Below are 56,734 nucleotides of genomic sequence, written 5' to 3' on the forward strand. Positions count from 1 at the left end.
CTTGGCGCTTGGTGCCAATGAACAAGAATTTTTTGCCCTGTTCAGAAGCAGTCCGCACGTAGTTGTAAGCACTATCCATCAACTGAGCGGTTTGCACCAAGTCGATGATATGTACACCGTTACGAGCGGTGTAAATGTAGGGACTCATTTTGGGGTTCCATCTGCGGGTCTGATGCCCAAAGTGAACGCCCGACTCAAGTAATTGAGCCAATGAAACAACTGGCATGAATTGATCTCCTAATTCGGGTTCATCGTCCATTCAGGAGTAGCTTTCGCCACCCGAAATCCTGAATGTGTGAGTTTAAACAGCTTATCTAGGGTAACACAAGACCTTGCCCTTGCTACGCTGAGATAGAGTTGAGGCTTCTGAGAAATGAGCGTACCGACAGAATTAGATGCAGCGATCGCCGTAGTCGGCGGAATCCTGACGGCAATTGCTATTTTTTGTATTCCTAGACAAAATCTCGATCGAGTCCCGATGTCTGGATTGTTCTTGCTGTTGATCATTCATGCGATCGTGGGTTGGGTTTTGGCGATCTCAGACGTTCAAATCGGATTATGGCTGGTCGCTGCTGGCGCAGTGTTGATTGTGGCAATGATTCGGTCTTTGCAATTAGGGCAGGCGGGTGCAATTTCGTTGGGCGGGGCAGCGATCGGTGCGATCGTCTGGGCTGTACGTCAAGATGCAAATGCACAAATCAGTGCTCTTGCATTTTTATTCCTCGGCATTTGGCTGTGGGCATTTGGGGGTGCGCGATATCGGATGGAAGGTGCGGGATTTGGAAAATCGATTCGATGGGTTTTAGCGATCGTCGGTTGGGAAGGATTATGGATTGGCTGGCTGATTGATACCTTTGTCGCACCCCAGGTCGGAATTTGGCTACGTTAGCGTTTCTTCGTTCCATCTCTTATGCTAGAAATAGCTGCTTTAGGAATTGATTCATGCAATCTGGTTGGCGAATTGGGTCATTGTTTGGCATTCCTTTGCTGATTGACCCGTCTTGGTTTTTTATCCTCGTGATCGTCACCCTGAGTAATGCGCTGCGGTGGCAATATCGCTATCCGGATTGGGGCACACCTGTGGCGTGGGGCACAGGATTCGCGATGGCAATGTTGCTGTTTGCCTCGGTGCTGCTGCATGAATTGGGTCATAGCCTCGTCGCGAAAGTCCAAGGGATTCAAGTGCAGTCGATTACGCTGTTCTTCTTTGGAGGGATTGCCGCGATCGCACAAGAGCCGAAAACTCCTGGAAAAGCGTTTCAAGTCGCGATCGCAGGGCCAGCCGTCAGCTTTATGCTGTTTGTGATTCTGACGCTGCTGACGCTGGTTTTGCCGAATAATGAAATGCCTTTGAGCATTCTGTTTCGAGATTTGGCAGCGATTAATCTTGTCTTGACCTTATTTAACATGATTCCGGGCTTGCCTTTAGATGGGGGGCAGGTTCTCAAAGCGATCGTCTGGAAATTGACTGGAAGTCAGATTAAAGGAATTCGGACGGCGGCGAAAGTTGGGCGATTCCTGGGGCTGTTTGCGATCGCTTGGGGGTTGGCAGATGTTCTGGGTGTCACTCGCAATCTAGGATTACCCACTGCGGGTGGATTATGGGCAGCGTTGATTGGATGGTTTGTGGTGCAGAATGCGAGTGCATACGATCGCATTACTGAATTGCAAGAAGCGATGCTGAAGGTGAAAGCCGAAGATGCAATGACCCGGGATTTTCGGGTTGTCGATGCATCGATGTCGGTGCGGAAATTTGCAGACGATTATTTAATTACGGAATCGCGTGCGGCTGTGTATTATGCTGCCTCGAATGGGCGCTATCGCGGCGTGATTAATACGGAAGATTTGCAACGGATTGAGCGCAGCGAGTGGGAGAGCAAGACACTTTTAGACATTGTGCATCCGTTGAATGAAGTACCGACCGTGCAAGAATCCACTCCGATTGTGGAAGTGATTCAGCTTTTGGAAAATCAAAGTTTGCCGCGAATTACGGTCTTGTCTCCGGCTGAGGCGGTGTCTGGGATCATTGATCGCGGAGATATTGTCAAAGCGATCGCACTGAAGATGAATTTGAGAATTTCTGATGCGGCGATCAAGCAGATTAAAGAAGAGGGAGTTTATCCGCCAGGATTGCAGTTAGGCGCGATCGCGCAAGCGGCATCGGAATTAAGATAGGCACGGTTTGCAGCTTAGACTGTCTATTTTCTGGCAGCATCCATTTAGCAAAGGAGCGATCGGCGCATGAGCATCGCAAGCAATCGAACTGTACAACATCGCCCCCTGAGCTTTGATGAGTTTTTAGCTCAATACGGTAGTGACAATCGCTATGAGCTAATTGATGGAGAGGTATTTGATTTGGAACCGACTGGTGTGCATGAACAGGTCGCAGGATTCATCACTCAAAAAGCTTGTGTGCAAATCGACTTAGCAAATTTGCCTTGGCTGGTTCTGCAACGTCCCCTTTTCCGTCCGCCCAACATTGAGATGACAGCATTTCGACCGGATGTAGCTGTGATCGATGAAATGGCGTTAGAGAATGAATTGCTCTGGCGAGAACAGTCAATTTTGACACAGGGCACTTCGATAAAACTTGTGGCTGAAGTGGTCAGTAGTAATTGGCAAAATGACTATTCTCGCAAGTTGGAAGACTATGAAACTTTGGGAATTCCAGAGTATTGGATTGTAGACTATGCAGGCTTAGGTGGCACTCGTCATATCGGTAGCCCAAAGCGTCCCACACTTTCCATTTGCAGATTAATAGAAGGTCAATATCAGATTCAGCAATTTCGGGGAGAGCAGTTGATCAGTTCACCCACATTTCCGGGTCTGAATCTGACGGCTGACCAAGTTTTAAGAATTAGACCGTAAACCACTTCTCCTATTTTGTTTGTTGCCAGCGTTTCGCCAAGTTCCAGCCTTCAAACACATCAACTATTTCATATTTTAAGCCAGGTATCTTAGCAAGATTGGGATCAATCCAAGCGTAATCGGTGTTGGGTAAAATCTTAGGATTCTCGATTTCTTGTCCAATTTTGGGAGTGTAGAAATTGAGTAAGAGTTGCGTTTTGCGATCGTCACGACTCAGTGCTTTTTCATCGACGATAAAGCTCACAGGCTGCGATCGCAAGACTTCCTGTACATTGGCTTGGAGTAGAAATTGCTTCAGTTGCGGATCGTAATCTCCCCACAATCCAGTTAAATGTAAAGCTGCGATCGCGAACCAAGACGTGACGAGCCAACTAGCTGCCCAGTAGTTTGCAGAGTGAGCCATGCGATCGCGCAAAATCCAAATGAGCGGCAAACTCAACCAACCTAACCCAACAGCTAAAACAACCAGGGCAATCTTATCTAATTCACTGCTTCGCAAACTGCTAGAGTGCAGCAGTTGGGCAATGATCATGCGTTTATTCACAAGAACTAAAAAGAGAATCGCGATCGCACCCATGAATAGATTCAGCCCGATAAACGCTCCTGTGTATTTCTTCTCGGTATAGAGATGGACGAGATGAGAAAGTGCGATCGCGGCAAATAGCCCAACGAACGGCATTAATTGCAACGGATAGTAATGTGTTTTCGTTCCAAACAATGTTAATTCAATAAACAGAGTAACAGGATAGCCAATGAGTAAAAATCGAGTTTGATGTGATTTGAGCAATGCTCTAATGTCTGGATGTCGAAATGCTAACCACAATCCGCCTAATGCAAAAAACACCCAGGGAAAACCATTTGCAGGAACATTCCAGAAATAATAAAACTGATTTGCTCCTTGATACGTTTGTCCACCTAAATGAAATAGTTTGCCAAATAATTCTTGAATTGGTGCGGTTCCATATTTCTGAATTGCTGCTCCTAACCAGAAAATCACAGGCATAAGCCCAATTCCGAATCCTAGATACAACCAAGGATCGAGTAAATGCCGATGCCGACGATGCTGAGCAATCAAATAGGGAAATAGCGCGATCGCCGCTGGAATGATCATGAAGCCTTTGATCATGAAGCCCCATCCGAACATTGCTCCAGCCACAAATCGCCAAGAACGACCCGAAGTCTCGGCAAGCAGTAATGTCCAAATTGCAATGAGTTCGATGCAGACTAGAACCATGTCTTGAGTTCCGAGCCGAGCATATTGTGAGACTAAGGGAATGACGCTAAAAATTGCGGCTCCGAGCCAAGCCATTCGAGGAGTCGTCAGACGTTTGCCGATCGCATAAGTAAGCAATACACTCAAAATAAATGCGATCGCGCTAGGAAGTCGAGCAGTTCCTTCACTAATCCCGAATCCCAGGTATGAGCTAGCAATCAGCCATTGAATCCCAATGGTACGATCGAAACTATAGCCTCCTCCCCATTGTGGTGTGATCCAATCTGCAGTTTGCAGAATTGCGCGAGCTTGAGTGGCGTAAATCCCTTCGTCGTGAGCCATGAGGCTTTGTTGAGAGCTTCGTAGTACAACAATAGGGAGTACCCAGAGAAAAAGAGTGAGATAGGGAAGGAGCCGTTTGAGATTCACAACGCACCAGAAAACGCTTTCGGTGCGAATTCTACCTTAGATTCTTCGCGATCGACATTGGATCACGTTTGCGGAAAGTCTCAGGTGTAATTTGAATCTGATGGCAGAATGGTGCTGGATATCGCGCTTTTCGGAGTTGCTTATGCGATCGCTGATTGAAACGATTGATCAAACGCTGTTGCCTGATTTAAATATCGAGAGTTGTGACCCGCATGATCCGATCGTCATTCATCGTGTGCCTGCACCTTGGCAAGTGCTAGGAGCCGGAAATTATGCGGCCGTGTTTACGCATCCAGATTTTCCGGATGAAGTGGTGAAAGTTTACGCACCAGGACGACCAGGTTTTGAAGAAGAAGTTGAAGTGTACGATCGCTTGGGTGCTCATCCAGCTTTTTCGCAGTGTGTCTATGCGCGAGATGGAATGCTGGTTTTGAAGCGACTGCATGGAGTCACGCTTTATGACTGTATGCACCGAGGGATTCGGATTCCGGTGCAAGTGATTCAAGATATCGATCGCGCTTTGGACTATGCTCGCGATCGCGGGTTGCATCCGCATGATGTTCACGGGCGCAATGTCAACATGTATCAGGGACGCGGCTATGTGGTGGATGTGTCGGACTTTTTGCATGAAGAAGCGTGTTCTGCTTGGACAGATTTGAAGAAGGCTTACTATTGGGTGTATCGTCCGATTCTTCGTCCGTTACGGATTCGGATTCCTTATGCGCTGCTCAATGCACTTCGGAAAACTTATCGCTGGTTACGATCGCTTAGAGGTTAAATTCTAGTCGTCTATGAGATTTGTTCGACAATGGATTTATAGTTGCTGAGCTTTAAGATGCAACTTTGTTCATGGATTGGGTTGTTTCTAACTGAATATCTGCAGGAGCTAAGGTTAGAAGCGCGATTGTATGTCCTTTTGCATTGATGAATTCAATTTCAAAAGCTTGCCCGTCGCTATAACAATGCACAACAGCTCCACGATCGCCAGCTCTTAGACCATTTTCTTGAATATCGCGAGTCAGAATCACTGTGTCTAATTCTTGAATCATTTCAGCCTCTTGTATGTTCAAAGTGGATGTGCAGTTACAAAGCGTGGGGTTTCTTGTCCCATATCAATGATCCAATCCCATATCAATGATCCAAACGGTTCTTAGCGAAATCAAGTATCCATTGGGGGCTTCTATTTCTCCTTCGATGATGTATTTTGTGCCGTGTGGAGAAGTAACAACTTCCTTGACAGATTGCAATCGCGCAATCTCCAGAAGTCTTTGCTCTAGGATATCTACATTTTCTTCATTAAAGCCAGCACCACGAAGTAATTTTGCTTTTGAGCCTCCAACGGAGTGAGTTTCTGAGAGCAAGTATCCAAGCAACTTTTGGGGTTGAATAAATGCGGTTTCTCGGTTCGGTAAGTTCATACGGTGCGATCGCGAATCCTGTCATATCATCTCAAATTTTCTAGGTGCGATCGCTTTCTCCTATTATCCGCGATCGCACATTTTCCGCAGATTCGCGATCGTAGGATTTTACTCTAGACCTAGCTGCTGTTTTAGAGCGAGCTGCGATGAACTATTTACTGGTGAACTGTGATCTCATTACGACTCAGTTCCAGATAAGAGTGTTGTTCAAACAACTCAACAATTCGTGATAGATTTTGCGTAAATACTGTCTCAAGATCTGAGTTTTTGATATTGCCAGTTGTGACTAACAGCAATTTGTATGGTTGTTGAATGGTTAGAAAAGAATTGAGAAAGTCTGCGTCTTTTGTAATGACAATTCTTTGTTCTGCGATCGAGAGCGTATTGATGTCAGCATCGGAAGTTGCATTCTGTTGTGGAAGATCGCGCGTATGTAGCGTGTCGTATCCTGCTTCTGATAATAGTCGTGCAAGACGAGTGGGCAATTGAGCATCGACTAGAAATTTCATGAAGCAATTTTGTGAATACTTTTAATTTGGCTGAGACGAGCGGCAAATAAAAGCGCTGCGAGGATATCTTCGCGTTCTAAATCTTCATAGTCTGCCAAGATTTCTTCGATCGTCATGCCTGCACTCAGAAGTTCTAAAAGGAAATCCACTGGGTAACGTAAGCCACGAATGCAAGGTTTACCGTGGCAAATGTTGATATCGTGGGTGATTCGTTGAAGTAGATTCGTTTCCATAATAAATGTGCGATCGCTTTCTCCTATTATCCGCGATCGCACATTTTCCGCAGATTCGCGATCGCATGTAACTTAGATGATGTCGTTGTCTGAATCTTCTTCTGCGGGGTTAATGGCATCAAGAACTTGTCTAACGATTTTAGGATGCAGAATTTTACCTGAATGGAAAGGTACAACTACTCGAATGCCATTCTTGAAATAGATTCGATGACTACCGTTTGTTCTGATGAGTGTAAAGTCAGCATCTAATAAAAGTTTTTCTGCTTCTTGAGCAGTTAGACGTGGCGCTTTAGGCAACTTGCACCTCTAATGTCATGGTCAAGATTTCCTGCTTTTGAAGAATGCTTTTCTCCTCGTCTGAAAGAGTTTCAAGATATAGCTCGATCGCTTCTTTAATATTGGCTTGAACTTCTTCTAAGGTGTCTCCCTGAGTTTGACAGCCTTTGAGCGCTGGACAGTAAGCATAATAACCGTCTTCGTCTTTTTCAATTACGACATCAATTTTGTACGACATGATATCTGTCCTCGATCGCTTTCTCCTATTATCCGCGATCGCACATTTTCCGCAGATTCGCGATCGCAGGATTCTACTCTAGACCGATAAGATTTGTTCGACGATCGAGATCGATTTGCGCTTGCATTTCTATCTGCAAATACTCCTGCTTGGCTCAACAAGACAGAACGTTGATCAGGATTTTGGGATTTTGATTAGCGATCGCTTAGAGTTGTGAGATATAGCTCGATCGCTTCTTTAATGTTGGCTTGAACTTCTTCTAAGGTGTCTCCCTGAGTTTGACAGCCTTTGAGCGCTGGACAGTAAGCATAATAACCGTCTTCGTCTTTTTCAATTACGACATCAATTTTGTACGACATGATATCTGTCCTCGATCGCTTTCTCCTATTATCCGCGATCGCACATTTTCCGCAGATTCGCGATCGCAGGATTTTACTCTAGACCGAGCTGCTGTTTTAGAGCGATCGGAACATTCCTTGCTGTCTCTAACCCTCTTACTCCCTCCCAGTTTGTGTCAACACTCCAAGCAATTCCTCTTAAATTCGCAGAGCTAAAATCTGCATTCTGGAGGTGAGCACCCATCATACTCACCTTGAATAGATCAGCGCCTGTGAAATTAGCATTCTGGAGACGAGCTTCATTCAGGAAAGTTCCATACATGACCGCTCCACTGAAATTTGCTCGACTGAGATTAGATTCAGAAAGATAAGCCCCTCGAAGGAATGTGTTACTCAAATCTGCATCTCTAAGATCTGCGCCTCGAAGAAAGATACCGCGCAAATTAGCTCCTCCAAAATTTGCATACCCAAGAAAATTCTTCAAGGCACGACAGAAGGTATCTGGATGTATACAGTGACTATACCCAATCACTTTAAGTAGTCGATATGCATCAAAATCAGAAGAATCCCGTTGACTACATGGATAGAACTTAATGCAATCTTTCAGGTCATGTCTGCTTTGTGCGTATTGATTTAATTGAAACAGCAGAATTAGAACATTCAGTCCTACCACTACGTCTATACATCGTATATCTACTACCTCTTCAGTCAAAAGTTCTGGAATCTGTTCTCTTATGCTTCGTACTTTGCGTTGAAATAAGTTTTCGTTTGGTACATCAAGAAACTCACCATTGCACCATCGTAAATAGAACTCATTTAGACGCTTAAAGAGAGTAAAAGGCTCAAAACCCTCACTTTTCCCTAACAGTGCCATGAGATAGTCAACAATTTCAGGCGATAGCGCACAAGTTCCAAATAAGTCATAAATCTCCCAATTGAATTGGTCAGGTGAAACATAAAATTCTTGCCGCCTTTTTCCGGGTTCTGTCCAAGACTCAATTGCAATTTTCAAGCGTTCTGCACAAAGGAACTCTCCGAAACTTTTGTGAATAAATTCTACTGAGCCGCCTCTTTGACTTCCAGGTTGAAGATAAAAAGCTGCCAAGGAATTCCTAAGAGGATTGTCCTTTAGCCTTTGGCGGGCTTCCTCTAGAAGGCATTGGACACTAGAATTACCTTTTAGGCGTGATTCGATCATAGCGATTCGAGCATATCCATCTCCAGATTGAACACAATATCCTGCTTCAGCCAAAATCAGTCGCAGATCTTCAGTCTCTAATTCAGTCAACTCTCGATTTAGCATATCTGGGCGCTGCTTTGTAAGTACCCAATCGATCGTCTTTTCATAGATCAAAATTTTCGCCTGAACCCCTTCTGCCCCTTCAAAGGCACTTAACGTAAGCTCACCGTCTCGGTGCATTGCTGCTAGTAAATAGAGTAAAAGTGGCTCTCGTGATAGTTCTCGAACTCGCTTCGGACATTGTTCGCTATGCAAAAATTGCTGGAACGCACTCGTTTTCTCACTTCCAGCTAGCTGCACCCACTTCGCAAACCATTGTCCTTGCAGTTCATCACTCATCTCGATAATTTCGAGCCGTTCCAAGTTCGTTGGCATCTTGCGTTCTATACTCTGAAGCGACAAAGTACGACCTGTAATCAGGACTCGATGCCCTTTTTCAAAATTCTCCTGACATCGCCGCTGAAACTTTTCGGCTTGTTCTAAAAACTCTTCTAACCCGTTACTTGTCCGCCCTTGCATTAGCAACTCATCAAAGCCGTCTAGTAAAAATAAAAATCGAGTATTACGATCGCTCAACCACCCCTGATCACTCGCCGCAAAATTTCTATTGACTGCTTTGCGTAACGTTTCCTCAAAATCTTTCTCTAAACTCTGAATGTCCCGCAGTCGAATCAAAATTGGAGTCCAATTCGGATGCTCATTTACCCGCACCCATTCCGCAAACATCCGACAAAATACACTTTTTCCCCGTCCCGGATGCCCTTGGATGAATAGCACCCTACTTTGTTCGGGTTGATTCAGCCAAGCTTTCGCCCATTGCTCCAAAACAACTGGATCGCGCTCCTCATCTTGCTCTCCATCTTTGTTGATAAACCTCGCTTCCGTTGGCACATAAATCTCTTTCAGCGTAAACGGCTCATTAAACACTCTCCAACGATCGCGCAACACCTGAATCGTTGAATCCGGTGAAATCACATCCCGCAAATACTCTTCAATGCTGAGATACTGTTCAAACTTCTCCTGTCCCCCAGTCGAAAACCATTTCACGACCGGATTGACCTTCTCACCCATTCCAGCCAAGGCAGTCTGAATGTAGTAATTTGTATTTCGAGCAACTATCTCAGCACTTCTGCGCACATCAGAACATCCGACCTCTGTTAATCGCGCTTCTAGTACTGCACTAAAAGCTTTCGCAATCTCTGATTCATGAAAAAACAAAATTGCAGTTCGAGCATCTCGATCGCTCATCTCCACTTCTGCTAACGATCGAATCTGCCGACTCACAGACTGCGAAGCTTCATTCTGCGCCACATCAATCTCTGAAAGAAACGCCCTCACACTATCCAAATAAGCCAACTGCACCACCAACGCCATACATTCCTCCAGCGTTAGTTCCTGCTTCGTCGCTTCATGAACTAAGTTCAGCAACGTTACCGCAATCGGTGCAAATGGAATAGCATCTTTGACAATTTGCGCGATCGGCGAATTGAGCAATTCTAGTAACGAAGTCATTTGCCCAGCATAAGGCTTCAACGTTGCAACATCCGGCGATTTCTCCTTCAGTGTCTTCGCAAACTCTAAAGCAGCTTTCGCTGATTCCGCTCCAGTTTTCGTGATCTCGACAACTGATTTATTCGCGATTTTTTCAAGAAATGATCCAATCTTGGTTGCCATTGCCATTTGCTCGATCGTCATCGAATTTAAGGTAACGCGAAAAAAAGCGATCGCCCAATCTCTTAAACATTTGAACGACAACGATCTGGCAATGATCTAGATACTAGCTTGCAAGTGCTGAAAAAGCTTCGAGATACAGTAACCTCAAACGTCGAACTTTCATCGCCTTCGCTTCTTCTTTTTCGCCTTCGGATCTTCAACTGGAACAGGTTCTAAACGATCTAACTCCGGCAACTTTAGCGCAATCCCCGCAAAAAACCAGTAATACACCGCCACCGGATCAACATCCAACGGATAGTAATACGTGTTGTAACTAATCACCAACACAAACGTCCAAAGAACCGCTCCATATCCCCGAATATTCTTATCTTTGACTGATCGAAACGCTCGAAAACAAGCGATCGTCAAACTCGTCACCAACACCACAAACAACACGGTCCCAATCGGCCCAATCTCATACATCACCTTGGGATAGTACGTCTCAATCAACTGCGTATCCCCCATTGCCCGCGCCGAATTCGTTGCGCGTCCCAACCCTTTCCCAAGGAGACTCGCCCCCCGCACTACCGTTTCAAATTGCTCTCGAATAAACGCATCAGGCGGTGATGCATTCCAGCGACCCACTGCACTATCCAGCCGTTCCTGTACCACCGCTGGATTCGATGCCATCGCCACCATAATCGCTCCCGCCAGTCCAATTCCGATCGGCACAAATCGCTTCAAATTTGCAATCTGCCCCGTCGTAAACAACTGAATCACAATCATCACAGGCACAAGCATCAGCGCAATTCGCTGTCCACAAATCACTGCCATAATGATCGTCATCAGCATTCCAATCCCACCGATGATCTTCCAGACCAAATTGCGATCGAAAAACGTCACTGCAAACGTTGTAAACGCACTCGAAATCAAATACCATCCCCACTGCCACGGAGCTACAAACGTCCCCGGCAATCGAATCACCCCTTGCTCTGGCGTATACAGTAGCGCCCCTCCCACAAAACACCGTGCATCCAGCGACGCCTTAAATAATTCCGCCCCTGTCCCTTCAGTCCCCTTGCACCGTCCTGTCTTCAGCATCATGTACTGCACAAATGCCAATCCACAGCAAATGATCACGACCACCACTGTGATTCGCATAAAGTTATAGACATCCTGCTTCTTCTTCATCAAGTAATAAGCGCAGGGAATCAGCGGCACATAGCCTAGTAAAACTTTTAAGCCCAAGATGCCCATGAAAAAAGGTCGTTCAAGCGGCTTCTGAGTCGTCATTGCCACCTCAGCCGCAGACAACTGCTGCGAACCATTTACGAACAGCAGCACCAACATACAATAAACGAGCAGCAGCATCAGAGGCGTTTTCATCAACTTCGGGATCATCATCGACAAATCCCGCTGCTTACAGTACTGATAAATACTGATCAAAGCAGGAATATACATCCCATCTTTCGCCAACTGCATCAGCGGATTATTCCCCACCGTGGCATACGTAATCGTTCCGCCAAACGGCATGTAAATCATAAAGGCATGAAGCGCTTGCCAGGGAAATTTGAACGATAGCATCAGCGTCAGCACGCCCGCAAAACCACCGCCTGCGCCTTTAATTCCTCCAACCGCAAATAATGCTAATCCCACCACGATCGAGATCATCGTGGACATAGAAATAAAATTAACAGCCGCTTTACGGGCTAACATCACCCGACGTTTTTCTGCCAAACGCTCTTTCAGGGACAATCCTGGCTCTGCTTCTGAGACCTTGCTTTTGCGCTTCTTAGCCATATCCGTGTCAAAATAAGCACCTGGATCATAGCCGAGAAAGTCAGAACGGGAAGACTACTTGTAGCCCCTAACCCATGAGAATTATGCTCAATCGCAATTTTCTCCTCTATTGCCGAAAAAGCTTAACGTTAGAAATTTTGCTCGGTTGCACGATCGCATTCGGAATTTTCCTCCGCATTCTCAATCTCGGTACGCGCGAATTCTGGTACGACGAAGTTCTCTCGCTGCTGCTTTCGACCGGACAACGATCTGCATATTCTCTTCCCGCTGAGGGCACGATCGCACTTGCTCAACTCACCTCCCTGCTTGATCTGCCCCAAGAATCTTTTGCTAAAACGATACAGGGCTTACTGCGCGGACTCTATGCAGGCGAACCTCATCCGCCCCTGTTCTTCTTTGCACACCATTTCTGGCTGCGCCTGTTTGGCAATCGCGAAATTGCGATGCGCAGCTTGCCGATGCTGTGGAGTTTCGGCGCGATCGCTGCTGCTTATGGTTTGGGGCGCAAACTGCTAGATCATCGCAGCGGACTTTTATTTGCCGCATTGATTGCAACGAATCCCTTTTATCTCTTTCACTCGCTCAATGTCCGAATGTACACACCGCTTGTATTTTGGGCAATTTTGAGCGTTTGGGCATTGCTCGAAATCATGTCTCAGCCTCGCTGGACATGGCAAATTATATTCGTGATGTCGATCGTTGGCGGTCTGCTCACGTTCTATTTATTTGCATATTGGATTGTTGTCGTTTCGGTGCTGATTTTGGTGCTCGATCGACGGCATTGGTTCCAGCATGGCATTCGGCTGATCATTGCAGGGCTGCTGACCTTGCCTTGGGCAATTTGGGGCACGTTGAAGCAATTGCGAAATGCTGACCTTGGACGGTTTGGCAACCCAGAGGGCAACCCTGCCCTTTTACACCTTCAGGATCTCTTTCAAACGATCGGGATTCATCTGATTGTGGGAGACTGGACAACGAGTTTACCACCTGGAATCACCATCATTGCTGGATTGTTGGCAACCTGCGGATTGGTTCTATCGATCATCTGCCTTAAGAGATCTGGTCAAAAAATAAGTTTGACAGTAGGGTTAGGAATGGCGATCCTACCTTTGTTGCTTGCACTCTGCGTCGATATTGTGACGCGAAAGTATACATTGGGATTTGGAGAAGGGCGCGCGCTGATCTTTGTTTTGCCTGGGTGTTTGTTGCTTATGACGATCGCAATTCGCCAAGTTAAAGCGTACCAAAGCATCATCGCTCTGACTCTGTTGCTGTTCTATCTCACGATCGATGTGGGTGATTTGACTTTAAGAACCCGTTCGGTGTTTCATCAAGTATCAGAGCTGATCCAACTCGATGCGGCTCCAACGCTGATCGCAATGGACACACAAGCGTGGGGACATGTGAATCGCTTAGCGTATTACATCCCGCCCCAGAGTCGAGTCGATCTGCTGGCTCAACCTGCGGCGAAATTAGGTACAGCTTTGAAGACGGTTTTAACCAATGCTCCATATCGACGGGTGCTCTGGCTAGAAAGCGCTGCACCCATTTGGTCGCCCGCTGCTACCGAGCAAGACCGCCAAAAAATTCAGCAAACATTAGCGGAACGTTTTACGATCGCCAAGACTCAATCTCTATCGGGAACTATGAGCTTAGACGAATTTCAAATCAAGCTGTATCAAGTGAGTCCGTAGTTTCGTCCTTGTTGTCCTACCTAACCGCAAATTCATGATTGTGCCTCCCTCTCTCGTCCCGCCACCTGCGGGTGAATTAAAAATCCCACACGCAAACCCGGCGATCGAGCGACAATCTCAGTCGATCTACTTTTCGCTGATCGTTCCCACCTACAACGAAGCGCGAAATGTAGAACAAATCGTTCGCGTCCTGACGGGATTGTTGGATCATGCATTGCCAAATGATTACGAGCTGATTATCGTCGATGATGACAGTCCCGATCGCACGTGGGAAATTGCTCAGCAGATGACGGTGGATTTCCCAAATCTGCGAGTGATGCGGCGGCAGGCGGAGCGCGGCTTATCGACTGCCGTGATTCGCGGTTGGCAAGCCGCACGAGGCGAAGTTTTAGGCGTAATCGATGGTGATTTGCAGCACCCGCCTGAAGTATTGTTGAAACTTCTGCAAGCGATTAAGAATGGCGCGGATCTGGCAGTTGCGAGTCGGCATATTGAAGGGGGCGGAACCAGCGATTGGGGCTTGATTCGGCGTGTCCTATCGCGAGGCGCACAACTGCTCGGATTAGTGATCTTGCCAAGCGTGGTCGGACGCGTGTCTGATCCGATGAGCGGCTATTTTATGGTGCGACGTAGTGCGATCGCAGACTGTCTGTTGAGTCCACTCGGCTACAAAATTCTCTTAGAAGTAATTGGTCGGGGTCAGGTTGACCGAGTTACCGAGGTCGGCTATGTCTTCCAAGAACGACAAGAAGGCGAGAGTAAAGTCACTTGGCGGCAGTATGTTGAGTATCTCATGCACTTAGGCAAACTGCGATCGCGCGGCAGAATTAGCCGATTGCGGGAAAAATTCCAGTTGGGACGCTTTTTACGCTTTGGACTCGTCGGCTTCAGTGGCGTCTTTGTCGATATGGCAGCCTTTTATTTCCTGCGCACCTCGCTCGGCTTGAATTTGGCGCGCAGTACGATGCTCTCCGCAGAATTGGCGGTGATCAATAATTTTCTCTGGAATGACCTTTGGACATTTGGCGATATCGCGCGCGGTCAACCCGGCAAGCGGCAACGATTTAAGCGTTTTCTGAAGTTCAATACGATCTGTTTGATGGGGATCATTCTCCAAGCTTTAATCGTCAGTCTCTTTCATGATGTGTTTCACGTCAGCGAATTCATCGCCAAACCGATCGCGATCGTGCTGGTTACTTTCTGGAATTTCTGGATCAATCTGAAATTAAGCTGGCGGGTCACTGACGTGCGACGAAAATAGACCTCAGATGTCGAGCTTTGTGGATTTCAAGGAACTATAAAACAGGACTGAAGCCGCACCTCTCAGGCTCAGCACCCCTCAAACTCGTTCCTTGAAATCACAGGTAACCCATGAGCTTCCAGATCGATCGCGGGCTATTTCTCTCAGACTTTTCCGACTCTCACGCCATTTTAGGTGTCTCGATCGAAGCCGATGTCAAAGAGATCCGAAAAAACTATCTAAAAATCGCCCGTCGCTTACACCCCGATAGCTGCATTTCTGAAAGTGAGGGAGATAGACAACTTGCTGAACAACTCTTATCCAAGCTGGTGAATCCAGCCTGGGAAAAACTTTCCCAAGAAAAAGCCCGGACTGATCATTTGATTGTTTTGAAAATGAAAGGGCAGGGAGCCGCCCGCAATTTTCACACCATTGGGGTGCTCAGCAGTCTAGCTCAGCAGCTTTTGAGCGCAAGCAATCCCGATCACTTTTACCGCACAGCACTGCAAGATTTATCCAATCGGCAGTATGAGCAGCTCGATCAGGCTTGCGAACTGATTGCCCAAATCAGCGAACTGAATCTTGCCTATCTGATTCGTCGAGAAGCCGCCAGCGATTCTGTTGGAGTTCCGAAAAACAAGACTTTCATCCCCGCAACTAACAACGCTCAAGCCAAGCCTCAAGAGGTTCAAGCCAAAGCTGAATCGTTGAGTGATCAGTATTATCGTCGCGCCGAAGGATTTGCGGCAAAGGGAAATTTTGCCCAAGCAACGATAGAATTGCGAGATGCCTTAAAAATTGACCCAAACAGTAGCCGCTGTCACAGTTTAATGGGCATGGTTTATTTGCGGCAAAACCAACCGACGATGGCGAAGATTCATTTTACGAAAGCGCTGTCGATCGATCCGCAAGACGAGCGCGCCTTGATTGGCAAGCAGAGACTCGATCCCCCTGCGATCCCTTCGTCTTCAGAGAAGCCGAGTGCAAAATCGAATGCGACGAAGCAACCCTCATCTAAATCTGGCAGCGGTCTGTTTGGCGGTCTTTTCGGTAAGAAAAAGTAACGCTAAATTTCTCTCAAAATGGTTTACCAGCCTCCTGCAGGGGCACGCGACCTCCTGCCTCTCGATGTCGCCCAAAAACGTTGGATTGAAGATCGGCTTCAGCAAGTGTTTCATGCTTGGGGCTATCACCGGATTATTACCTCGACGCTCGAACGCTTAGACACGCTGATGGCAGGGGGCGCGATCGAGCGTTCTACGGTCATTCAACTGCATCAACTCGAAGAAGATCCGCTCGGATTACGTCCAGAACTGACGGCTTCGATCGCACGAACCGTGGCGACTCGATTAGCGAATAGTACATTTCCGCAGCGACTTTACTACAACGCCAACGTCTTCCGGCGCGCCCAAGAAGGCAGCCATACTCGCCAACAAGAGTTTTATCAGGCGGGAGTCGAATTGCTTGGCGGGGATGGGGTTTGCTCAGATGCAGAAATTCTGTTGCTCGTCATGGATTGTCTGCACGCGGTGGAGTTGCCCGGACAGTTGATCTTAGGGGAAGCGGGATTAACGCGATCGCTCTTATCGGGATTTCCAGAACCGATTCGCGCGAAAGTTCGACACGCGATCGCCACGCTTGATCGCTTAAGTTTAGAAGCTTTACCCCTCTCAGACGAATTAAAAGCGCGTGCCTTACTGCTTCTAGATTTGCGCGGCAAGCCGAGTGATGTACTCCAGCGAGTCAGCGCCTTGGATTTAGACGACTCAGAACGAGCGATCGTCAATAATCTCAAATCGTTAGTTGAACTCCTGCAAGCGAGTTTGACCGTGCCGATCGTGTTAGATCTCAGCTTGATCCAGACCTTCGACTATTACACCGGAATCGTGTTTGAAGTCGTAACCCAATCCGGGCAAGTCGTTTTAGGACAAGGCGGAAGATACGACCAACTTTTGGGGCAATTTCACTCGCAAGGACAATCAATCCCAGGGATCGGATTTTCACTGCACTTGGAAAATCTGCATCAAATCCTATTGGCAACCGGGCAACTTCCTAAACAAACGCGATCGAGCGATTGGCTAGTCGTGTCAGACTCGCCTCAACTGGCATTTGCACAGGCGCAAAAATTGCGCGAATCGGGAGCCGTGGTCGAGGTGAATTTGACGGCTGGAACCCGTGAGCAGATTCAAACCTATGCCCGACAGCGACGAATTGCCCGAATTGCCTGGGTTCAAGAAGATGGGCAAATCCTTGTTGAAGATCCATTTGACACAGAACGCACCTCGTGAGGATAATGGGAGTTTGTTGAAAACTTTAGACTCCTGAAAACCCTTGGCTAACGTAGTTGTTATTGGCGCCCAGTGGGGCGATGAAGGTAAAGGCAAAATCACCGATTTATTAAGTAAATCGGCAGATGTCGTTGTGCGCTATCAAGGTGGTGTCAATGCAGGGCATACGGTCGTTGTCAAGGATCAGACCTTTAAGCTTCATTTGATTCCGTCTGGAATTTTGTACCCGGATACGGAGTGTATTATCGGCTGTGGAACGGTTATCGATCCCAAGGTGCTGATTCAAGAGTTGGATCAGCTTGAGGCGCTCGGCATTACGACTCAGAACTTACTGATTTCTGAGACGGCACATGTGACGATGCCTTATCACCGTTTGATCGATAAAGCCGCCGAAGAACAGCGCGGAAATCACAAAATTGGCACAACCGGACGCGGCATTGGACCGACCTATGCCGATAAATCTGAGCGCGTCGGCGTTCGGATCGTCGATTTGATGAATCCAGAAGGATTCCGTGAGCAGTTGGCTTGGACGATCGCCCAAAAGAACACCATTCTCGAAAAGCTCTATGATCTGCCCCCGCTGAGTGCAGACGAAGTGTTTGAAGAGTATATGGGCTATGCCGATCGCTTGCGTCCGCATGTTGTGGATAGCTCGCTAAAGATTTACGATGCGATTCGCCGCAAACGCAATGTCTTGTTTGAAGGCGCACAAGGCACGCTGCTCGATTTGGATCATGGAACCTATCCTTATGTCACGTCCTCGAATCCGGTATCCGGCGGGGCTTGTGTGGGGACAGGGATTGGGCCGACGGTGATCGATCGTGTGATTGGTGTCGCGAAAGCGTATACCACTCGGGTGGGCGAAGGGCCGTTCCCAACCGAGTTGCATGAAGAAATGGGCGCATTGTTGTGCGATCGTGGTGCTGAGTTTGGTACGACGACGGGGCGACAAAGACGCTGTGGCTGGTTTGATGCAGTGATTGGACGGTATGCCGTTCGCATCAATGGTCTGGACTGTCTAGCGATCACGAAGCTAGACGTTTTAGACGAAATGGATGAAATCAAAGTGTGTGTTGCCTACGAAATTGATGGGCAACGCTGCGAAGATTTTCCCAGTAATTCGCGCTTGTTTGCTCAATGCAAGCCGATTTACGAAACGATGCCAGGATGGAAACGATCGACCGAAGCGTGTCGATCGCTCGATGATTTGCCGAAAGAAGCGCTGGATTATCTCAAGTTCCTGGCAGAATTAATGGATGTGCCGATCGCGATTGTTTCGTTAGGTGCAAAACGCGATCAAACGATCATTGTTGAAGATCCCATTCATGGACCGAAACGGGCGTTGTTGTATACCAACGGAACGCCCCAACCCGCAAACGTTTAGTAGATTTTAGGTTTGAATTATGCCGTTCTCGATCGAAGCTCAAAAACGTCCTGAAGGAACTAAGCCGAATGCGCTGCGTCGCGATGGCAAAATTCCTGCTACTTTGTATGGCCACAATGGTGCTGAGTCGATTCACTTAGTCGTCGATGCTAAGGCTGCGGGCTTCCTAGTTCGGGATGCTGCGCCGAATAAATCTGTTGTAGAAGTGAATATTCCAGAATTGTCCTGGAATGGCAAGACCGTGATGCGTGAAGTTCAAACCCATCCTTGGAAGGGTTCGTTGTATCACATCAGCTTTTTTGCTCAAAAGTAAGCCTTAGCTTACGGAGATTTGAAAAGCCAGGGATTTCTCCCTGGCTTTTTTAGTCAGATGTAACCAGAGTCAGTTCTCGCTTATATGCAGGCTGTAGTCCGAGCACAATGTCTTCGCGATCGATTCCTCCATCTGATAAAGCTTGCACCAAGTCTGTGTCAGTTGTATTCTGCTGAATCCACACTTTGCCATCTTTGATATCAAGATGGATCACAACGTGATAGATGCGTTGCGAGCCTTTCCAGCCTACCCGCATCCATTGATAATGATCTCGCTGTGTGTCGATCAATAGCTGGCTTTCCACTTCCGCTTTTGTTGGAAGTTCAGCAATATAGCGCGTCAGCAGGTCTTGAATAGACTGCCGATAGTGTTCTAGTTTCTCCATTCGAGAATCTCCTCCAGAACTGGCTCATAAATCAACAGATTCAACGGATAGCGCTCCAAAACAATCTGAGCAAATCGAGTCTGAAAGAAGGTTTGATACGTATCTGCTGGAACAGCTAGATACAAGATTCGATCAGACTCGTTTTCTTCTAGCATAATCTGATAGTCCAAACACTGTCCGAGTGCAGTATGAAACTCGCTAATCGCTGAATCTCCTGCAAAGCTTTTAATTTCTACTGCGATCTTTTCTCCATCCCGTTCTGCCCCAATCAGACGTTCTGCCGCCAAATCAATTTTGACTAAAATTTCCTCAATTTCTAGAATCAGCGGATCATCTGTGATTGACCAGCCTTGTTTCTGTAAGGCTCGTTTGACTGCAAAGTGAAACAGATCGCGATTAGACATCGATCGCATGAAAAAATGGACACTGAAATCATCATATCTAGATGCTTTGAAGATTCTGGGATTTATGACTGCTTGCTGACCGATCTAATGTATATAAAGCTAGGGAGAGATCCCTGGCTTTTTTCATGCCTCTTGAATTCCCGTCCTTCTGTGTAGATGTAATTTATGACGACTACGACTCTTCCTCCGATCGTTGAAGCGCTGCTCAATCCCGAAATTTATGATCATCCGGTTCAAGGCGAGATCGAGTTAATTCAGACTCACGTTTCCTATGTTTTTCTCACCGGAGACTATGTTTATAAGCTGAAAAAACCTGTGAATTTTGGTTTTTTAGACTATTCCACTTTGGAAAAGCGCAAACATTTCTGTGAGGAAGAGTTGCGGCTGAACAAACGCGGTGCAGCAGAATTATATTTGGGCATTGTGCCGATTACGCAAGATGGTAACAAGTTTGTGCTGGATGGTTCAGGCGAAGTCGTGGATTATGTGGTGAAAATGCAGCAATTTCCTCAAGAGACATTGCTGAGTGCCATGTACGATCGTGGAGAACTCACCGAGCAGCATTTACTCGATTTAGCAAAGGTTTTAGCAGCATTCCACAAATCTGCACCGACGAATGATTACATTCTCAGCTTTGGGGAAGTGTCTCAGATTCGCCAAGCGATCGACGAAAACTACGATCAAACGGTTGGTTATATTGGAGTGGCTCAAACTCAAGAACAATTTGATCAGACGAAAGCTTACACCGATCAGCTCTTTGCGGAGAGTGCAGCCCTCTTTAAGAGCCGAGTCGAACATAAATTTATCCGCGAATGTCATGGCGATGTTCATTTGAGAAACATCTGCTTCTGGAACAATAAGATTCTTTTGTTTGATTGCATTGAGTTTAATGAGCCGTTCCGATTCGTCGATACGATGTTCGACGTTGCTTACATCATCATGGATTTTGATGCTCGGAATCGTCGGGATCTAAGCAATCTGTTTTTGAATGCTTATCTGGAACAATCGGGCGACTGGGAAGGCTTACAAGTTTTGCCACTTTACAATAGCCGTCAGTCTTATGTTCGAGCGAAAGTTACTTCATTCTTGCTGAGTGATCCGAGTGTTCCAGAATCCGTGAAGGCAGAATCGAAAGAAACTGCTAGCCGTTACTATCGTTTGTCTTGGGAGTATACGCAACCGAGACAAGGCAAGATTGTTCTGATGTCGGGACTCTCTGGATCTGGGAAAAGTACGATCGCATCTAAACTAGCCCGTGAAACTGGAGCCATTCAAATTCGCTCTGATGCAGTTCGTAAGCATTTAGGTGGCGTGGCGTTGGATGAGAAAGGCGATGCTTCACTTTACAGTCCTGAGATGACTCAGAAGACTTACGATCGCTTACTAGAACTCGGCACAACTTTAGCATCGCAAGGCTATACCGTGATTTTGGATGCGAAGTACGATCGTCAAGCTTTACGCACTCCCGTGATTGAGAAAGCACAAGCACAGGGAATTGAGATTGAGATTCTCTACTGTAATGTTCCGGCGGAAGTTTTACGCGATCGCGTTGCGCAGCGACAGGGGGACATTTCCGATGCTGATCTCGATGTTTTAGCAAACCAAACGTTTGAAACGTTTAGCGAGACGGAAAAGCCATTGGTTAAAACCCTCAGCTAGTACAAGTTAGAGGCAGACTTCCTTACCTCTGCCTCTCTATACAGAATTTGCAAGTGTTTGAACCGTCGAGCCGCGCGATCGCGATTTGATCATAAGTTGTCCTAAAAAATTCGCATAATGAGGACACAAAGCGATCGACATTGTGCATTCGCCTGTATCCTCATAGAGAAACTTAGGAATGAACGATCGTGGCTGAGAAAGGAGAACCAGTATCTAAAGGCTTTGCCGTTGGGCTGCAGATTTGGCTGTTATTTCTAATTAGCCTCTATGCTCTCGGCTATCCAGCGCTGTTTAGTATTGCACTCGGCGCGATCGGGGGAACGGCAAGCGGATTTATCGTCGATTGGTGGCTATCGAAAGAAGAGAACATCGAACCGACCCGAAGACGGGTGAGTGACGAGGGTGTGGAAAGTGTTGCGAGATCGCGGCAACGTCGCCGAGGCACAACTGCGCTACAACATCGCAAACGCCGCAAAGAGCAGGAACCAGTCACGTTAAAGACGCTGACTAGAACATTTTTTCAGCGCGAGCAACCCAATAATCAAACTAATAACAGTGAAGAATAGCTGTGGATTGCACTTGAATTCAAACGAGAAGCGCGACTTTTTCTAGTTTTTGACTGATTTTTCAGGAAAGAGGTTTTCTGAATGCGCTTGTTTTGGATTTCTGCGCTAGAAAGAAATAGAGCCTCTCATCGAAAGTTTTATGCCTGAAGAACCCTCGAAACAAGCTTCTATTCCAGAACAGCTTGCGGAAATTCTTATAAAAGTGCTTAAGCCGGGCGGGATTGGGATTGGCGGAGGATATGGGCTGTGGCTCTTGCTGATCGAAGACAACGTTGGTAAAGCAATCGCTTCAACTTTGATTGGATTTTGTTTCTCTTATGCTGGGAAGTTGCTAGAGCCGATTCATAAAGGCAATCAACAGCGGTTAGAAAAAGCTGGAGAAGTCGTTAACAAAAAGCTGGATCAATTCGGAGAACAAGCGATCGCAAAACTGACTTCAGCCGAGGAGCGATATTTTGAGGCGCAGGCGGCAGAGTGTGAAACTTGTAGCACAGAAGGAATGGCGAAGATTAGCGGCATTTTTACACCGATGCTAGAGGAAGTCTTTGTGCCACTAGAATTCGATGGGCGTGTGGCATCTCCAGGATTTTCTCGATCGCTTGAAGATTTGGAACGGTTGCAGGCTTCGGGTGTGAGTATTTGGGATTTGCTGGCACGGGCAAAGCGGGATGCGATTTATAGCGAGATTGCAATCTTGGCTTGGGGTGGCTATGGCAAAACGACGTTACTGCGACACATTGCCTTTAGCTTAGGCAAAAATAAGCAGCCTAAAGAGGTTACGCGATATATTCCAGTTTTGTTGCTGCTGCGGAAGTACCGAGAGATTTTGAGCCAGGAGACTCCGCCGAGTTTGCCAGAGTTGATCATGCAGCATCACATTCCTAGCTTGCCGATCGCGGATCTGAAAATGCCGACCGATTGGGCAAAGGCGATGCTAGAGCAGGGCAAAATGCTGGTGATGTTGGATGGCTTTGATGAAGTTCCGAAGGCAAAACGTCCGCTCGTGGCACGTTGGTTGAATGCTCAGCGCAAAAAATATCGTAAATCGCTGTTTATTCTCACAGCGCGACCGAAGGCTTACAACGAGCAAACGAGTAGCGATCGCATCGATTTTAATTCGCTGCTGTATGTCAGAAACTTTAATGAACCGCAGCGCAAAGCTTTTGTAGAGAAATGGTACTGGTGTCAGGAATATTATCACCACGGTAAAGAAGATATTCCAGCCGTGCGAAAGGCGGCTCAAGATGCGGCGGATGATTTACTCAAACAAATTAACCAGCGGCAGGAGTTGGCGGATCTGTCACAAAATCCACTGCTGCTGAATATGATCGCCATGTTTCATCGACGCTATCCCAGTAGCAAGCTGCCAAAACGTCGAGTAGAACTTTATCAAGAAATCTGCGTGCTGCAATTGAGGGATCGTCCTGGTGCAAGAGATATTGAAACTTGGCTCACAGGGGACAATGATGAATATGCGACAGCGCAAGTCATCTTGCAAATGCTGGCACTGGAAATGATGCAGCAAAAAGAAGAACGAGTCGAGCAAGCGGTTTTGCTGAAGCGGCTGGAGGGATATTTAAAAGCTCAAGAGGAATCGATCGCGCCTGCGGACTTTTTGAGGCAGATTGAGCAGATTAGTGAACTGTTGGTGCAGCGAGAACCGGAAGAGTTTGAGTTTCCGCATCTCAGTTTTCAAGAGTTTTTAGCAGCAAAGGAAGTGGTGCGCCGAGGTGAGGAGCATTTGCTGTATGAACGGTTTGGTGAAGACTGGTGGAAGTCTGTAATTTTGCTATATGCGGCACAGGTGAAGAAACCGAGTACTCTGATTCGCACAGCGTTGTCTCAAGGTTTTAAGGATCTTGCCGATGCTTGCTGTCAGGAAACGAGCAAGCGAATTGATACCGACCTTCAGCAGGATTTGGCAGAACTGAATGCACTGCAAGAAGCGGTAACTGAGGTAAAAACCTCGCGCTATCAAACGCTTGAGGAATTATTGAGGACTCAGCAATGGAAAGCGGCGGATTATGAAACCTATCGGCTGATGATTACAACAGTGGGCAAGGAAGAAGGGCAATGGTTCGATCGCGCTGATCTCGAAAACTTCCCTTGTGAAGATTTGCGGATACTAAACCAACTGTGGGTGAAATACAGTAATAGCAAATGGGGATTTAGCGTCCAGAAGCGAATCTGGCAAGAATGCGGTAGTCCAATGGAATACAATGACGCTTGGGAAGAATTTGGCGATCTCATTGGTTGGCGCAAGGGAGGAGACTGGTTGAGATCCGAGAAACTCACATACGATCTAAAAAAATCTTTAACGGGCGAACTTCCACGACTTTCGCGGTCGGGTTGGATGGTTGACGTATTAGGTTGGGGTGCGTCGAGCCGAGTGGGTTCCCTTTTCTCGCGCAGAGACTTGTGAACTATAGCACAAGCCAGTTCTAGAGATCTTTAAAGGTTTGTAAATGCTTAGCTATTCCATGATTTACCGACCTTTCAGAAATTCGATACCTGGCACTGCGTATTTTTCCTCCTTCCAAATACTTTTAGAGATTTCCCTCACTCAAACCTCAAGCTGACAACATTAGGGTCGTAGCAGTTTGCTAGCACAAACTTTTTTGCAACTTTCCGAATCTCTTCATCTGGTGCGTCCCACTCATCCCATTTTGAGACGCAGGGAAAAATTCTCCACTTCTGCTACACAATGTCTTGGACGAGATCGTGCCTATGAACTGATTCAATGCCAGCTACAGGATTTGCGAGTAGATAGCATCCCCTCGCTACGATTCTGCCTCGCCCCGGAATGGAATTCGGGGCTAACCCTGCGAAGTCCGTTGAAACGGGCTAAAAGACTCAATCTAGTTCTTCAGTCCCTTCAGTGGACTTTGTCCTACTAGCCCCGAATTCATTCCGGGGTGGGTGAGCAACGGAGCAGCAAAGCTCTGTCTAGAGTTTCATCAGCAAGCACGTCTCTAACTGAATCGAAGCATCAGGACGAATCAAGGGGCAGATTGCTCGATCGATGTCCGGTTCGCAATCCAGATGGCGTTGTACCTATTCCAGATTGATAAATTTCTGCACAGTCTCTACTGAAACTCCAGTATCTTCAGCAATTTCCTCAACAGTCCAGCCTTTCTGAAGAAGTTTTGGAACCATCCGAGTTAGATACTCCTTCCGCGCTTCTTCACGTCCCTCTTCACGCCCTTCTTCACGTCCTTCTTCACGTCCTTCTTCACGTCCCTCTTGAAGCGCTTCCTGATATGCCCGTGTTTGCTTTAAATCGCCAAGTCCTAACATTTCACCGACCTCGCTAAACGATAGTTTTGGAAATTTGTAAACGAAGACCGTCTCCACTAATTCTATAAAATCTCGCTGGACGGTCAAATCTGTGAGTTCTTGCCGAGTTCGGTCAATGAGCGATCGACCTTTTGCTGGAGCCTCTTTCGGTTTCGTTCCCAACAGCTTTAACAAGGACAACCCGAGACTACGATCGCTTACATCCGACGGCAATTCATCCAAGTAAATGCGCTGCAACCTTGGATTATTGTCATACTCCGAATAGTGATGCGGCAAAGCTTGATCAAAACGTCGCTCTGTGAAAATCACCACTGCCTGCCAAGCATTTACAGGCTCGTAATCGTTGAGATAGAGATGAATTTGACTGAAGAAGCGATAGTAGAAGTTCCGTTTCTCTTTGTATGCCTGCGCTTCTACGAAATAGATGGGAAATTGGCGCAATCGAGGCGGAGGCATAAAGATGCCATCGAGCCGGAATGAGGTTTGCTTCACTTCTTGCGAGGTGAAGGCATAAGTCACAGTCCGTGGATCATCCTCGCCAATTAGCTCGAAGAAGGCACTGGGAAAGAGTTGGAAAATTTTGTAAAAGATTGAATCGGTTTTCAAGGATTACACACTTTTGAGTAATTGAGCAGTCAGGGCAATCTTTATCCGAAAGTCAGGCAAATCTATTCTGAATAATTTTCCGCTATGCAGCAATAAAACAGAAGACAAAGCTCAAGAACCTGGAACTGCCTCAGAACAAAGAATTCCGCTCTCAGATGTGAGAGCAGGAATTGACGCTGGATACAACTTGAAATTGGAAAAGCAAGCTTGATTCAATCCGGCGGATCGAAAATCACTTCATACACGGCTTGCCGATTCAATCGTTTCAATGCCTGCATCTGAGCTTGAGCATGATTGCGATTTCGACAGCGACAAACAACGATGCGTTGCATTTTCGGCAATAAGCGAATGATGCACCAAGGAAAAAGAGAATCGCGATACGTCATCGTCCACCTCCACGCCAAAATGCAGAAGTGTCAACGCATGACAAAACTATTGGTATCATGTCTGTACCTCATTTGTAGGTGCGATCGCTTCAAGTTTTCCAGGCTAAGAGCGATCGCTTTGTTTAATTAAGGACTCAGTTGAGTCTTTCTACCCTTATTAAAGGACTCAGTTGAGTCTTTGTCAATCGCATCGATGGGATTAATTCGGCTAAAGATTCGAGAGCTTGCAGATGAGCGCGGATGGACATTGAAAGAAGTCTCTGAGCGTTCTGGGTTGAACTATAGCACCGTCAAGAACTATGTTCAGCGTGAAGCAATGACAATGACTGACTACACAGCGCTTCTGAAATTAGCACGAGCATTTGATGTCTCGATCGAAGAACTCGTCGAAGTTTTAGAAGAATAGCGCTACTTTTTACGAGAAGCGAAGACAATCAACAACCCGCCGGATTCGGTTCGCGCTCTGGTTGGTTCAAACGATAGCCTCTACTGTGAACCGTTTCGATCAGTTCTTCAGATGCTCCCGCCGCTTTGAGTTTTTGGCGTAGTCCGCGAATATGAACCTTGACCGTCGGTTCTTCGGGAGAAGACTCAGAAGACCACGCATGATCAATCATCACACTGCGACTTAAAACTCGACGACCATTGCGTAACAGCAATTCTAAGATTGCATATTCCTTCGGCGTTAAATGAATTGGAGTATCTCGATAACTGACCTCACAGGTACTCGGATTCAGACTGAGATCGCCCCAAGTCAGAATCGGGCTGGTATTGATGCTACCTCGACGCAGCAAAGCTCGAATTCGCGCAAAGAGTTTTTGTAAATCGACAGGCTTCACTAAATAGTCATCCGCACCGACATCCAGCCCATTGATCTCATCGTTGAGTGTGTCACAGGCAGTCAGCATGAGAATGGGCAAATCATAGCGATGCGATCGTAATCTTTGACAAAGGCTAAATCCATCTAACTCTGGCAGCATCACATCTAGCACGATCAAATCGTACTCGACCACTCTGGCTTGATGCCAACCCGACTCTCCATCAGTTGCAATATCCACCACGTAAAGCTGATCGCTGAGCGCTTCCGCCAACGTTTCTGCAAGCCGCACATCATCTTCAACCAGGAGAATCCTCATACCGTGAGGGTGACTTCATAGAGATTTATACTCATTCATACCAATTTTACGAGAAGTGAACTTCAAAAAAGATCAGGAAATCTCAAGATTTGTTACCCACGCTGATTCTTTCCGTTTTCTTTACCGTTTCATCACCCATTTCCTTACGGCTCGTATGAGATCCTTCAGCTTGAAGGGTCGCGCTAGAGTGCGATCGCTAGAAAAAACCCGTTTGGAAAACGCTTATGTCCATGTCTCTCTTAACCTATCCCCCCGTTTCTCAAAATCATCGAGTCGAAGGATTTGAGATTCCAGGTGATGAACAGCCTCGGATCTACACAACCGATAATCTACTGTCTAGAACTGACTTTGATACATTGATCACAGCAGCTTATCGTCAGATTTTTAATGAGCAACAAATGCTCAGTTACTATCGCCAACAGTTTTTAGAATCACAGTTGAGATCGGGACAAATCACCGTCAAAGGATTCATCGCTGGCTTGCTGCTGTCTGATTCCTTCCGGCGACTCAACTATGAAAGCAACAACAATTATCGATTTGTTGAGCTTTGCATTCAGCGCGTTTTGGGACGAAATGTATATGGCGATCGCGAAAAAATTGCTTGGTCGATCGTGCTTGCAACCAAAGGATTGCAGGGATTTGTCGAGCAGTTGCTCAACAGTGAAGAATACTTGACCACTTTTGGCGAAAATACTGTGCCGTATCAACGTCGCCGCATTTTGCCTCAACGATCGCAAGGTGAAGTGACGTTTGCTCACACCGCACGCTATGGCGAAGATTACCGAGATAAACTGCCTCAACCGACCCTGAGAGGAAACCGCAGAGATTCGGCTCGCTTGGATTACCTGCGTTGGGCTTGGCAAAAGAATCCACCCGCAAGCTTAGAAAAAGCCTGGATCGGTTTATTCTATGGAGGCGCGGCGTTTATTGTGTTGCTGTTTTTGGTAACGTTGTTTGGTTTCTAAAACACGGTGAATCACTTTGTCCTCGGTAGTTTAGCACTCTTCTTTCTTATCGCTCTTTCTCGGTATTTTACGCAGGCAAGAATCCTGCGGCAGCAAACCGATCGAGAGCGATTAGTCAATCAGATTGCTCAGCATATCCGTGAATCTCTGAATCTCGATGAGGTGCTAAGTCGAACAGTTGAGGAAGTTCAACGCTTTTTGAACGTCGATCGAGTCCTCATCTATCGGCTTTGGGACGATGGAACGGGTTGTACGATTCACGAAACCGTCTTACCGCCTTATCCCAAGATTCTAGGACAAGGGTTTCCAGAAGAGGTGTTTCCCCAAGAGTACCATCAGGCTTACTCTTGGGGGAAAATTCGGGCGATTACGAATGTTGAGCAAGCAGATGTAGAACCTTGTTTAGCAGAATTTGTGCGGCAGTTTGGGGTGCAGGCAAAGTTAGTTGTCCCCATTCTGCAAAAGCATCGTGAGCCTCTCGAACAACCCTATCTTTGGGGACTGTTGATTGCTCATCACTGTCGGAGTCCTCGCCAATGGAAAAATTGGGAAGTGGAATTGATGAAGCAACTTGCGACTCAAGTTGCGATCGCGATTCAACAATCCGAACTCTATAACCAACTTCAGCAGCTAAATTCTGATCTAGAACAACGAGTTCAGCAACGCACCGCAGAACTAGCAGCAGCGAATGTTTCTTTAAGAGCAGAAATCATCGAGCGACAACGCACCGAACTCGCTTTACGTCATACGAACGATACCTTACAAGCTTTAGTTACTGCTTCGCCCCGTGCCATTTTGATGCTCGATCGAGTCGGGCATGTGCAGATTTGGAATCCAGCCGCCGAGCAGATGTTTGGTTGGACTGAAGCAGAAGTACTCGGTCATCCGAGTCCCATTCGTCTCGATGATCCGTTAGAAGGAGAGACGAGCTTACAAAAGAGTGTACTAGCAGGTAAAACGCATCCACGAGTCGAACTCTGTCGGCATTGCAAAGATGGAACCGCGATCGACATTATTTTTTCGGCTGCACCGCTGCAAGATAGTCATGGACAGATCAGCGGGATGGTTGCTGTGATTGCTGATATTACTGAGCAAAAGCAACGAGCAGAACAATTACGACTCTTACAATCAGTCGTTGTGCATACGAACGATGCAGTGATCATTACTGAAGCTCAACCGATTGATGACCCAGGCCCTCGCATTCTCTATGTGAACGAAGCTTTTACGCGCATTACAGGCTACGAGGCAGCAGAAGTTTTAGGAAAAACGCCTCGAATTCTGCAAGGAGCAAAGACCGATCGCGCTGAACTGCAAAAAATCCGCAATGCACTCGATCGATGGGAATCTGTCACCGTAGAAGTGATTAACTATCGGAAAGATGGCTCAGAATTTTGGAATGAATTTAGCTTAGTCCCTGTTGCCGATGCTCAGGGTTGGTATACCCATTGGATTGCAGTTCAGCGCGATACGACTGCTCGAAAACGAGCCGATGAGATTCGATTAGCACTAGAGCGTGAGAAAGAACTAAATCTCCTAAAAACTCGCTTTTTCTCAATGGCATCTCATGAGTTTCGCACTCCATTGAGTACTGCTTTAGCCGCTGCTCAAGTGTTAGAAACCTCTCAGGTTGAATGGAATCAGACTGAAAAACGATTACGCAATCTGCATCGAATTCAAGATTCCGTCAAGAATATGGTGCAATTGCTAGATGACATTCTCACCATTAACCGCGCTGAAGCCGGAAACTTAGTGTTTCATCCCAAAGCACTCTGTTTAGACCAGTATTGTCATCAGTTTGTTGAGGAGATGCAGCTCAGTGCAGGAAATCAGCATCGTCTGACGTTTACTTGTCAGGGAACACCTTGCTCGATCGAGCTAGATGAGAAGTTAATGCATTCTGTCTTGTCCAATCTGCTATCAAATGCAATCAAGTACTCTCCAAAAGGCGGAACTGTCAGGCTAGCATTAGAATTTCAATCGGATGCAGTACTTCTCAGCGTTGAAGATGAAGGCATTGGCATTGCTCCAGAAGATCAGCGGCGACTCGTTGAACCCTTTTATCGCGGTAAGAATGTAGGCTCGATTCCAGGCACGGGTTTAGGTTTAGTCGTTGTTCAAAAATGTGTGGACTTACATCAAGGAACAATGCAGATTACTAGTACCCCTGGAAAAGGCACGACTTGCGTAGTGAAGCTACCATTACAGCGCTGACTAGGAATACTTAATTAGTCTAAGTAGGAAGGTGCAATGAATTGCAGCATAGTCGCTTCGTTGCTCACCCGCCCTGAACTGGAAGTTCGGGCTAACGGTGCGAAGTGGGTTGAAACCCACTGAAGAAGAGATTGTCATTAGCTTTCAGTCCCTTTAGTGGACTTCGCACAGTTAGTCCCGAATTCATTCCGGGACGGGTGAGCAACGAAGCGAGAAAACTCGCCAAACTGATACTGATGTTGAATTCCGCTCATCTACTTATTGGCTCATCACAATCAATCTAGCAGGGAGATAGGGAAATGGAGGGATCTGAATCTGGGTTCTCCCTACTCCCCACTCCCCACTCTGCAAAATTCATGCAGTTAACGACTCCATCACCCTAGCCACATTGCCCGCGCTGTCTCAGCAAGTGATCACACAGCACCAATGCAACCATCGCTTCCACCATCGGAACCGCACGCGGCAAGACACAAGGATCATGTCTTCCCTTCGCTGCTAACGTCACAGCTTCACCCGTATTCGTCACGGTTTTCTGTTCTTTGCGAATCGTTGCCGTCGGCTTAAATGCAACTCGAATGACGATATTTTCACCATTGGAGATGCCACCTTGCACGCCGCCCGATCGATTGGTCACTGTCCGCAGTCGTCCCGACTCATCGGTATAAAATTCGTCATTATGTTCGCTTCCGGTCATTCTCGTTCCCGCAAAGCCTGAACCGATCTCAAAGCCTTTCGTCGCTGGAAGTGACATCACGGCTTTTGCCAAATCCGCCTCTAGCTTGTCAAACACAGGCTCCCCTAATCCCATCGGAACTTGCCGCGCCACACATTCGACGACTCCACCGATCGAGTCTCCTTGCCCGCCCGTTTTCTGAATCAAATCGATCATTGCTTCTGCACAATCGGGATCAGGACAGCGAACAATATTGCTTTCAACTTGGTCTAAGGTGACGGTATTCGGATCAATAGCTGCTTCAAGGTCTTTAATTTGTTTGACATAAGCTACGATTTCAACGCCGGATTGCTGCAAGATTTTTTTCGCGATCGCACCCGCTGCGACTCGTCCAATTGTTTCTCTCGCAGAAGATCTTCCCCCGCCTGCGACGGCTCGAATCCCATATTTTGCGTCGTAGGTTGCATCGGCATGTGACGGGCGATACTTGACTGCCATTTCGGTATAGTCCTGCGATCGCTGATCTTTATTCCGCACCATAATCGCGATCGGCGTTCCCAAGGTTTTGCCATCGACGATGCCGGATAGAATCTCACAGTGATCCGCTTCATTTCGAGGCGTTGTAATCTTGCTCTGACCAGGACGGCGGCGATCAAGCTCGACTTGAATCTCTTCAGCAGAAATCTCAATTAGTGGCGGACAGCCATCAATCACAACCCCGACTCCCCCACCATGCGATTCGCCAAACGTACTAATCCGAAATAAATGCCCAAACGTGCTGCCCATGTGATCTCTATTGATTGCGTAGGATGTCGATCGTAGCGGAAAAAAGTACTCTAAGGAACACTTCAGAATCCTTGGGATTCTAAAAATTGGAGCTATCTATAATGATTTCCACAATGTCGAAAATCCTACAATCCTGTCTCACCCTTGGAGCCGTGCTACTGCTGAGCAAAGATGCGATCGCAGCAGAGCGAGTTATTTTCAGATACAAAATTTTGCAAGAATCCGTTTCTGTGCCAGAACTCGCCACCTTCGCAGAGACGGGACAAGCTTCACCCGATTTACAAACTTATTTCCGTCTCTCAGGTCAAAAGCCAGAAACGGTGCGTCAGACCCTCACTCGCCCGATTAAGGTGAATCCAATTGTGCTCGATCGCGTTCTGAATAGCCCAGTTGGCAATACGGTACTCGACCAATTAGGTAAAGCGATTCAAACTCCAAAAGGTGGAGCAGAACGGCAAGCACTTCGGGGTGCTTTGGCAGTTTCAGCCAGTGATGGAAGATTAACCGTTTTGGAAATTTTGCAGAATTATCCGACGCAGGAAGTCGTTGTCGATGGCGATCGCATTGAAGAGGCGTATCGTCAATTGAATCAATTTGTCGATCGTGTACGCAATCCGCTCGATCGATTGCTGCGCTAAATAAAATAGCCGAACTAACCTTAGCTCGGCTTTCAATGAACACCATTGAAAATTAATAAGCTAACGTTTCAAGCGTTTCACGCAAATACTGATGAACTAGCGCATCTAGATCTTGACTTTGGGACGTCCGATCCAGTTGCCAGCTTTGAAACCCTGAACTTTCAGAGATCGCAAGCTTCAAGCTTTCCCACATTTGGGAATCGCTCAATTCGGCTGCATCAGCGGGATAGGAGGAGTTAGCCATAAAATACCTTTGTGTGAGAGAGCAAGACTGATTAGCATAACTATTCCAGAATAACGTACTCACCAAAAACGTCTGTGCTGTTGAAGACATTTTCGGGATCAAGTCGATTTCGGAACGTCCAGCGGCGGCACGATTTGATTCACCGGAATTCCAAATACGAGAAATCGTTTGGCAACTTGATCGACTGGAATCGGTTCAAGCTGCATGACATCTGCATCACTCGATGCCATGACGAGAAAAACACTGAAGGGAACCTGCACAAACAAATTGCTGGCAAGAAAGCCGATCGCGGCAACAATTAAGCCCAATCCATGAGACGAAATCGGGGTGATCGCTTCTGCAATGGGCGCGATCGCATAAATCCATCTCAGAATCAGCACCAACACTAACGCGACTAAGCCAATCCCGATCGGACTTCGCCGCACCAGAAACAGCGCTAATAGTTTTCGTTGCAATTCACTCAACCGCTCCGGCCGCAATGCCACGAAGAGCAGACTAAAAATACAGAAGGGTTTTTGAGACTGCATCCATGCGATCGGCGCAATTCCCGCGATCGCAACGAGTCCAATTTCTAACCAAGGCGGCAAAATCGGATCACCGGCGGCAAATCCCAAGAGGCAAATCAGCAACGACAGCGGCAGTGCCGCAATTCCTGCAAGGTGAATCCACAAATACGGATCAGACCAGAACGATCGCATAAGCCAATGTCGGAGGCAATAACTGAATTAGTATATCGTTCCGAGGAAACTGCAAAAAACAAAGGATAGAAATCGAAAAGCTAGACTTCGCTTTTGTTTCCTATCCTTTATTTTTCGACTGAACTACGAGCTTATGAAATGGTCACGACAGCCTGATCGGTACGTTGTTGCTTGAGTGCTTGAAGCTGTTTGAGGAGGGAATCAGCCTCAGCTTGCAAATCTTGCAGCTTTTCTTGTTGGTCGGCTCCATAGAGAAGTTTTAGTTTCTCTAGGGAAGGATTCGATGCACCTGTCTGAGGTTCACAGACTGCTGTGTTACTAAACTGTCCGTTTGAAGCGTTAGATTTCATATCGTTAGTGATTTGTACTTACTCACACCACCAGAATATCTTAACCTGAACTTTACAGAAGTTTGTATTCTGGTATTCATTTCTATGACGATATCAGATTTTTCCAGTTCCGGCGAAATTGTCAAGAGGTTTAATAGATTTGAAGATGATATACCGCTGTATTGTACGCTACGGATGACGATCGTTTTTCTCAATTTCGGACATTTACATAGACTAAAGAGTTGTAAAAGGTAGTGAGAATTACCCCTGGGATCAGAGATAGTGTTCATAATTAGGCATTGAAAATTGAAGCCACCAAACTGTGATATTCACAACTCGTCTTCATTTCTCTCGCGAATATCTAATATGTTCGGTACGCCCTGCGGATCACCATCTCGCTATTCGGATCAGACAAGCTCAGCGATCGACGATCTCCCGTCTGTCTCAGCGTCAGGAATGGGTTTAAAAATAAGGAACCGCCTAAACCGAAGTTCAGGCGGAGTGTGGTGTGAGGAGTGAACGGAAACATGCGTCTCCGCTACCCTCATTGTAGACGACAGAATCTGTTTTACCAGGCAATCTTGCAACTCCTGGTAAAACTCTTAAAGAATTGATCAAAAGATTATCGAAGCGTTCGCAATCCTTAAATAAAACTCAGGAATCATACCGCTTTTCGACTGCTTCTATTTGCCCATGCCTAACTGTTGAGCTTTCTGATAGACCTTGCCTTCAGTTAACAACGAAGGCGCAATCACCACCTCAACTTGCTGCATTTCCTTGATATCTTTCGCGCCTAACGTACCCATACTGGTTTGCAGTGCGCCCAGTAAATTGTGCGTCCCATCATCTAATTGAGCAGGTCCACGCAGAATTTGTTCCAAGGTTCCCGTCGTTCCGACTCGAATCCGAGTTCCTCTCGGCAAGACTGGACTCGGTGTTGCCATACCCCAGTGGAATCCTCGACCTGGCGCTTCTTGAGCACGCGCAAACGGCGAGCCAATCATCACTGCATCCGCACCGCACGCAATACATTTACAGATATCACCGCCAGTAATTAAACCTCCGTCCGCAATCACAGGCACATACTTACCCGTTTCACGCTGGAAATCATCGCGGGCAGCCGCACAGTCTGCAACCGCAGTTGCTTGCGGTACACCGACTCCCAACACGCCTCTCGACGTACAGGCTGCACCCGGTCCAATTCCAACTAGAACCGCTGCGGCTCCAGCTTTCATCAAATTCAGGGTCACTTCATAGGTCACACAGTTTCCGAGAATGACCGGGATCGGCATTTCTTCACAGAATTTCGCCAGATCTAAAGGTGCGATCGATTCAGGAGACAAATGCGCAGTCGAAACCACCGTTGCCTGAATGAAGAACAAATCCGCACCCGCTTTCGCTGCGATCATGCCAAATTGACTTGCGCCTGCTGGAGTCGCGCTGACTGCTGCAATGCCACCTTGCGACTTAATTTCTTGAATGCGCTTTTCGATCAGTTCGGGCTTGATCGGTTGAGAGTAGAGTTCTTGCATTAAAGGCACAAACTCAGTCGGTCCTACTGATGCAATGCGATCGAGAATTGGGTTCGGGTCTTCGTAACGCGTTTGAACCCCTTCTAAATTGATGACACCTAACGCTCCAAGCTGAGAGAGTTTGACCGCCATGCCCACATCGACAACGCCATCCATTGCAGAGGCGATGATGGGAATCTCGCGCTCAATGCCGCCGATCGTCCAACGAGTATCGGCTAGTTTCGGATCTAGTGTCCGGTTCCCCGGAGAAAGGGCAATTTCATCGAACCCGTAAGCTCTGCGAGCCGTTTTACCTCTACCGATTTGAATATCCACGCCAATGTTCCCCAAGAACTAATTGGATAAGAGTATCAAATTTCAATCCGAATTGTGTGAGAAAAGCCAACGGAAAAATGATCAGGTAGCTGACAATACTGTTTCTTCTTTCCATTAATGTTGTGGCGCTTTCTTGATCAATTCGATTTTCTCGTTCCAAGTCTCTGAAGCGACACGGTTGGAAACGCTCGTATTTGAGGTGAGAGACGGTAAGATTGGCTCTAGTACTTCCCGCATATCCTTTTGCCTTTTTGATCCATGTTTGACACTGCTCAGTTAATTCAAAATGCTCAGTACCTCGGAATTGCCACGATCGCATTCGGCGTTTTAGCGATCGTCGCTTTTCTCTTCAAATGGGGAATTCGATTCCGCTTAGTTGGAGTCACCGGATTTATGGCAGTGCTCACCGGAGGCATTTTTGCACTCAGCTTGGGATTGTATACTCGTCCGCAAATTCCAGACTCGATCCATTATTCACGCGTATTTGATGCAGGAGCGGCGCAAGTCGTGATCACTGTACCGCCAACTGTGACCGAATCTCAAATTGAAGCGACGTTGAAACAAGCTGCAATCGACATTTTCTCTCCGGGTCGCTTATCTCAAGGTTCTGATCAAATGACGATTCGCTTGCGGACAGTTTTGCATCCAGAGCCGGGGGTTTCGCAACCTTTATATTTAGGTGAAGTTCGGCGATCCCTTGCCATCCGCGAAGATGAAAACGCTACGATCAAGTTGTATCGTGAAAGCTTGGCACAACTGCCCAAGCCAGCCGCTTAACGTTTGTTTCTCATCTCTGAACATGCCTAAATTGAATCCGATTGTTTCGTTGTCGATCGCACCTGCTCAAGTTGTTCGCGGGTTTAATGCGATCGAACAAGTTGGGGATCTGATTGCGCGCCTCGGTTCTCGTCCTTTGCTGATTGGAGGAGATCGATCGCTGGATGTCGTCAAATCTCGGTTCAAGTCTGTTTTAAAATCTCACTCGCTCAGTGCTGAGAAAGCTTCTTATGGCAAAGATTGTAGCGAGACGACTTTGGCGAATTTGAAAGCAGCCGTTGCAAATCATCAAGCTGATTTGATTATTGGAGTGGGCGGCGGAAAAGCGCTGGATACTGCGAAATTAGTCGCGTATCAGTGCAATTTACCGATCGTGACGATTCCTACGTCTGCTGCAACTTGTGCGGCTTGGACTGCTCTCTCCAATGTTTATTCCGACCAACATGCGTTTCTCTACGACGTTGCGTTAGCGCGTTGTCCGGATCTGCTGGTGCTCGATTACGATTTGGTCGCGACTGCACCGCAAAGAACTTTGGTCGCAGGCATTGGAGATGCGATCGCGAAATGGTATGAAGCTTCGGTTAGTAGCGGTCATTCTGACAAGACGTTGCTGATTGCCGCAGTTCAACAAGCGCGAGTGTTGAGAGACATCTTGTTCCAGAAGTCTCAAGCTGCATTGCTGAATCCTTTGGGATCAGATTGGCAAGAAGTGGTGGATGCGTCGGTATTAATGGCAGGTGTGATTGGCGGAATCGGTGGAGCACAATGCCGAACCGTTGCGGCTCATGCGGTTCATAACGGACTGACTCATTTACTAGAAAGCCATCATGCACTGCATGGCGAGAAAGTTGCTTTTGGTATTTTGGTACAGCTTCGACTCGAAGAGATGCTGCAAGGAAATGTACTAGCAGCATCTTCCCGACAGCAATTGTTGAAGTTTTACGATGAGATTGGTTTGCCGAAGACTTTGGCAGATTTGGGATTAGCTGAAGTAACGATCGCGCAACTTCACCAGGCAGCGGAAGTGGCTTGTTCAGAGAACTCTGACATTCATCGACTGCCGTTTAGTGTCGCGCCGAGCCAGCTCATGGCGGCAATGGTTTCGACGACGGCTCCTGATTCGACGATGCGAACTGAGATTGAAGAGATTCAGCGATCGTGCGACAGAGGCGAGATTGTGCAGTAAGAACGATCTCACGTTGAAATGAGGTTGATTAAGTTGCTATCAAGTACAGTCGAATCAACCTCTGTATGGAAAAGAAAACTTCTGCCGCACCCCGCATAAGTTCAATGTAGAGCATATCGAGAGTAACTAACGACCAAGCTCACCGGACGCAGATAACCTTTGCGACTCAATCAACTATGTTGTGGTGTTCCGGTGCAGCGACTTGTTAGCCTGTGCTTTCCGGCGATCGCCCCCAGATACCTTTGGGGTCTCTAAACACTCGCCGTTACCGTTGTTAGGCTTCACTTCTCACTTGTGTCAACAATACTCTGAGACTTGTCGCTTTGGATGTCACTTTTGATGTGCTTAACCTTTCACTCTGGGGGGCGATCTCACTGCGGTCTAACGTGAAGACAATCGGCCCTGCGCGGCCTTGTGCGAAAGGTTCGTGTTGACCGTAGGGTTAGCCTTCGTCATCTCAGTTGCTCCAAGAGTTCGATTAGAGCTTTACCTGGTTCATCCCCTGCAGCAGAGATCATCTGTATGTTCCACTGAGCAAGTGCGGCCTCCTGTACTGGATTTGGCTTCGAGGAAAAGATGAACGATATTGGTTGCGGGGCACCCCTGGCGGATTTTTTCCATAAATTTGCTAGCCGATAGAAGAGATACCGGATGTTGATGTCGTTAAGGCTATAGCCAATGAACAGTACGGATCGACCAAGAACGTCGGAACGTAGCTTGATGTCCAAGGGAGACTCGAATTCCAGTCGCTCAAAGTAACTTGTCTCGTCTAGGACAATAGATGTGTCATCGTCGAAGTCGCCATGAAATTTGACTATCTGAGTCTTGTCCTTTGCTATCAACGAAAGATCGCTAACGTTAGCAATCTTTGAATAGGGCTTTTTGTGGTGATCAAAGGCACGTTCGATCCAACGGTCGTAGTTCGTGGTATAGATAAGGTCGAAATCAGAAGTCGCTATTAACTCATGGATACGCGACTTCGATATATCCGTTGATGGCGCATGCCATTCCCGATCCATCCAACTTCTAAGCGGGCCGATTTGTCCTTTACTGATACGGTAAAACTCAGCGAGAGTCAAATCGCTTCCGAACGTTCGATATACGTCGGGATCAAATCCAAGTTCCTTGGCCATATGGTCTACCAATTGACGCCAAGAGGGTAGACCAAGACCCATGGAAACACCAGCGCCAACAAAGAGAATTAGGCGTTTGGCGCGATAGGCTTGAATTAGCTGATCCATTACTTCCCCCCATGAAGAAACGCAGCAAATTGGTCAAGCGCTTTGCGACGCATAGATATGTCGTTCTTCTTGTCTCCGAGTTCTGCGAATGTCTGCGAGAACCCATTAGGCACAAAAACACAATCCCACTGGAAATCTCGCGGGCCAGCGGGGGCATCTGGCACAGTGCCAGAAACTTCTCCCTCGAAATAGTGGATAGTCCGCGAATCACAGTAACCGATGACGGTCTTTGCCGTCACGAGGCAGCTACCCAGGTTTTTCACAAGTGAGACGAACGAATCGGCTTGCAATCGATCCCAAAAGATCTGCGTCAGGCCACCAGGCAGCCCATTTAGCCCGGGTAAGTGAAGACCTGTATGTTCAACGAAGACTGGCCGCCCAATTCGCTCAAATGCCTTCAAGACTTTATCTCGCACCAAACGCTGAACATCCTCCGTTTGGATTTCCTCGATCTTAATTGGAGCCGGGACGATATGTACCCCGACCGGACCTAGGATCGCTTCTACTTCACGAATCTTGTGTACGTTGCTTGATAAGAATCGAATATCCATGGCGCGAATGCCGAGGTACAAGGCTAACTATTATTTGGACTGAATTTTTCTGCCTAAGATCCCAATTTGGGCTACTTAGCCAGAATCTTTCCGCCTAAGTCCGAATCAAGCTACTTAGCCCGACACGATTTCCGCATAATACCCCTCGACAGGGATCTTAGGCAGAAACTTTCCGTATTTCTTCCAAAAGAGAATCTGTGGCTGTCTGCCTAAGATCCTGAATAACAGAATTATGGAGTTAGGATTTGCCCTGATGGAGCCACGACCCAGAAAACTGCTCGAACAAGTCTCTGACCTGTTGCGGGTGAAGCATTATTCCTATCGCACTGAACAAACTTATATTCAATGGATTCGGCGCTGTATCCTGTTCCACAACAAGACCCATCCCAAAGATATGGGAAGTCCAGACTTTGTAGGATTTTTGTATGTGGTGTAAGGAGCGATCGAGTACACTCTTTGCGATCGCTCCTCGAATAACTTCTCACGCTAGAACAAAGATTCGACGATAATAGAGTATCGAGTTTAGTCGCTGCCCGTAACTCAGCAATTGATCAATACAGATGAAATCGTCACCGAGCTAGACATTAGCCATTTGGCGTTGCCTTCGGCACACGAGTACGTGTCCGAGGATGATACGCCCGTGGACAATCTGCAATCTGAGAAACAACAACGGTTATTGGTGGAACCGCTTTACAGTGCCAAACCGATTCCGTCACCATTTCTCGCCGCAGCAAATGTCGGACTGTTCTAAATTCTCAAGGGCGATCCGATTGTGCCAGACATGATGTTAAGTCTGGGAGTGCAGTGTGCAGACGATTTTTCGCAAAGGGAAAATCGCGCTTATTTTGTCTGGGAATTCGGCAAACTCCCAGAAGTCTGTATTGAAATTGTCTCGAATAAAGAGGGCGACGAACTGACGTTGAGTTCTAAGTCGAAGCAGAAGGGAAAAACGACTGCCAAAAAAGACTTGTATGCCCAAATTCGCATTCCTTACTATGTCGTGTTTGATCCCTTGCGCCAGATTCAGACAAAAACTGACATGAATACAGCCCTGTTGCGGGTGTGGTCGAATTCAGCAGGTCGTTATACAGAGTTAACTCCTGCCCAAGGAATTAGCGATGTCGGGCAGATGGTGTGGCTAGAAGAAGTGGGATTAGGACTGACGCTCTGGTCAGGACAATTTGAAGAAGACATCACGCGAGTCTGGTTGCGCTGGTGCTCTCGCGATGGACAAGTCATTCCGACAGGTGCAGAACGAGCGGAGACGGAACGATTACGAGCGGAGACGGAACGGCAGCGAGCAGAACGACTCGCAGAAAAATTGCGATCGCTAGGAGTTGATCTGGATCAACTCTAAGTAAGCCTCGTAAATCCGCATATGTTGGAGGGGTTGAATCTGCGGTAGAATAGCCAACTCAGCCATACAAAATGTCGTCCTGACTCCGTTTCAATCCCATGAATTTGCCCTGGATTTCTCCTGCCGATCGCTTAACCAAGCTTCCTCAGTATGTGTTTGCACGTCTCGATGAGCTAAAAGCCAATGCCAGAGCGCAAGGCGTTGATTTAATCGATTTAGGGATGGGAAATCCAGATGGGGCGACTCCAGCCCCGATCGTCGAATCCGCGATCGCAGCCATTCAAGACCGCAAACATCACGGTTATCCTCCCTTTGAAGGCACGGCAAATTTTCGTAAAGCGATTACCAATTGGTATCAACGCCGATATGGAGTCATGCTTGACTCTGAGGGAGAAGCGTTGCCCTTGTTAGGCTCAAAAGAAGGCTTGACTCATTTAGCGCTCGCCTATCTTGATCCGGGAGATGTCGTCCTTGTTCCTAGTCCTTCTTATCCGCCCCATTTCCGTGGACCCTTGATTGCAGGTGCGACGCTCTATCCGTTGATGCTCAAAGCAGAGCAGGATTGGTTGATTGATCTGGGCGCAATTCCGGATGAAGTCGCTCAGAAAGCGAAAATTCTGTATTTTAACTATCCAAGTAATCCAACCACGGCAACAGCTCCACGCGAATTCTTTGAAGAGATTGTGGCATTTGCCAAGAAGCATGAGATTTTGCTTGTCCACGATCAAGCTTATGCAGAATTGGCATTTGATGGCTATCAGCCCACGAGCTTGCTGGAAATTCCAGGTGCAAAAGAGATTGGAGTCGAGTTTCACACGCTGTCTAAAACCTACAATATGGCAGGTTGGCGAGTTGGGTTTGTCGTCGGGAATCGTCAGGTGATTCAAGGCTTGCGGACTTTGAAGACGAATCTGGACTATGGAATTTTTTCGGCGATTCAGACTGCGGCAGAAACTGCGCTGAATTTACCCGATCATTATTTGGTCGAAGTTCAAGAACGCTATCGCACCCGCCGAGATTTTCTGATTGCAGGCTTAGCAGAACTAGGCTGGTCTGTTCCGAAACCGAGTGCAACGATGTATCTCTGGATTCCTTGCCCACCCGGTATGGGATCAACAGATTTTGCGCTGTCTGTTCTGCAAAAAACTGGGGTTGTTGTTACTCCGGGAAATGCATTTGGTGCGGGTGGAGAAGGCTACGTGCGGGTTAGTTTAATTGCAGAATGCGATCGCTTAGGAGAAGCCTTGAACCGATTAAAACAAGCCAATATCCGATTCGCTTAAGAGAAGTCAAATTTTCCTAGTCGAACCGCGATCTGACGGTATCATATTCGACGAATTGATACAGGCAAAGGGACATTCTCATGGGTCATCATCTACTCACGATCGAGCAATTTGCAGACGAAGGAATTCGGTTTCCAGGATATATCGTGAGTAGTACTGCACCGATTAATGTCGAAGACAAAGAAGAAATTACAGTTGCAAGAGATCCCAACGAAGTCTTAAAAGAAATTGCAGATTATCTCAAACAGCATGAAGGCAATGCTGAGATTTTAATCGCCATTCACGGTTATAACTCTAGCCCATCTGGTTCAAGATGGTGGTACGAAGAAACGCGAAAATACATTGGCAGAAATTTTGACGCGCAAGTTTCTCCGGGGTTTGTTGTGATTGGATATCGCTGGCCTTCTGAGCAGGTTTTGCCAAATACAGGCAGTTGGATTAAGAATGTTCAAAAATTGACGAAATTTCTTCGTATCGCTTTTAGGGCACTGCCGAAACCTTTAGCGTTGGCTGGAATTTTTGGGATGTCGATCTGGGCAATTGGCGCAGTTTTGAACACGGCGATCGCAATTTTTAAAGTCATCAACGATTTAACCATTCTGATTGCTTCCTCCGTTGTCCTCACAATTTCACTGTTGATCCTTGTCGTTATTCTGACTGTTTTTGTACTGCGCGTCTCTGGTTATTTTCGAGACACGTATCGCGCAGCAAATTATGGAGTTGCTGATTTAGTTGAATTTATTCGTCAGTTAGATAAGCAGATTGTTTCTCAATCTCCGACGGACAATCTGAGGCAAAACTATGAGTTTTGGGAACAGGAAGAAAATAACGATCGCCGAATTCGGTTGCATTTTATCGGTCACAGCATGGGCGCGTATGTTGTGACGAATACGGTGAAAGTATTGTCAGATGTTTTCGATCGTAGATCGATCGGAAATTTAGAAGTCACAGACAAAGAGAAGTGCCCTTCTTCTAATATTGGCAATGTTTTTCGCTTAGGACGATTAGTCTTAGTCGCGCCTGACATCTCATCAGAATCGATTATCTCAGGACGAGGCAATCCTTTACGATCGTCGCTGCGCCGCTTTGATGAAGCCTATCTCTTTAGCAATGAAGGCGATATGGTTCTGAAGATTGCTTCAACCGCAGCAAATTATTTTAGTTTCCCGGCAAATACGCGCGATGGTGGCTATCGATTGGGCAATGTTTTAGTCAAATCTCCAAATGCCACCGTCGAAAAAATGGGAATTGTCAATTTAGATGATCAAGGAATTCTGATTCCGTTCAAGAGTGAAGAGTTTCTCAATTGTCTTTATTTGCACGAAGGTGTTCCACTTTCAGCCCGTCAAAAAGAAGTTGGAGTAGAAAACGAGCGGTTTATTGCTGAGCTTTTCACATACTTTGATTGCACCGACTACAAAGAAAATGGCAAAGGAATCGTGAGCAAGGCGTTAGGAAAATCGTTTTTAAGCTTTTGGGATTATGTGACTCTCATTTTCTCAGGAATTGATGGACATGGTGGCTTTTTGTACAATTCTGATGCGCATTTTTGTCGTCAAATTATCTATGGGTTGAGCAGTCTTGGATTTGAGAAATTTCTCGCCACGATCGATCCCAATCAAGGAGATCGCCGATATCTACTCAAGCTTTTTTCTCAACACTGCCAAGCAAAAGGCATACAGGTTTTACTAGCAAATGAGCGATACGATGTCAGCATTTTGAAATTTTGGGAAAAGGGGAATCGTCAGGGATATTAAAGAACCTATATTTTCGATGCGAGCTTACTAGCTAATGCCCCGCTTGAGCGGCAGCAGATCGACTTAAACGATAAACGAAAAGACTTCCAACTGCCCGCTCCAACGATTTTTAGCCTGCTTCTTCGCGTTTAGCGAATCAACTCGCCACACCGCGACTCAAGCCGCAACCAAATACGGATAATCTGTATATCCTTGCGCTCCAGATGAATAGAACTTGCTCGGATCTGGAGGATTCAGCGGCGCATTTTGAGCAAAGCGATTCGGCAGATCAGGATTAGCTAAAAACGAGGTTCCAAAGGCGATCGCATCTAATTGACCATTGGCGATCGCAGATTCCGCTTCTTCTGCCGTATATCCTGTATTGCCAATTAAGACGCTGTTGTAAGCGGCACGAATCGGAGTCATTACGTCACCTTGTTGCTCACCCAGAAAATCAGCCCGCATCACATGCAGATAGGCAAGGTTGTAATCATTGAGACGAGTCGCTAACCAAGTAAACGTGCCGATCGGGTCACTATCTTTCATGCTGTTGTAGCTATTGAGCGGCGAGAGTCTTAACCCAACGCGATCGCTGCCCCAAACGTCGATCGTCGCCTCTAGCACTTCGAGCATCAAACGGGCACGATTCTCGACCGAACCGCCATAAGCACCACTTCGTTGATTACTTCCATCGCGCAGGAATTCATCCAGTAAGTAACCATTTGCGCCGTGAATTTCGACTCCATCGAATCCAGCAGTTTTCGCATTTTCAGCAGCAGACCGAAACCCTGCAATAATCGTCGGAATTTCGTCATCCTCTAGCGCCCGAGGAGTGGCATAAGGAACTTTACCCTGCGGCGCATGAAATTCGTCGTTTGTAATCGGAATTGCACTGGGAGCCACTGGAATTGCACCGTTATTTAACAACGGGTGACAAGCTCGCCCCCCATGCCAGAGCTGAAGAACAATCCGACCTCCTTTGGCGTGAACGGCATCAGTGACTTGTTTCCATCCCGCAACCTGAGCATCATTGTGAATTCCTGGGTCAGCGCCAAATGCAGAACAACCGGGCATGACAGCGGTCGCTTCTGCAATGATCAATCCAGCACTGGCACGTTGACTGTAATATTCTGCCATCAATGGAGTGGGAACATGATCTTGATCTGCGCGGCAGCGGGTTAGAGGAGCCATGAGGATTCGGTTTGGCAGCTTTAAAGCACCGACTTGCAGAGCGGAAAAAAGGTGAGATAGTGACATGAAACAACAATCAAAGTTGAGGATGCGATTAGTCTAGCTCATTGGATTAGTGAGCAAAAGTAGCTAATGTCTGATTGAGAGCAGGCTAAGAATATGACTTGGAAACGATACGAAACAGAATCGCTTTAGTCTTATTGCTGCCCCAGAATGAAGTTTCGGGGCTAATGTGCGCAACCATCAGATGTAGCTAGCTTCTGCTCAAAATAGCCTCCTTCAAAGTTCCAGTGCATTGCGATCTATCCCTAAACCGCAGATTGGTCAAAAGGGTCTATAGGTGTACCTTGATGAAACACCATTTGCCAACCTGATGAATCTAACCGCCAAGAAGAGACTGTGCCATTTCTACACTAGATACATCTGAATACATAATGCTAAGTCCATGACAAATTAGCAAAGGAGTGATAGATGATGAGTCTCACAGTTGCGTAAGATATTCTTAACTCAACGGATAAGCATTTATTCCTATTATGATCGAACAATTCCCGTGGCTGACCGTGATCGTCCTACTGCCGTTGGTAGCCGCGTTGCTCATTCCTTTGATCCCTAATAAAAGCGGCAAGACTGTCCGCTGGTATGCCTTGGGGGTTGGCATGGCTGATTTTGTCCTGATGTCCTATGCCTTTTGGCAGCATTACGACGCGAGCCAAGCGACATTTCAACTGGCAGAAAAGGTGGTTTGGTTACCGCAGTTGGGCTTGAGTTGGGCGCTGTCGGTGGATGGTATTTCAGCTCCGCTCGTGCTGTTAGCGGGCTTTGTGACGACGCTGTCGATGTTTTCCGCCTGGCAGGTGGATCGGCGATCGCGCCTGTTCTATGCACTGATGTTGGTTCTATATGCTGCCCAAGTGGGGGTGTTCGTGGCCCAAGATCTGATGCTGTTCTTCATCATGTGGGAAGTGGAACTGGTTCCGGTCTATTTGCTGGTGTGCATTTGGGGCGGACAAAATCGGGGCTATGCAGCGACGAAGTTCTTGATGTATACGGCGCTGGCTTCGATTTTCATTTTGGTGGCAGCCCTGGGGATGGGATTCTATGGTGATACGCTCACCTTTGATATTGCTGAACTCGGGTTAAGGGAGTTTCCCTTAGGGCTGGAATTGTTTTTGTATGCTGGACTGCTAGTGGCTTTTGGGGTCAAATTGGCGATTTTCCCCTTTCATACTTGGCTGGCGGACACCCACGGCGAAGCTTCTTCTCCAGTCTCGATGATTTTGGCAGGAGTATTACTGAAAATGGGGGGGTATGGGCTGATCCGGTTGAACATGGAACTGTTGCCGCATGCCCATGTGTATTTTGCGCCAGTGTTGGTGATTTTAGGAGTGGTTAATATCGTCTATGGGGCGCTAAACTCCTTTGCACAGACCAATATGAAACGGCGGTTAGCCTATTCTTCAATTTCTCATATGGGGTTTGTGCTGCTGGGGATTGCTTCCTATAGTGATTTGGGTGTAAGTGGGGCGATGCTGCAAATGCTCTCCCACGGGTTGATTGCGTCAGTGTTATTTTTCTTGGCAGGCGTGACCTACGATCGCACTCGCACGATGATGATGAATCAGTTGGGTGGGTTGGGGGAAGCGATGCCCGCAGTGTTTGCTCTGTTCACGATTGGGACAATGGCATCCTTGGCTTTGCCTGGGATGAGTGGGTTTGCCGGAGAGCTGGAGGTCTTTGTCGGCTTGGCTACAACGGACATCTATAGTTCGACCTTTCGCTGGGTGACTGTTTTCCTGGCAGCAGTGGGGTTGATTCTGACGCCGATCTATCTGCTGTCGATGGTGCGGCAGGTGTTTCATGGAGCCAGTGCTGATCAAATGTGTGACTTGGTGCCTGCTTGTGATCTGAATGATCTAGATTTGAAGGCTCAAGGCAACCAAGAAGCGAACTGTTTTGGGACAGACTGTGTGTTGCCAGAGCAGGCAGAGTTTAAGGATGCGAATCTCCGGGAGATTTTTATTGCGGTTTGTTTTCTGGGGTTGATTATTACGATCGGGTGTTATCCCAAGGTGGCGACCCAGATGTATGACGTGAAAACGGTGGCGGTTAATGCCCAGGTGCGGACAGCCTATCATGAGGTCTTTCCAGATGCGTTGCAGCCCTTGGCGCAAGGGCAATTGAACCCTACGATCGCAGAAGCTCAATCTGCGGATGTCTGGGGTGTTGTCAAATAAGGATCTTTGCATCCTACCCAAGCTGCGCGATCGTTATTTTGTCCGCATTCGGATGTGGTTATGCGATCGCGCTTCGCGGGTAACGAAAGCATCGCTGATATACTTCCCAATGCTCCCATAGAGCTTGATTAACTTCTGGGTTTGCGATCGCACGGACTTTCCGTTGAGCAGCCTGAATCAGGGTAAGAACTTCAGTAAGTTGAACGGCGACAAATAGACTAGAAACGAAGTGAGAAGACTCTGTTCGCCGTTCCAACGACTGGTAGACTGTGCCACAGCGGAGAGAATTTCAATTACGTCATGGCTTCAATCTTCACGATGCCGCCCTCAACTGCTTCAATTTGAAGCTTAGATCCATACAGTAGACTCATGCCTACAAGTGGTTCTGCTTCTGATGCTGCCACATCCACAACTTGATACTGTCCATGCCAAATGACAGAAGCACGATACATATCAAAAAGCACTTCACTACCATCGCCTAACGTTGCGAAATCACGAAATATCCAGGGCAATTCCAGTGATTCAATCAGAGATAATGGAAGCGACAAGAATCCAGTAAACCCTGTATCAATCACCGCCTGAATCATTTGCTGACGGGCTTTGGTATGACCTACGACTACTGGAATGATCGCTTCACAACTTTGATTCACGAAGCCTTGCATCATACCGACTTCTTCAGGCTCCGCGAACCAAACCGATAAACGGTACGATGTCCAATCCGAATCACCCAAGGTTGGGCATCGGGTACACGTTCATAAAGACGATCGGTAGCTTCGATCGTCGTATTAGCCACTTCAAACGCTCCGGTTTCGATATCGATCGCTACGATTCTGCCGTAATTGCCTTCTTCGACTTGCGATCGCACCTGAGTCTCGTAAATCTCATTGCCAAGACGAGCATATTCTTCTTTAGGATAGCGGGGTTGTCGAACTGTCATCGTCTTGACCTCGTTTCAACTTAATGCCTGCATTTTAACTTAACCCCCGCTCCCAAAGCAGCAAAACTGGTTTATCGCCTTGGAGTTAAAAGTTAAACGCCTCTCCTACTGCTAATGATTTGTTGAGAGAGGTTGTCGCATTCCTCAATGTGGTTATAAGATCGCGCTTCGCGGGTGCCGAAGACATCGCTGATATATTTCCCAATGCTCCAATAGAGCTTGATCAACTCCTGGTTTGCGATCGCAAGGACTTTCCGTCGAGCAACTTGAATCAGGATAAGAACTTCCGATCCAGCATTGCGAACTAGCCGTCTTTCAACGTTCTGGTACAGCGTAATTAATGGGTAGACAAAGGCAATCCTCTAATACAGCTCGTACTCGCCATACTCCTCTTTGATTGCCGATATATCACGAGACTCTTCAGTGACAAAATTATCTACAACCTTGAGTATTCCTGCTTCTTGGAAGTCGTCTACGTACCACGGACTTTCACCATTCAACGTATACCCCCACGGTTTGGTAAAAGTCTCAATCAAATAGACTAACCACTCTTTCCCATAATAGAACTTCTCACATTTATCCCATTCTAATCCGCCCAAATCTTCTGTTGGAATCCATTGACAATAGTACGTTGGGGGCTTGCCATTACCGCCAGGCTCTCCCGATTCATCCTCATGCTCAATTTCACTAAACTCAACCAAAGCATCTGCATGTTCTGGGGTAAGCGGTTTATCAAACTTGAAGGGGCGGAGATAAATCGTTGAGAAACCCATATTTGCCGTTCTAAAAGGAATTTTCTTGACCCGACTGCTCAACAGCAGCATTCACCAGCTACTAATAGCCTCTTGATTTTAGCCGATCTCGCCCAACAGTCCGGTGCACTAAAGGGCTAACCCATCTGGAGAAAATGTACGATAATCACCAACAAGAGATTTCCAATGCTCTCAGTCCCCAAGTCTTCTATTCCAGCTTCGATCTAGATAAGATCTAAAATCTTCTGGCTTGCTTACGGAAAGCCAATAGAGGTAAGCCTCTGCTCTCTTTTGGGATAGTTCATCTACTGGCTCAGCCAAAACCAATTTGACCTCTTCACGCACTTTCTCAATCCCAATAACTTCGGCAAAATACCATGGAAGTTCTTCTATACTTACATCCCAATGCTGTAAAGAACGTCTAATATCTTCCCGTAAGTTCCTTGTGTATGCGGGTTTCAACTTCCATAGAAGCCCGCCAGCCGCAGTTTGGGCGCTAAAATAGTTATCTCTACTATCAACAAAAACACCCAGAAGAGCATCAAGCACCTTGCCAGGATCTTCCTTCTTCAATTTCAACATTAAATGTTGTAGGATTTGCCAGCAATTTGGTTTATCAATAGCCTTAAACAACTCAGATTGAATCTGTTCTAGTTCCATCTTCAGAGAGATAACGTTTGCAATCATCGGACACCAGTAACTCCTGCAACTAACCGACCGAACTGAAATGTTCCGGTGCATTGCGATTGTTATACGGCGGACTACAATAAATTCTAAAAACCTGTGATCCTAAAGATATCGGAATTATGCTTTCGCCAAATTTCACGCTCAATGCCCTCTTGGGCTTTACATGAGTACTCATTATGTTCACCAACTTTGAACCACTCTTCAACTGTATCTAACATGGACGTAAAAGAGTCATAGTAGGGTTCGAGAACACCTTTACCTGTGCAAATGATAGGCAAGGCTAGCGTGGGGCACATTCTCTGACCTGGATAGCTCAAATACAAGTTAAATCCAGTAAACCCAGCAAATGGGAACATCTTTTCCGGCTCTAAACCAATCTCTTCATTGTCGCCTTCACTCCAAAATGCTTCCATCATCAACTCATACTCGGAAATGGCATTCTCAAGGCTTAACCAAGCCATATCTCGAAACATCAAGAAGTCTTCGTCATTAGTTCCGTTATGCCACTCATATAGCTCTATCAACGCTTCTGGAAAATAGAATGGATACTGCGAAGTTTTTTCCTGGATGTACTCACGGCTCAAACCAGGCAAAAAATGTTGATCAATAGACTGTCCAATCTCTCTACGAAAATCTATAAGACGTTGAATTCGAGCTATTAAATTGTCCATAAAAATCATTCTGTGGAATATCCATCTACCTTGTTTACCAGATCTTTTAGACTTTGCAATTATTTTCTTGTGCTAGCTTCACCAACTGAACCAAGCCGTATCACTATTGTTTAGACTGACTCTTTCCGTCTAATCATCCAGAGTGAGACATGAGTCCGACAGTAGTCGGCAACCTTCTTCTGGAGCGATTTAGGCTGCTGAGAGCCGGTATAGCACCCTAAATTGGAGAATTAGATCGACTGTTTCTACCTAACTCCGGAGTTTGGAACATTAGATCAACCAATGTTCCGCCTAATATCTCCCGGCAGGAAATTAGACGGAAATTTAAGTATTTCTTCTCCAAGAAAGCCAGTTCTCGTCCGCCTAAGATCCAACTTCATCCGATTAGACCGAATAGTAATGACAAAGAAAACAGCAAAAAGGGCGATCGACAAAACTTCGATCGCCCTTCGCTAAATTGGTCATACCTACGCCATGCTATTTTCGATCGCCCAACGTGCTAACTCAGTACGATTATGCAATCCGGTCTTACCGAGCATATTACTGACGTGACTCTCGATCGTTCTCTGGCTCACATTCAACTCTTCGGCGATCTCACGATTCGCCATCCCACGCGCCACAAACTGAACCACCCTTAACTCAGTCGGCGTTAATTCCACATCAAACGGAACTTGAATCTTCGGCGCATTCTCGCCGCCCTTCGCATCCTTATGTTGAATCAATCGCGATGCTTGCTTGAGAGAAGACTCCACCTGCGCCACAAGTTCTTCTGGCTCAAATGGCTTCACCATATACACATCTGCGCCAATATTCAGACCCTTCACCCGATCCTGGCTTTGGCCCTTCGCGGACAAGAACAATACTGGAATCCAGCTTGTTTTGGGATCTTGACGAATATTGCTCACGAGTTGATAGCCGTCCATTTCCGGCATCATCACATCGCAAATGATCATATCTGGCACATCTTGTTCCAGGACTTCCAGCGCTTCCCGCCCATTTTCTGCGGTGACGACTTCATATCCCCGGAACTCCAGATAATCTTTAACCAACAGAATTAGGTTAGGGTCATCATCAATCAGCAGTAATCGTCTGTGATTCCCTGAACTGGTTTCCTTCATGCTGTGCTACTCGCTCTGCCTGAATCTAAATCAACGTTTACACAAATCAACTTCATGACTAAGCTTTTCCACGGAATCTGAGAGTTCAGCTTCACGCATCAGGCTCAAATGTACTTGTAATGTACTCGTGGTGTACTTACGTTCCTGGACTACCCATTCATGAGTTAAACTCACAAACTGGAAGAATCCAGATTTTTATCTATAGGTCACGTGCCATTATATCCGACTCGTCAAGAAGTTAAACTTTTTTCAGTTCGAGTTTCAAGATCCTCGAACACCGAGAATTTACCTATCCTCATCTATTAGCTTCAAACGTGTTTTTGTAATGTTTAAACAAAGACAAAAGTTACGAGGGAGTCATAGGTTTTGAGGATCGCAAAGCTTAAATTTGCTTGGGGTTCATTGATTTCACTCGATTAGAGAATGATTTGCATTTTAGTTAGAAACAATACGATCGACTTCTTTTTCTAAATCGTTTTTCACACTCGGAAGCGGATGCGTCAAAAATGCAAACTCCTCGACAATTTGATTGCCAATCAGATGTTCTTGAATAATCCGTTCGATGACTTCAGGAGTGGCGGAATGATACCAAACCCCATCGGGATACACAACAAGAATGGGCCCGCGATCGCAGACTCTCAGACAGTTGGCTTTCGTGCGAAAGATACAGCCCGCATCCTGAGTCGGCTTGTCGAGCTTGAGTTCTTGGAGTCTTTTCTTGAGATAGTTCCATGATTCAATGCTCGCAGCTTTGTCACAGCACAGCGGTTTTGTCTGGTCGGCACAAATGAAGACATGACGCTCAATGCGATCGAGTCCCAACGTCTGCACACAAGTTGAAAATGTCATACACAAGGCGATCTAGGGAGTTGTTTTCATTCTAGAGGGTGGAACGGGCAAAACGGCTTTTCACAATTTCCAACGGTCTCCAGGACGAAAACCAGTACAGGGTGTGAATTACTTCTAAACTGGAGTCGTCTCGGGTAAAGCTGACGAGCGCAAGATTATTCACACCAACGATTTCTCGTCCGTCCTGAATCCATTTCCACGTCCAGAATTTGAACAGATTGAAATGGAATAAGCGCGCTCTGACCGGAAAGCGATCGAGACTCAAGTCCGTATGTTCGGCTGCCCGTCTCGGAATCCATTCCAGTTCACACTTCCAATCGGGCGAATCGATCGGTTTGGAGCGCTCGATCATATGCGGAGGATGATCCCATCCGAACCATTTTCGCTTAGGTTCTGGAAGCAGCCAGTGTTTTAACCGCGTGTGAATGATGCGCGTAATCAGTTCCTCGTTTTTCATCGCACTGCTGGTCAGTTGCATCAGCACACCCGGCGCGGAATCTGCCCGTTGATAAGACAGGCGGATCGTTGAACTGTAATGAATATCACCAGAGAGCACCACGATCGAGTCTCTCAGCTTAAACAAATGGGTGAGCAATTGAGCCAGGGCATCGGTATTGACGTTCCAGGCATCTCCGACATCAGTTGAAAACACTTTCTTTTTCCGCAGTTGCCAATGATGAATCCAATCGATCACTTGCAACCCGAAAAGATTAGTTGGCGCAACGAGAAAGGTCGTCAGGTGCTTGGAGTCTTGGAGCAGAGAGAGTTGCTGAACTAAGGCTGCCGGAGCAATCAACCGGGGCGGCGCGATTTTCTGAGAGACTTGCTCGTGATCTAAGGGATAGCCTCGCCAAGTTCGAGTATCGAGAACTAGGATTTCATGACATTGACTGCGAATGATGAAATTCCAGGTGAGCGCATCTGGATGTCGATCGAGAATATTGACATCTCCGTCTTGAATGAATTTCGGCAATCCAGTTTTCGGATCTTGAGGCGGCATCCCAACCAGTTTGGCAATTTCTTGCAGCGCAGCGCGATCGCTGCCTTGAGAAGCCGACCATGTTTGCGCCGCATCGAGAAGCCTTGCACCAGATTGCTCCACTTCAAACCGTTCTGGCGTATTTCCCCAGCCTTGAAAGACTGCATAGGCGAGGAGCGCATTCTGCACCACTCTGCGACCCAGAGATCGACCCAGAACTCTCAAACACCAGGCTTGATTTAAATTCCAGTCGTCTGTGACATCATGATCGTCAAAAATCATGTAAGTCGGAATGTTTGCGAGGGCGCGGCGAACTTGCCAGAGCGTATGCACGAACCGCTCTAGATGAGGTTCTGTAGGCTTGAGGATTGCCCAACCAATCTGTGACCAACTGAGTAAATATGTTGCATAGTATTCGCCCAAGCTGAACAGGTGATTTTCGACTTTTTGACGTTTATCTCCGAGTCCACCTGTAAATCCTGCTTGACGAGTCGCAATCTCTCCGCGTTCTTGAGGCTTCAGTTCTGAGGCAGTCATGAACGTGGATTTGAGCGGCAATTTTTCTTGCCATCCTAATAGACTGTCACCGAGTAACGTTGCCGTTTCTAAAAGTCGCGCAGAAACATCGTCTCCGTAGATCTGATCGCCCGTTAAAAATAACTGATGAGGACGATCGCGAATTTCTGCCGCAGTGGTTTCCAACAAGCTGTCTAAAATGGGCAGTGCATCAATTCCATGTCCGTGAGGTTTTCGGCAAGAGCCATGCAAAATCTTGAGATCTTCAATCTGAGTCGGCGGAAGTAAGAACGTTGGTTTTCCGTGATCGAAATAGCTGAGATTGACATCAGGAAAGCGATCGCTGGTTAGTCCTTCTTGTAGTGAACATTCACCTTGCTCAAATTTGAAGCATAAGTCATAGGCATAAAGTTGGTCAGGCTGAAGCGTAGTCTGGGCTGTTACAGCCACAACATGCAAAGATTCACCGAGGGCAACTGTGGCGCGCTTGCCCGTGAAGAGGCAGTCGTCGATTGCTTGAGTATGATAAATCCTAAGTTCAACCGTACAAGCTTTTTGTAACGCAACCCAAACCGTCACAACTTCTGGAGCAGTGTGACGTAAGATTGGGCCTGCTAAAACTAGGGGCAATTCAGGATAAGTCATGTCTAAATTCTTGAGTTATCACTCCCAACGTTTGACGCGATCGACGGCTTTCTGCCAAGTTTTGAACTCAGCTTGAATGCGGTCTGATCCACTCGGCTCGAACACTCTATCAATGATCCGCCTATCGACGAGTTGATCATAACTTTCCCAAATTCCGGCACTGAGTCCTGCTGCAAAAGCCGCCCCTTGAACGGTTGTATCTCGAATCGCGGGTCGCTCGATCGCAATTCCTAAAACGTCAGCTTGGAACTGCATCAAGAAATCATTTTCACAAGCACCCCCATCGACGGCGAGTTTCTGAATCGGCGTTGGGCTGTACTTCTCAATTTCATCAATGACCTCTTTGACTTGGAACGCGATCGCTTCTAAAACCGATCTCACCAAATGTTCACGATTTGCCCCTCTTGTGATGCCCAGAAATGCTCCACGTGCGCTCATATCCCAATGAGGTGTTCCAAGTCCGCTGAGTGCGGGGACAAAGTAAACACCCCCATTATCAGAAACACTTGCCGCGATCGCTGCTGTCTCCTGTGCCGTTGAAATCATTTTCAACTCATCTCGGAGCCATTGAACACAGGCTCCGCTGGTAAACATGCTGCCTTCGATCGCATATCCAACTTGATCGGAGTGTGTCCAAGCGATCGTTGAGATGAGTTGCTGATCAGTTCTCACGATTTCGGAACCTGTGTGAGCAACCAGAAAGGTTCCTGTCCCATAGGTGCATTTCATTAATCCAGGTCGATTGCAGCCTTGCCCAAACAATGCCGCTTGTTGGTCACCTAAGATCGCAGTAATGGGAATTCCAGCATAGTCTCCAAAATGACTCAGGCTCGGCTGAATCGAGGGCAGAATGTGCAGCGGAATTCCAAAGATATCGAGTAATGTCTGATCCCATTGACCCGTTTTTAAGTTCATCAGTAAAGTGCGACTGGCATTGCTGTGATCCGTTGCATGAACTTTGCCACCTGTGAGATTCCATAAAATCCAACTATCGATCGTGCCTGCTAAAACATTGTTTAGATCAACGCCTTTAACTTGATCGAGTAACCATCGAAGCTTTGTCGCAGAGAAGTATGCGTCGAGCACTAATCCAGTGCGATCGTAAATTTCTCCTTCTAAACCGCGATCGCGCAATTTATTACAAAACGGTGCGGTTCGTCGATCTTGCCAAACAATGGCGCGGTGGAGCGGCTTACCTGTAGTTTTGTCCCAGAGTAAACAGGTTTCGCGTTGAACCGTTAAGCCAATCGCTTTGACTTGATCATTGCCGACGGATTCAATCAGCGATCGTGTTGCATTCCAAATCTCTTCAGCATCATGTTCGACCCATCCTGGCTGCGGATAGTATTGGGTTAATTCTTGATAAGCCTGTCCTGCAATGTTGCCTGCTTGATCAAAGAGAAACGCTCGATTTCCAGTTGTGCCTAAATCGAGTGCCAGAATGTACGACATACCTGAGTACTATGGATTACAAAATGCACAATACATTGGATCTGCAACTTGTGACTCAGTTGGCAACAGTTGTTCAAATCCGCAGGTCTGACATCGATAAATTTCCGCCAAAATCAAATCAGTCGGTGCATTACACCAGCCACAGGGTAATCCTCGTTTGATGTCTACGACTGAGAATCCCGGTTTTGAGCAGTTAGGACAACTCGATTTCAGTTTTTTGACGAGATCCTGTGTGGCTTGTGCGATCGCGCTCATTCGCGTTGGATTATTCATAGCTCGCATATCTGTCTCGATATGCACTGGCTTCGATGCAGCATTGATCAATTGTTCAAGCTGCTGAAAATCGCAAATGCCTTTGGTGATTTGATCTTGATCAATAACAACAAGCTTGTGGTCTGGAAATCCAACTTTTATGGCAAATTCGCGAGCTTGCTCAAAGTTAGAAACGCTGCGATGAGCAAAATTTGTTTCAAGTGAGATCACTTCACCAATGATTTCTAAATTGTGAACCGTATCGATTAAGAGCACAATTTCGCGATCGCTAGGCAGCATGGGCATGGCGGGATGTGGTGCAAAGCTCCCTTCTGAAGCGATCGCGAAATCGAGTC

General features: G+C 46.9%; 61 protein-coding genes (2 of these 61 cut by a window edge). 25 read left to right on the top strand and 36 right to left on the bottom strand.

Features of this window, described 5'->3' with window-relative positions; genetic code table 11:
• Positions 1-226, bottom strand: partial view of a 30S ribosomal protein S2 gene (gene rpsB / locus OU814_RS00825; protein ID WP_190649560.1) — the 5' end (the start) only. The gene continues 554 nt to the left of window position 1, outside the view; the window shows 226 of its 780 coding nt (coding positions 1-226); its start codon is at positions 224-226; the stop codon falls past the left edge of the window.
• A gap of 147 nt (positions 227-373) precedes the next feature.
• Between rpsB and OU814_RS00830 the strand changes: the two genes are divergently transcribed.
• From OU814_RS00830 to OU814_RS00840, 3 genes are all read left to right on the top strand, one after another.
• Entirely contained in the window at positions 374-889 is a 516-nt protein-coding gene (locus OU814_RS00830) for a hypothetical protein (RefSeq protein ID WP_268179736.1), read from the top strand.
• Positions 890-942: 53 nt separating this feature from the next.
• Positions 943-2,175, top strand: coding sequence for a site-2 protease family protein (locus tag OU814_RS00835; RefSeq protein ID WP_017291007.1), 1,233 nt, complete (start codon positions 943-945; stop codon positions 2,173-2,175).
• Positions 2,176-2,241: 66 nt separating this feature from the next.
• Entirely contained in the window at positions 2,242-2,868 is a 627-nt protein-coding gene (locus OU814_RS00840; RefSeq protein ID WP_268179738.1) for a Uma2 family endonuclease, read from the top strand.
• Positions 2,869-2,878: 10 nt separating this feature from the next.
• Here the strand turns inward: OU814_RS00840 and OU814_RS00845 are convergent, their stop codons facing one another.
• Positions 2,879-4,423: an ArnT family glycosyltransferase gene (locus OU814_RS00845; RefSeq protein ID WP_268179740.1), complete on the bottom strand. Its 1,545-nt coding sequence runs from the start codon at positions 4,421-4,423 to the stop codon at positions 2,879-2,881.
• 229 nt (positions 4,424-4,652) lie between these two features.
• On the opposite strand from OU814_RS00845, the gene OU814_RS00850 reads away from it, so the two are divergent.
• Positions 4,653-5,288: a serine/threonine protein kinase gene (locus OU814_RS00850; protein ID WP_268179742.1), complete on the top strand. Its 636-nt coding sequence runs from the start codon at positions 4,653-4,655 to the stop codon at positions 5,286-5,288.
• 52 nt (positions 5,289-5,340) lie between these two features.
• Here OU814_RS00850 and OU814_RS00855 read toward each other — a convergent pair whose 3' ends face one another.
• The 9 genes from OU814_RS00855 to hpsL form a co-directional block, all read right to left on the bottom strand.
• The gene (locus tag OU814_RS00855; RefSeq protein ID WP_190649551.1) at positions 5,341-5,559 is read right to left on the bottom strand and encodes a DUF4926 domain-containing protein; all 219 of its coding nucleotides are present in this window, start codon (positions 5,557-5,559) and stop codon (positions 5,341-5,343) included.
• A 63-nt stretch (positions 5,560-5,622) separates the two neighbouring features.
• Entirely contained in the window at positions 5,623-5,928 is a 306-nt protein-coding gene (locus OU814_RS00860; RefSeq protein WP_017291002.1) for a DUF6883 domain-containing protein, read from the bottom strand.
• A gap of 155 nt (positions 5,929-6,083) precedes the next feature.
• Complete coding sequence (locus tag OU814_RS00865) at positions 6,084-6,437, bottom strand: DUF5615 family PIN-like protein (protein ID WP_190649547.1); 354 nt, start codon at positions 6,435-6,437, stop codon at positions 6,084-6,086.
• A complete protein-coding gene (locus OU814_RS00870) occupies positions 6,434-6,670 on the bottom strand; it encodes a DUF433 domain-containing protein (protein WP_017291001.1) in 237 nt (78 codons plus the stop codon). The genes OU814_RS00865 and OU814_RS00870 overlap by 4 nt, the downstream gene beginning before the upstream one ends.
• Positions 6,671-6,742: 72 nt before the next feature.
• On the bottom strand, positions 6,743-6,967 hold the full coding sequence (locus tag OU814_RS00875; RefSeq protein ID WP_017291000.1) for a type II toxin-antitoxin system HicA family toxin: 225 nt from the start codon (positions 6,965-6,967) through the stop codon (positions 6,743-6,745).
• On the bottom strand, positions 6,960-7,184 hold the full coding sequence (locus OU814_RS00880) for a type II toxin-antitoxin system HicB family antitoxin (protein WP_268179746.1): 225 nt from the start codon (positions 7,182-7,184) through the stop codon (positions 6,960-6,962). Before OU814_RS00880 ends, OU814_RS00875 begins: the two co-directional genes overlap by 8 nt.
• Before the next feature lie 194 nt (positions 7,185-7,378).
• Positions 7,379-7,543, bottom strand: coding sequence for a type II toxin-antitoxin system HicB family antitoxin (locus OU814_RS00885; protein WP_268179748.1), 165 nt, complete (start codon positions 7,541-7,543; stop codon positions 7,379-7,381).
• Positions 7,544-7,616: 73 nt separating this feature from the next.
• Entirely contained in the window at positions 7,617-10,457 is a 2,841-nt protein-coding gene (locus OU814_RS00890) for an NACHT domain-containing protein (protein WP_268179750.1), read from the bottom strand.
• 138 nt (positions 10,458-10,595) lie between these two features.
• Positions 10,596-12,215, bottom strand: coding sequence for a hormogonium polysaccharide biosynthesis protein HpsL (gene hpsL, locus OU814_RS00895; protein ID WP_017290997.1), 1,620 nt, complete (start codon positions 12,213-12,215; stop codon positions 10,596-10,598).
• Positions 12,216-12,298: 83 nt separating this feature from the next.
• Between hpsL and OU814_RS00900 the strand changes: the two genes are divergently transcribed.
• The 6 genes from OU814_RS00900 (at position 12,299) to rplY (ending at position 19,134) form a co-directional block, all read left to right on the top strand.
• Positions 12,299-13,909: a glycosyltransferase family 39 protein gene (locus OU814_RS00900; RefSeq protein ID WP_268179753.1), complete on the top strand. Its 1,611-nt coding sequence runs from the start codon at positions 12,299-12,301 to the stop codon at positions 13,907-13,909.
• A gap of 34 nt (positions 13,910-13,943) precedes the next feature.
• Positions 13,944-15,170 carry a glycosyltransferase gene (locus tag OU814_RS00905; protein WP_017290995.1) on the top strand — a complete coding sequence of 409 codons (1,227 nt, stop codon included), beginning with the start codon at positions 13,944-13,946 and terminating at the stop codon, positions 15,168-15,170.
• Positions 15,171-15,280: 110 nt separating this feature from the next.
• Positions 15,281-16,213, top strand: a complete 933-nt coding sequence (locus tag OU814_RS00910; RefSeq protein WP_268179756.1) for a J domain-containing protein — start codon at positions 15,281-15,283, stop codon at positions 16,211-16,213.
• Between the two features lie 18 nt (positions 16,214-16,231).
• Positions 16,232-17,437, top strand: coding sequence for an ATP phosphoribosyltransferase regulatory subunit (locus tag OU814_RS00915; protein ID WP_268179757.1), 1,206 nt, complete (start codon positions 16,232-16,234; stop codon positions 17,435-17,437).
• 43 nt (positions 17,438-17,480) lie between these two features.
• Entirely contained in the window at positions 17,481-18,821 is a 1,341-nt protein-coding gene (locus OU814_RS00920) for an adenylosuccinate synthase (protein WP_017290992.1), read from the top strand.
• A gap of 19 nt (positions 18,822-18,840) precedes the next feature.
• Positions 18,841-19,134, top strand: a complete 294-nt coding sequence (gene rplY, locus OU814_RS00925; protein ID WP_190649533.1) for a 50S ribosomal protein L25 — start codon at positions 18,841-18,843, stop codon at positions 19,132-19,134.
• Between the two features lie 49 nt (positions 19,135-19,183).
• Here rplY and OU814_RS00930 read toward each other — a convergent pair whose 3' ends face one another.
• Positions 19,184-19,519: a XisI protein gene (locus OU814_RS00930; protein ID WP_190649532.1), complete on the bottom strand. Its 336-nt coding sequence runs from the start codon at positions 19,517-19,519 to the stop codon at positions 19,184-19,186.
• Positions 19,507-19,923 (bottom strand): XisH family protein, encoded by a 417-nt coding sequence (locus OU814_RS00935; RefSeq protein WP_268179760.1) that lies wholly within the window; start codon positions 19,921-19,923, stop codon positions 19,507-19,509. The genes OU814_RS00930 and OU814_RS00935 overlap by 13 nt, the downstream gene beginning before the upstream one ends.
• A 165-nt stretch (positions 19,924-20,088) precedes the next feature.
• On the opposite strand from OU814_RS00935, the gene OU814_RS00940 reads away from it, so the two are divergent.
• The 3 genes from OU814_RS00940 to OU814_RS00950 all read left to right on the top strand — a co-directional run bounded on the left by OU814_RS00940 (position 20,089) and on the right by OU814_RS00950 (position 24,570).
• Positions 20,089-21,582 (top strand): bifunctional aminoglycoside phosphotransferase/ATP-binding protein, encoded by a 1,494-nt coding sequence (locus OU814_RS00940; protein ID WP_268179762.1) that lies wholly within the window; start codon positions 20,089-20,091, stop codon positions 21,580-21,582.
• Positions 21,583-21,770: 188 nt separating this feature from the next.
• Positions 21,771-22,148 (top strand): hypothetical protein, encoded by a 378-nt coding sequence (locus OU814_RS00945; protein ID WP_190649526.1) that lies wholly within the window; start codon positions 21,771-21,773, stop codon positions 22,146-22,148.
• 139 nt (positions 22,149-22,287) lie between these two features.
• Positions 22,288-24,570, top strand: a complete 2,283-nt coding sequence (locus tag OU814_RS00950; protein WP_268179764.1) for a GUN4 domain-containing protein — start codon at positions 22,288-22,290, stop codon at positions 24,568-24,570.
• Between the two features lie 632 nt (positions 24,571-25,202).
• Here OU814_RS00950 and OU814_RS00955 read toward each other — a convergent pair.
• Positions 25,203-26,051, bottom strand: a complete 849-nt coding sequence (locus tag OU814_RS00955; protein WP_268179766.1) for an Rpn family recombination-promoting nuclease/putative transposase — start codon at positions 26,049-26,051, stop codon at positions 25,203-25,205.
• A gap of 212 nt (positions 26,052-26,263) precedes the next feature.
• On the bottom strand, positions 26,264-26,437 hold the full coding sequence (locus OU814_RS00960) for a hypothetical protein (RefSeq protein ID WP_017290985.1): 174 nt from the start codon (positions 26,435-26,437) through the stop codon (positions 26,264-26,266).
• A 178-nt stretch (positions 26,438-26,615) separates the two neighbouring features.
• On the opposite strand from OU814_RS00960, the gene OU814_RS00965 reads away from it, so the two are divergent.
• The gene (locus OU814_RS00965) at positions 26,616-26,843 is read left to right on the top strand and encodes a helix-turn-helix domain-containing protein (protein WP_242044310.1); all 228 of its coding nucleotides are present in this window, start codon (positions 26,616-26,618) and stop codon (positions 26,841-26,843) included.
• A 28-nt stretch (positions 26,844-26,871) separates the two neighbouring features.
• Here the strand turns inward: OU814_RS00965 and OU814_RS00970 are convergent, their stop codons facing one another.
• Complete coding sequence (locus OU814_RS00970) at positions 26,872-27,573, bottom strand: response regulator transcription factor (protein ID WP_268179767.1); 702 nt, start codon at positions 27,571-27,573, stop codon at positions 26,872-26,874.
• A gap of 224 nt (positions 27,574-27,797) precedes the next feature.
• Between OU814_RS00970 and OU814_RS00975 the strand changes: the two genes are divergently transcribed.
• Both OU814_RS00975 and OU814_RS00980 read left to right on the top strand, forming a co-directional pair.
• Positions 27,798-28,538: a phycobilisome rod-core linker polypeptide gene (locus tag OU814_RS00975; protein WP_026148987.1), complete on the top strand. Its 741-nt coding sequence runs from the start codon at positions 27,798-27,800 to the stop codon at positions 28,536-28,538.
• Positions 28,539-28,544: 6 nt separating this feature from the next.
• Positions 28,545-30,749, top strand: a complete 2,205-nt coding sequence (locus OU814_RS00980) for a sensor histidine kinase (protein WP_268179769.1) — start codon at positions 28,545-28,547, stop codon at positions 30,747-30,749.
• 379 nt (positions 30,750-31,128) lie between these two features.
• Here the strand turns inward: OU814_RS00980 and aroC are convergent, their stop codons facing one another.
• Complete coding sequence (gene aroC / locus OU814_RS00985) at positions 31,129-32,208, bottom strand: chorismate synthase (protein WP_017290978.1); 1,080 nt, start codon at positions 32,206-32,208, stop codon at positions 31,129-31,131.
• A 113-nt stretch (positions 32,209-32,321) separates the two neighbouring features.
• Here aroC and OU814_RS00990 point away from each other — a divergent pair, with 113 nt between their 5' ends.
• Positions 32,322-32,846 (top strand): alpha/beta hydrolase, encoded by a 525-nt coding sequence (locus OU814_RS00990; protein ID WP_268179773.1) that lies wholly within the window; start codon positions 32,322-32,324, stop codon positions 32,844-32,846.
• A 52-nt stretch (positions 32,847-32,898) separates the two neighbouring features.
• On the opposite strand, the gene OU814_RS00995 is transcribed toward OU814_RS00990, so the two are convergent.
• The 5 genes from OU814_RS00995 to OU814_RS01015 all read right to left on the bottom strand — a co-directional run bounded on the left by OU814_RS00995 (position 32,899) and on the right by OU814_RS01015 (position 35,964).
• Positions 32,899-33,090, bottom strand: coding sequence for a hypothetical protein (locus tag OU814_RS00995; RefSeq protein WP_017290976.1), 192 nt, complete (start codon positions 33,088-33,090; stop codon positions 32,899-32,901).
• A gap of 98 nt (positions 33,091-33,188) precedes the next feature.
• On the bottom strand, positions 33,189-33,788 hold the full coding sequence (locus tag OU814_RS01000) for a low-complexity tail membrane protein (RefSeq protein ID WP_190649510.1): 600 nt from the start codon (positions 33,786-33,788) through the stop codon (positions 33,189-33,191).
• A gap of 131 nt (positions 33,789-33,919) precedes the next feature.
• Positions 33,920-34,138 (bottom strand): hypothetical protein, encoded by a 219-nt coding sequence (locus tag OU814_RS01005; RefSeq protein ID WP_017290974.1) that lies wholly within the window; start codon positions 34,136-34,138, stop codon positions 33,920-33,922.
• Between the two features lie 340 nt (positions 34,139-34,478).
• Positions 34,479-34,646, bottom strand: coding sequence for a hypothetical protein (locus OU814_RS01010; protein ID WP_190649508.1), 168 nt, complete (start codon positions 34,644-34,646; stop codon positions 34,479-34,481).
• Positions 34,647-34,800: 154 nt separating this feature from the next.
• Positions 34,801-35,964, bottom strand: a complete 1,164-nt coding sequence (locus OU814_RS01015) for a GuaB3 family IMP dehydrogenase-related protein (protein WP_017290973.1) — start codon at positions 35,962-35,964, stop codon at positions 34,801-34,803.
• Positions 35,965-36,222: 258 nt separating this feature from the next.
• Here OU814_RS01015 and OU814_RS01020 point away from each other — a divergent pair, with 258 nt between their 5' ends.
• Positions 36,223-36,741, top strand: a complete 519-nt coding sequence (locus tag OU814_RS01020; protein WP_017290971.1) for a Ycf51 family protein — start codon at positions 36,223-36,225, stop codon at positions 36,739-36,741.
• A gap of 22 nt (positions 36,742-36,763) precedes the next feature.
• The gene (locus tag OU814_RS01025; protein WP_268179783.1) at positions 36,764-37,927 is read left to right on the top strand and encodes an iron-containing alcohol dehydrogenase family protein; all 1,164 of its coding nucleotides are present in this window, start codon (positions 36,764-36,766) and stop codon (positions 37,925-37,927) included.
• 452 nt (positions 37,928-38,379) lie between these two features.
• Here the strand turns inward: OU814_RS01025 and OU814_RS01030 are convergent, their stop codons facing one another.
• Together OU814_RS01030 and OU814_RS01035 are read right to left on the bottom strand one after the other, a co-directional pair.
• Positions 38,380-39,168 carry an SIR2 family NAD-dependent protein deacylase gene (locus OU814_RS01030; RefSeq protein WP_268179785.1) on the bottom strand — a complete coding sequence of 263 codons (789 nt, stop codon included), beginning with the start codon at positions 39,166-39,168 and terminating at the stop codon, positions 38,380-38,382.
• Positions 39,168-39,719 carry a non-canonical purine NTP pyrophosphatase gene (locus tag OU814_RS01035; RefSeq protein WP_268179787.1) on the bottom strand — a complete coding sequence of 184 codons (552 nt, stop codon included), beginning with the start codon at positions 39,717-39,719 and terminating at the stop codon, positions 39,168-39,170. Before OU814_RS01035 ends, OU814_RS01030 begins: the two co-directional genes overlap by 1 nt.
• 232 nt (positions 39,720-39,951) lie before the next feature.
• On the opposite strand from OU814_RS01035, the gene OU814_RS01040 reads away from it, so the two are divergent.
• The 5 genes from OU814_RS01040 (at position 39,952) to OU814_RS01060 (ending at position 44,116) form a co-directional block, all read left to right on the top strand.
• On the top strand, positions 39,952-40,155 hold the full coding sequence (locus OU814_RS01040) for a phage integrase N-terminal SAM-like domain-containing protein (protein ID WP_268179789.1): 204 nt from the start codon (positions 39,952-39,954) through the stop codon (positions 40,153-40,155).
• A 111-nt stretch (positions 40,156-40,266) separates the two neighbouring features.
• Positions 40,267-40,470 (top strand): hypothetical protein, encoded by a 204-nt coding sequence (locus tag OU814_RS01045; protein ID WP_268179791.1) that lies wholly within the window; start codon positions 40,267-40,269, stop codon positions 40,468-40,470.
• A gap of 30 nt (positions 40,471-40,500) precedes the next feature.
• Positions 40,501-41,076, top strand: coding sequence for a Uma2 family endonuclease (locus OU814_RS01050; protein ID WP_268179793.1), 576 nt, complete (start codon positions 40,501-40,503; stop codon positions 41,074-41,076).
• Positions 41,077-41,174: 98 nt separating this feature from the next.
• The gene (locus OU814_RS01055; RefSeq protein WP_190649500.1) at positions 41,175-42,359 is read left to right on the top strand and encodes an aspartate aminotransferase; all 1,185 of its coding nucleotides are present in this window, start codon (positions 41,175-41,177) and stop codon (positions 42,357-42,359) included.
• An 80-nt stretch (positions 42,360-42,439) separates the two neighbouring features.
• Entirely contained in the window at positions 42,440-44,116 is a 1,677-nt protein-coding gene (locus OU814_RS01060) for an alpha/beta hydrolase (protein ID WP_268179795.1), read from the top strand.
• Between the two features lie 156 nt (positions 44,117-44,272).
• On the opposite strand, the gene OU814_RS01065 is transcribed toward OU814_RS01060, so the two are convergent.
• The gene (locus OU814_RS01065; protein WP_026148986.1) at positions 44,273-45,352 is read right to left on the bottom strand and encodes an alkene reductase; all 1,080 of its coding nucleotides are present in this window, start codon (positions 45,350-45,352) and stop codon (positions 44,273-44,275) included.
• Between the two features lie 467 nt (positions 45,353-45,819).
• Here OU814_RS01065 and OU814_RS01070 point away from each other — a divergent pair, with 467 nt between their 5' ends.
• Positions 45,820-47,520 carry an NAD(P)H-quinone oxidoreductase subunit 4 gene (locus OU814_RS01070; protein WP_326498266.1) on the top strand — a complete coding sequence of 567 codons (1,701 nt, stop codon included), beginning with the start codon at positions 45,820-45,822 and terminating at the stop codon, positions 47,518-47,520.
• 58 nt (positions 47,521-47,578) lie between these two features.
• Here the strand turns inward: OU814_RS01070 and OU814_RS01075 are convergent, their stop codons facing one another.
• From OU814_RS01075 to OU814_RS01125, 11 genes are all read right to left on the bottom strand, one after another.
• Positions 47,579-47,776, bottom strand: a complete 198-nt coding sequence (locus OU814_RS01075; RefSeq protein WP_268179797.1) for a hypothetical protein — start codon at positions 47,774-47,776, stop codon at positions 47,579-47,581.
• Between the two features lie 37 nt (positions 47,777-47,813).
• Complete coding sequence (locus tag OU814_RS01080; protein ID WP_017290962.1) at positions 47,814-48,185, bottom strand: hypothetical protein; 372 nt, start codon at positions 48,183-48,185, stop codon at positions 47,814-47,816.
• A complete protein-coding gene (locus OU814_RS01085; protein WP_268179798.1) occupies positions 48,182-48,457 on the bottom strand; it encodes a hypothetical protein in 276 nt (91 codons plus the stop codon). Before OU814_RS01085 ends, OU814_RS01080 begins: the two co-directional genes overlap by 4 nt.
• Before the next feature lie 362 nt (positions 48,458-48,819).
• Positions 48,820-49,230, bottom strand: a complete 411-nt coding sequence (locus OU814_RS01090) for a hypothetical protein (protein WP_268179799.1) — start codon at positions 49,228-49,230, stop codon at positions 48,820-48,822.
• Between the two features lie 171 nt (positions 49,231-49,401).
• Positions 49,402-49,896 carry a hypothetical protein gene (locus OU814_RS01095; RefSeq protein ID WP_268179800.1) on the bottom strand — a complete coding sequence of 165 codons (495 nt, stop codon included), beginning with the start codon at positions 49,894-49,896 and terminating at the stop codon, positions 49,402-49,404.
• Positions 49,897-49,982: 86 nt separating this feature from the next.
• A complete protein-coding gene (locus OU814_RS01100) occupies positions 49,983-50,576 on the bottom strand; it encodes an SMI1/KNR4 family protein (RefSeq protein WP_268179801.1) in 594 nt (197 codons plus the stop codon).
• A gap of 458 nt (positions 50,577-51,034) precedes the next feature.
• Complete coding sequence (locus tag OU814_RS01105) at positions 51,035-51,685, bottom strand: response regulator transcription factor (RefSeq protein WP_017290958.1); 651 nt, start codon at positions 51,683-51,685, stop codon at positions 51,035-51,037.
• A 435-nt stretch (positions 51,686-52,120) separates the two neighbouring features.
• The gene (locus tag OU814_RS01110; protein ID WP_017290957.1) at positions 52,121-52,534 is read right to left on the bottom strand and encodes a (2Fe-2S) ferredoxin domain-containing protein; all 414 of its coding nucleotides are present in this window, start codon (positions 52,532-52,534) and stop codon (positions 52,121-52,123) included.
• 31 nt (positions 52,535-52,565) lie between these two features.
• Positions 52,566-54,674 (bottom strand): PhoD-like phosphatase, encoded by a 2,109-nt coding sequence (locus OU814_RS01115; protein ID WP_268179802.1) that lies wholly within the window; start codon positions 54,672-54,674, stop codon positions 52,566-52,568.
• Positions 54,675-54,692: 18 nt separating this feature from the next.
• The gene (glpK, locus tag OU814_RS01120; protein WP_268179803.1) at positions 54,693-56,126 is read right to left on the bottom strand and encodes a glycerol kinase GlpK; all 1,434 of its coding nucleotides are present in this window, start codon (positions 56,124-56,126) and stop codon (positions 54,693-54,695) included.
• Between the two features lie 9 nt (positions 56,127-56,135).
• On the bottom strand, positions 56,136-56,734 hold the 3' portion of the coding sequence (locus OU814_RS01125) for a DUF6671 family protein (RefSeq protein WP_268179804.1). It continues 217 nt past the right edge of the window; the window shows 599 of its 816 coding nt (coding positions 218-816); its start codon lies off the right edge, out of view — the gene reads right to left on this strand; it ends in the stop codon at positions 56,136-56,138.

Source organism: Leptolyngbya sp. GGD (assembly GCF_026735145.1).
GTDB classification, from domain to species: domain Bacteria; phylum Cyanobacteriota; class Cyanobacteriia; order Leptolyngbyales; family Leptolyngbyaceae; genus Leptolyngbya; species Leptolyngbya boryana.

Excerpts from the sequence above, each read along its gene's own strand:
- OU814_RS00830 (WP_268179736.1), top strand. The coding sequence starts at position 374 with ATGAGCGTACCGACAGAATTAGATGCAGCGATCGCCGTAGTCGGCGGA.
- OU814_RS00835 (WP_017291007.1), top strand. The coding sequence starts at position 943 with ATGCAATCTGGTTGGCGAATTGGGTCATTGTTTGGCATTCCTTTGCTG.
- OU814_RS00840 (WP_268179738.1), top strand. The coding sequence starts at position 2,242 with ATGAGCATCGCAAGCAATCGAACTGTACAACATCGCCCCCTGAGCTTT.
- OU814_RS00845 (WP_268179740.1), bottom strand. The coding sequence starts at position 4,423 with ATGGCTCACGACGAAGGGATTTACGCCACTCAAGCTCGCGCAATTCTG.
- OU814_RS00850 (WP_268179742.1), top strand. The coding sequence starts at position 4,653 with ATGCGATCGCTGATTGAAACGATTGATCAAACGCTGTTGCCTGATTTA.
- OU814_RS00855 (WP_190649551.1), bottom strand. The coding sequence starts at position 5,559 with ATGATTCAAGAATTAGACACAGTGATTCTGACTCGCGATATTCAAGAA.
- OU814_RS00860 (WP_017291002.1), bottom strand. The coding sequence starts at position 5,928 with ATGAACTTACCGAACCGAGAAACCGCATTTATTCAACCCCAAAAGTTG.
- OU814_RS00865 (WP_190649547.1), bottom strand. The coding sequence starts at position 6,437 with ATGAAATTTCTAGTCGATGCTCAATTGCCCACTCGTCTTGCACGACTA.
- OU814_RS00870 (WP_017291001.1), bottom strand. The coding sequence starts at position 6,670 with ATGGAAACGAATCTACTTCAACGAATCACCCACGATATCAACATTTGC.
- OU814_RS00880 (WP_268179746.1), bottom strand. The coding sequence starts at position 7,184 with ATGTCGTACAAAATTGATGTCGTAATTGAAAAAGACGAAGACGGTTAT.
- OU814_RS00885 (WP_268179748.1), bottom strand. The coding sequence starts at position 7,543 with ATGTCGTACAAAATTGATGTCGTAATTGAAAAAGACGAAGACGGTTAT.
- OU814_RS00890 (WP_268179750.1), bottom strand. The coding sequence starts at position 10,457 with ATGACGATCGAGCAAATGGCAATGGCAACCAAGATTGGATCATTTCTT.
- hpsL (WP_017290997.1), bottom strand. The coding sequence starts at position 12,215 with ATGGCTAAGAAGCGCAAAAGCAAGGTCTCAGAAGCAGAGCCAGGATTG.
- OU814_RS00900 (WP_268179753.1), top strand. The coding sequence starts at position 12,299 with ATGCTCAATCGCAATTTTCTCCTCTATTGCCGAAAAAGCTTAACGTTA.
- OU814_RS00905 (WP_017290995.1), top strand. The coding sequence starts at position 13,944 with ATGATTGTGCCTCCCTCTCTCGTCCCGCCACCTGCGGGTGAATTAAAA.
- OU814_RS00910 (WP_268179756.1), top strand. The coding sequence starts at position 15,281 with ATGAGCTTCCAGATCGATCGCGGGCTATTTCTCTCAGACTTTTCCGAC.
- OU814_RS00915 (WP_268179757.1), top strand. The coding sequence starts at position 16,232 with ATGGTTTACCAGCCTCCTGCAGGGGCACGCGACCTCCTGCCTCTCGAT.
- rplY (WP_190649533.1), top strand. The coding sequence starts at position 18,841 with ATGCCGTTCTCGATCGAAGCTCAAAAACGTCCTGAAGGAACTAAGCCG.
- OU814_RS00930 (WP_190649532.1), bottom strand. The coding sequence starts at position 19,519 with ATGGAGAAACTAGAACACTATCGGCAGTCTATTCAAGACCTGCTGACG.
- OU814_RS00935 (WP_268179760.1), bottom strand. The coding sequence starts at position 19,923 with ATGTCTAATCGCGATCTGTTTCACTTTGCAGTCAAACGAGCCTTACAG.
- OU814_RS00940 (WP_268179762.1), top strand. The coding sequence starts at position 20,089 with ATGACGACTACGACTCTTCCTCCGATCGTTGAAGCGCTGCTCAATCCC.
- OU814_RS00950 (WP_268179764.1), top strand. The coding sequence starts at position 22,288 with ATGCCTGAAGAACCCTCGAAACAAGCTTCTATTCCAGAACAGCTTGCG.
- OU814_RS00960 (WP_017290985.1), bottom strand. The coding sequence starts at position 26,437 with ATGACGTATCGCGATTCTCTTTTTCCTTGGTGCATCATTCGCTTATTG.
- OU814_RS00970 (WP_268179767.1), bottom strand. The coding sequence starts at position 27,573 with ATGAGGATTCTCCTGGTTGAAGATGATGTGCGGCTTGCAGAAACGTTG.
- OU814_RS00975 (WP_026148987.1), top strand. The coding sequence starts at position 27,798 with ATGTCCATGTCTCTCTTAACCTATCCCCCCGTTTCTCAAAATCATCGA.
- aroC (WP_017290978.1), bottom strand. The coding sequence starts at position 32,208 with ATGGGCAGCACGTTTGGGCATTTATTTCGGATTAGTACGTTTGGCGAA.
- OU814_RS00990 (WP_268179773.1), top strand. The coding sequence starts at position 32,322 with ATGTCGAAAATCCTACAATCCTGTCTCACCCTTGGAGCCGTGCTACTG.
- OU814_RS00995 (WP_017290976.1), bottom strand. The coding sequence starts at position 33,090 with ATGGCTAACTCCTCCTATCCCGCTGATGCAGCCGAATTGAGCGATTCC.
- OU814_RS01000 (WP_190649510.1), bottom strand. The coding sequence starts at position 33,788 with ATGCGATCGTTCTGGTCTGATCCGTATTTGTGGATTCACCTTGCAGGA.
- OU814_RS01005 (WP_017290974.1), bottom strand. The coding sequence starts at position 34,138 with ATGAAATCTAACGCTTCAAACGGACAGTTTAGTAACACAGCAGTCTGT.
- OU814_RS01010 (WP_190649508.1), bottom strand. The coding sequence starts at position 34,646 with ATGTTTCCGTTCACTCCTCACACCACACTCCGCCTGAACTTCGGTTTA.
- OU814_RS01020 (WP_017290971.1), top strand. The coding sequence starts at position 36,223 with ATGTTTGACACTGCTCAGTTAATTCAAAATGCTCAGTACCTCGGAATT.
- OU814_RS01025 (WP_268179783.1), top strand. The coding sequence starts at position 36,764 with ATGCCTAAATTGAATCCGATTGTTTCGTTGTCGATCGCACCTGCTCAA.
- OU814_RS01030 (WP_268179785.1), bottom strand. The coding sequence starts at position 39,168 with ATGGATCAGCTAATTCAAGCCTATCGCGCCAAACGCCTAATTCTCTTT.
- OU814_RS01035 (WP_268179787.1), bottom strand. The coding sequence starts at position 39,719 with ATGGATATTCGATTCTTATCAAGCAACGTACACAAGATTCGTGAAGTA.
- OU814_RS01040 (WP_268179789.1), top strand. The coding sequence starts at position 39,952 with ATGGAGTTAGGATTTGCCCTGATGGAGCCACGACCCAGAAAACTGCTC.
- OU814_RS01050 (WP_268179793.1), top strand. The coding sequence starts at position 40,501 with ATGATGTTAAGTCTGGGAGTGCAGTGTGCAGACGATTTTTCGCAAAGG.
- OU814_RS01055 (WP_190649500.1), top strand. The coding sequence starts at position 41,175 with ATGAATTTGCCCTGGATTTCTCCTGCCGATCGCTTAACCAAGCTTCCT.
- OU814_RS01060 (WP_268179795.1), top strand. The coding sequence starts at position 42,440 with ATGGGTCATCATCTACTCACGATCGAGCAATTTGCAGACGAAGGAATT.
- OU814_RS01065 (WP_026148986.1), bottom strand. The coding sequence starts at position 45,352 with ATGTCACTATCTCACCTTTTTTCCGCTCTGCAAGTCGGTGCTTTAAAG.
- OU814_RS01070 (WP_326498266.1), top strand. The coding sequence starts at position 45,820 with ATGATCGAACAATTCCCGTGGCTGACCGTGATCGTCCTACTGCCGTTG.
- OU814_RS01080 (WP_017290962.1), bottom strand. The coding sequence starts at position 48,185 with ATGATGCAAGGCTTCGTGAATCAAAGTTGTGAAGCGATCATTCCAGTA.
- OU814_RS01085 (WP_268179798.1), bottom strand. The coding sequence starts at position 48,457 with ATGACAGTTCGACAACCCCGCTATCCTAAAGAAGAATATGCTCGTCTT.
- OU814_RS01090 (WP_268179799.1), bottom strand. The coding sequence starts at position 49,230 with ATGGGTTTCTCAACGATTTATCTCCGCCCCTTCAAGTTTGATAAACCG.
- OU814_RS01095 (WP_268179800.1), bottom strand. The coding sequence starts at position 49,896 with ATGATTGCAAACGTTATCTCTCTGAAGATGGAACTAGAACAGATTCAA.
- OU814_RS01100 (WP_268179801.1), bottom strand. The coding sequence starts at position 50,576 with ATGATTTTTATGGACAATTTAATAGCTCGAATTCAACGTCTTATAGAT.
- OU814_RS01105 (WP_017290958.1), bottom strand. The coding sequence starts at position 51,685 with ATGAAGGAAACCAGTTCAGGGAATCACAGACGATTACTGCTGATTGAT.
- OU814_RS01110 (WP_017290957.1), bottom strand. The coding sequence starts at position 52,534 with ATGACATTTTCAACTTGTGTGCAGACGTTGGGACTCGATCGCATTGAG.
- OU814_RS01115 (WP_268179802.1), bottom strand. The coding sequence starts at position 54,674 with ATGACTTATCCTGAATTGCCCCTAGTTTTAGCAGGCCCAATCTTACGT.
- glpK (WP_268179803.1), bottom strand. The coding sequence starts at position 56,126 with ATGTCGTACATTCTGGCACTCGATTTAGGCACAACTGGAAATCGAGCG.